The organism is uncultured Shewanella sp. (assembly GCF_947495455.1).
In the GTDB taxonomy this organism is placed as follows: domain Bacteria; phylum Pseudomonadota; class Gammaproteobacteria; order Enterobacterales; family Shewanellaceae; genus Shewanella.
Map to the genome: position 1 here is coordinate 1 of NZ_CANLZC010000002.1, position 57,671 is coordinate 57,671.

Below are 57,671 nucleotides of genomic sequence, written 5' to 3' on the forward strand. Positions count from 1 at the left end.
ATGGCTGGGATACCAGGATTCGAACCTGGGAATGCCGAGATCAAAACCCGGTGCCTTACCGCTTGGCGATATCCCAAAATCTTACATATCGTTTAAAGTAAAGGAATGGCTGGGATACCAGGATTCGAACCTGGGAATGCCGAGATCAAAACCCGGTGCCTTACCGCTTGGCGATATCCCAATCTTGCTTCCTACTTTAAACATCATTACCAGCATAAGCCCATAATGTTTAAATTAAATGGTACGGGAGGAGAGACTTGAACTCTCACACCTTGCGGCACCAGAACCTAAATCTGGCGTGTCTACCAATTCCACCACTCCCGCACTGCGCCTGCTTTTCATCTAGACAGATGTTTTGTTTTACATCCGTTTTTAAATGATTACATTTAAAAATAGATGGTAGCCATAACAATCGTGACTTGATATTCAAGACGATGTTATTTTTACATCAACGATTAACTGACTACTGTTAAAAGTTGATGGTAGCAATGGCGGGACTTGAACCTGCGACCCCAGCATTATGAGTGCTGTGCTCTAACCAGCTGAGCTACATTGCCAACGTTTTGTTAATCGCTATCAGCGAGGAACGGGGCGTATTATGCTTATTCGGAGTATCAAGGTCAACCGCTTTTTTTAGCAATTCACAGGAAAAAGTACTGCTTGGCGATAACTTCATCAAAATGACTAACACTTCTGCAATTACTGCCGTAAATAAAGCCAGTTAACTGATTTTAATGCTTGAGTTCAATGTCTCTGTCGACGCCGTACAAGCATCCATCTTGTTTTCACTCAACTTAAACATACGATAAATGAGCACTATTTTCCTGTCATCACTGAAAAATCCATTCTCAATGATGACAGCACAAGGAACAAAGACGCCTTATGTTTATGCCTTATACATTAAATAAGAAATGCATCACATCGCCATCTTTGACGATATAGTTCTTACCTTCAACCCGTAATTTCCCCGCTTCTTTTGCTCCAGCCTCACCGTTATAAGTGATAAAGTCATCATAAGCCATAACTTGTGCACGAATAAATCCGCGTTCAAAATCCGTATGGATCACACCAGCCGCTTGAGGCGCCGTCGCGCCCACAGCAACCGTCCATGCACGTACTTCTTTAACCCCTGCGGTAAAATAAGTTTGTAAGGTTAATAATTCATAACCACTGCGAATAACGCGATCAAGACCGGGCTCTTCTAAACCTAAGTCAGCCATAAACTCATCACGATCGTCAGCGTCCATTTCAGCAAGCTCTGACTCGATGGCGGCACACACTGGCACAACAACCGCATTCTCTTTTGCTGCAATTTCACGAACGGCATCTAAATGTGGATTATTATCAAACCCATCTTCAGAGACATTGGCAATATACATGGTCGGCTTAAGGGTTAAAAAATTAAGGTAAGCGACAGCGGCTAACTCTTCCTTAGTTAAATCCAATGAACGCAACATATGGCCTTCATCTAATACTGGACGCATTTTTTCAAGTACTGTGACTTCAAACTTAGCGTCTTTATCGCCGCCTTTAGCCTTTTTCTGCTGGCGGGTAATCGCACGCTCACAGGAATCTAAATCGGCTAACGCTAATTCAGTATTAATCACTTCAATATCACTTGCTGGTGACACTTTATTAGCCACATGCACAATATTGTCATCTTCAAAACAACGTACCACATGACCAATGGCATCGGTTTCACGAATATTAGCAAGGAACTTATTACCGAGTCCTTCTCCTTTAGATGCACCAGCCACCAATCCAGCAATATCCACAAACTCCATTGTGGTAGGGATGATACGCTCAGGACTCACAATCTCGGCTAATGCGTTTAAACGCAAATCGGGTACTGGCACCACACCCGTGTTTGGCTCAATGGTACAAAATGGGAAATTTGAAGCCTCAATACCCGCTTTAGTTAACGCATTAAAAAGAGTTGATTTACCTACATTTGGTAGGCCAACGATACCGCATTTAAAACCCATATTTTTACCTTTATCTTTTCAACGACTCGAAGCCAGATCCCCAAACAGCAGTCACGGCAACGATTAAATTATGCTTTAAAAGAATGCAATCTCTGCATTGCTTTACTCATATCTTGATTAAATAATACTTGTGTTGACCGCACCGCTTCGTCTATTGCTGCATCAATCAAACCTTGATCTGTGGGTGAGGCTTTACTTAATACATAGTTACTTACCAAGTTTCTGTCACCTGGGTGCCCAATACCAATGCGTAACCGATAAAAACCTTTATCATTTGCCATTTTAGCAATGATATCTTTCAAACCGTTATGACCACCATGACCACCACCCAATTTAAACTTAGCGATACCTGGTGGCATATCCAGTTCATCATGGGCCACAAGTATTTCTTCCGATTTAATACGAAAGAAATTAGCTAACGCCCCTACGGATTTACCACTTAAATTCATAAAGGTGGTTGGGATCAACAAACGCACCGCTTTTCCTTCAAATTGCGCTTTTGCTGTTAATCCAAAATATTTACTGTCGGGAACTAAATTTGCTCCACATAATCGAGCCAGCTCTTCTACATACCAAGCCCCAGCATTATGACGCGTTCGTTCATACTGGGCACCTGGGTTTGCAAGCCCCACAATCAATTTTATATCGCTCATGTTTTCCAATCTTTATTATCTATTGTCACTACATTATGTAATGGATCAATGAGGCCATAAGCATCACTAAAATATAAAAGCGGAGTATTTTAGCATTCAAATACTCCGCCAACAAATGACCCACTATACCCACTTAAAACACTATGGTTACTAAACTTGGCATAAAACACATCCATCACTAACATACCGACTTAACACTCCATGGCATACTTGAGCACTTTAGGTTTAACTTTACGCTGGCTTATACCTTTAATCATCCCCTCAGGTATTCATTGAATTGGCAACAACGCATTACTGAACTGGCATAAAACGCATCCATCGCAGACATACCGACTTAAAAACCCATGGCATACTTGAGCACTTTAGGTTTACTTATACCTTTTTATACCTTTAATCATCTCGTCAACATTAGCCAATTGAAGCAACCCATTAGGTATTCATTGAATCGACAATAACGCATTACTGAATACCAGCTTAAAACGCATTCATCGCTGGCATACCGACTTAACACCCCATGGCATACCTGAGCACTTTACGCTTAATCGGTCCGTCAACATTAGCCAATTTAAGCAACCCATTACGTATCAATTTGATCGGCAATAGATCATTACTGAAACTGGCATAAAACGCATCCATCGCTGACATCATCAACTGATTATCCCGATATCGACTCGACTGATAATGGGCAAGCATAGTATTGTCCCACCAAGTCTCAGTCACTGACATTCTTTGCCTAACCGATTCAATAAGGGCTGCCACATCTTTAAAACCTAAATTAACACCTTGGCCAGCAAGCGGGTTAATGGTATGGGCAGCATCACCTAAAATAACAACATTATCAATGAAGTATTTCTGCGCATGGCGACGAGTCAAACTGAAATAGCCTTTATCTAACACCTCAAAGTCCGGCGATAACCGATTTGGAAACTGAGCGCGAATTTGTGTCGCTAACGCTTTATTGTTTAGCTGGAATAGCTGTTTTATTTTTTGCACATCATCATACCATACAAGTGAAGCCTGATTATCAGGTAGCGGTAATAAAGAACGAGGCCCTTTGGGCGTAAATTGTTGCCACGTCACTGGCGGCTCAGCTGCCGTCATTTTAATATTAATTAACATGGCCGATTGCGCATAATCCCAACCACTCACACCAATATTGGCCCATTGACGCACAAAAGAATTCGCGCCATCAGCCCCCACTAATAAAGGTGCGGTCAAGGTGCGTCCGTCCTCTAATATCACTTGTACAGCAGAGGATAAAGGTGCCTTTTGCTCAGAAGACAGTACCGAGACTTGATGGCGCTGAGGTTGACTGGATAGTGCTTTAACTTTTGCAGGGCAATAAAGATGTACATTATCTAAAGCTTGCATTTGCTTCCACAAGGCTAATTGAATCAGACGGTTTTCCACTATATAGCCTAAATGTGTTTCACCGATTTGTTCACTGTGAAAACGAGTAATACATCCCTTCAACTCCCAGGTTTCAAGCCCTTGAAACCTCTGCATACGAACTTGATGCAAGAAATCCATGGCGCCTAATTCCTGAAGCAACTTTTCAGATTGAGCACTGATCGCTGACACACGTAAATCCAAAGGTTGTGACGGCTCATAAGCTTGAGGCTGCACCCTTTCTAGTACAGCAACATTAAGACCTAGCTGAGCAAGCCCTACCGCACTGGCGGCGCCAACCATGCCTCCCCCGATAATCACCACATCATGTTGAATATCAATTCCTTGTATTTGGCTCACTTCACGCGCCCTCACCTTTGTCTGTTCATGTCTTATGACTACTCACTATCACGCTTGAAAGGGATGTTTTCAAAAGAGTTCAAGATAGTGCTCATCATCAAGTCTTTAATAACAAGCATCTTACCATAGACACGCATTCTACGCTTGAGACGTAGCGCATATTCATTGAAGAAAAGGAAAACTGTTGCATTAAGTTCAAATACTGTATCTTCAAGAAAATTAATTGAGCCCATAGAGTCAAAAAATGAAAAAAACGTGTATTGTTACTGGTGGAAGTTCAGGTATAGGATTAAGTGTCGTTAAACTCTTTTTGAAGAATGACTATCAGGTATTTAATCTTGATTTACAACCCAGTGAATTTGGGCAATTTCGTCAGTGCGACATCACCAACCTTGAGCAAGTCACCCAAATCATCAATCATATCGCTCAAGAGCATAATATTGATGTACTGGTATCAAACGCGGGCATCCACTTTTCAGCAACCATAGAAAACACCAGTGAAGCAGAGCTAGACAAGGTTTTTAGCATCAATGTTAAGGGCGCCTATGCCGCCACTAAGGCTGTGTTACCTAATATGAAAGCCAATCAGCAAGGCGCCATTATATTAATCTCTTCAGAGCAAGCCTTGGTCGGTAAACCTAACTCTTTTGCCTATAGTTTAACGAAATCGGCACTGGCCTCTATGGCAAAAACCACCGCCTTAGATTATGCCGCTTTTAATATTCGAGCCAATGCCGTGTGCCCAGGAACCATTGAAACCCCTCTTTATCATAATGCCATTGATAACTATTGCCGCCGCTCTGGAGCCAATAAAGCCGACATTCATAAAGAAGAAGCCGCTCTTCAGCCTTTGGGCCGCTTAGGTCAACCCGAAGAAGTCGCAGAATTAGTCCTCTTTTTAGCATCAGATAAAGCAAAATTTATTACGGGCAGTTTACAAGTTATCGATGGGGGCTACACCACCCAATAACAAAATGGCGCCTATGTGATAGATAAATTGAATACTATTTCATCAGCTCGAAATATCGAGTAATATCAAACAAACTCATTTTAGCGCTGATGAAATGAACAAAATAATTGATCCCCACTTGCATTTCTTTGAGTTAAATTTAGGGCATTATCAATGGTTACAAGAAGCTAATCCGCCTTTCTGGCCCGATAAACACAAGCTACGACAAAATTTTCATGAAGAAGCACTGACGCTTAATCCAAATACTATGTTAGCAGGTTTTGTGCATATCGAAGCCGGATTTGATAATGTGCAGCCTTGGCGAGAAATCGCTTGGTTAGAGTCAAGCTGTAGCTTGCCCTTTAAAACGGTTGCAGGCATAGATTTAACCCTTAAGGAAGAGAGCTTTAAAGATCATATCAACCAATTATCACAATACTCATCCGTTGCAGGTTGTCGGCATATTTTAGATGAACACGCCTATGCATTACTGTGCCAAGAGAATGTCCAACACAATTTAGCTTTTCTGGCTAAAAATCACTTAAGTTTTGACTTACAAATGCCACTTAGCGATAAAATCGCCGTGGATTTATTAATCCAGATCCTCAAGAGCCTTCCTTCATTAAGGCTGATTATCAATCATGCAGGGTGGCCGCCCATCGCTTCCATGAAAACAGATATGCAAACACTACAAGCAGCTTGGCAACAATGGCAAAGCAACCTTGAAGCACTCAGTGCATTTCAACACTGCGCAATTAAATGTTCAGGTTGGGAAATGATGAACAGACAATATCAAAGCCAATGGCAATTCGATATCATCGCTCAATGCATTCACGCATTTGGGGATGAACGCGTTATGTTAGCCAGTAACTTCCCTTTAGTACTATTAAAACAAGACTATCATGCATTATGGGAACACTATTTCAAACTGGAGTTAACCCAAACACAAATAACGGCATTAACTTACGCTAATGCCGCTCATTGGTATCAATTCAATCGCGATTAAATGCTCATCTAAAAATTAATCATTTCACTGTGACATTAGGCGAGCGTTTCACGACTTCATCATTTAATTCAATTCCAATGCCTGGCACTTCCGTCACTTTAAAAGTCCCCTGTTCAGGCTGAGGATCTTGCAAACACAGCTCTCGGTTCCAGTCTTTAATCGCATAAGTATGATGTTCATGAATTAAAAAGTTAGGAATCGCTGTCTCTAAATGTAACGATGCAGCCGTTGCAACGGGCCCACCACACACATGAGCTTGAACGCGAATATCATAAACATCTGCATAATCACACACTTTCTTCGCTTCTGTAAAACCGCCACATAAGCCCACATCAGGTTGCAAAACATCAATACTTTGATCTTCAAAATACGAACGCACATCCCACCTGTGATATAAGCGCTCTCCTCCTGCAATGGGAACCTTGACATTCTCGGCCACTTTTTTGTGCACCGCTGAATTTAAATAATTAACGGGTTCCTCATACATCATGCAGCCGACTTCCTCGATGACTTCACCCATCTGAATAGCAGAAGCGGCTCCCATCAAGGAGTGAGATTCAAAAATAATATCAACATCTTCCCCCACAGCATCACGGATTGCTCGTAATCGATTGCCAAACAAACGCATTTGCGGCTTAGTAAACAACTTGGTGCGATCGAAAGAAGAACTGCCGTCGTGATTATACACTATGGGGTCCACTTTAACGGCGTCATACCCTTCTGCCACAGCTTTTAACGCCGCATGTGCGTATTCTTCGGGCTCGATTAATTTATTAACTGTGACATCCCAATCAAATTGCAATTGACTCGCATAAGTGCGTAGCTCTTCATTCACCTTCCCCCCTAACAATTGATACACAGGCACTCCCAATGCTTTTCCTTTGATATCCCAAAGTGCAGTATCAATGGCACTCATTGCTGAATACAGTACAGGACCACCACCTAACCCCCAAAAACTCTCTCGAAGCATTCGAGACCATAACAGCTCAGTATTAAAAGGGTTAAAGCCAATTAATACCGCTTCTGCTATTTCCTTTATCATGGCCGCCGCAGCACTATGCCCCCAATCATAAGCAAGGCCGGCCTCACCCACACCACTTATGCCTTCATCGGTATGCACACGAACAAAAACAGGATTCCAAGCTGGGCGTTTAGGACATTCAATATCAAAAATTTCTACATGAGTGACTTTCATAGGGTTCTCTCAAAGGTATAGTTAATGGTGAACAGGTTGTAATAATATCAGTAAGACCAATAAGCCAAATTCATCAAGCACCAAGAATATTAATAAACAAAATCAGGGTATTGTCGCAATACTTTTCGCATCATTGCAGGCCATGCTTTTTGTCCGCCCGTTAACCCAGAATGCACTATATTCGCTTGTGCCTTGATACCATCGACAATACTTTGGTCAACATAAATTGGCTTCATTCCGGTGGACATGACTTGTATTTGTACTTGGCATGCACGCACTAAATCATACATGTGCATGAATGCATCCCCGATGGTTTTGCCCATAGTCAACGCGCCATGGTTTCTCAGTAACATAAAATTTGTATTTCCAAGATCTTTTTGTAATCTCACTTTTTCATCATGATCAACCGCTAACCCTTCATAATCATGGTAACTGAGTGATGCCAATGCAAACATGGAATACTGACTTAAAGGCAATAAACCTTCTTCTAGGCTCGCTACGGCAATGGTTTCATTTGTATGAACATGTAAAGCACATTGATCATCATGACGCGCTTCGTGCACAGCACTATGGATCGTAAAACCTGCTGGGTTGATTTCTAAGGGACATTCGGGATCGACAATATTGCCATTAATATCAATTTTAACTAAATTTGACGCAGTAATTTCATCAAAGCTCAGCCCAAATGCATTGATCAGCAGATGTTCTGAATCTGGAATACGCGCCGATACATGGGTATGAATAAGATCATCCCAACCCTGCATGACAAACAGTCGATAACAAGCAGCAAGCTCAACACGGGTTTGCCATTCTTGTGCTGACACTTTGCCTTTAAGGTTTATTGTTGGCAATTCAAACATGATAAGCCTCTACAACAGATAATGAATGGTGAATAGAAGTCAATAGAGCGAAAATCAAACGCAAAGTCAAGGGAACAAGGCGAAATACCGCGCCCAGTTAGTCACCTCCAAAAACACACTAAGAGAAAGATAAAAAAGATCGCAAAAATAAAATATAACAGACTATTGATTATGTAGGTTTTATACAAAACTCAAAAAATATCCCCTGTAAAATAATGTTCCGTTCTCAATTAAGATTAAGCTTTTTCAATCTCAGCAACAAAGGGTAACAAGTTGCCGGCTCTACTCATGTTTGCCACTGTAATGACGCTACTTTTCCTTTTATATCCGTTTCAGCTAATGCAGCCCCTCTAATTTCAACTTAAACTCAACATAAGACACACAACAAGTTAACAACAGTTTATTTTCTTATAAAAATGATAAATTTATTATATGTTTTATAATTAATTTTTATATAAAACACCCAATTAAATTCATTTATAGATAAATGATAAAACAAAAGGTTGTTTTTATATCTAATAGAGATTAAAAAGTGCCAGATTTATTCTATAAAACTGCTAAAAGTACAATTTATGCCCATAACTCTAAGAAGCGTTCAAGATATCAAACAATATGCCATTGAACAGATCAGAAATGAATCCACCTTGACCTTAAATGACAGAGCCTACACAATAAAAACAAGCCCTAATGATGATATCCATATTCACCGCGCCAATGACCATGTAACGGATCATCTAAAACGGCCCATCACAGCGATTAAAGATTTCTTCTTACGTGCTCAAGCACCTGAAGAACACGCGACGCAAACCCGTGGACAACAACTCACCAACCTCATAAACACACATTGCCGTAGAAAAGTGCTTGATATTATGTTTACGCCTAAGATCAAGCACTATCAAGGTGCAAATAGAGACGTCTATATTACCCCTTCTGGTGAAGGGGTCAAAATCGTCAAATCACAACAAACCGATGACGATATCACGCAATCTCAAACTTGCCTAAGGCTCAATGAAATCTATAAAAGCCCGCACTTTTACAATGGAAAATACGCCCATTTAGCAACCCATAAAGTCGAACGTATGATAGGAGTCGATGGTCAAAGCGTTACCGTTAGCACCTTTAAAACCATTCCTAATAGTGAACCGCTCAAGTGCTATAAAGAAAATGGCGGCATTGACCGAGATCAATATTTTGAAGCCATTCCAGAATCTGCTTTAGCCATGTTACGTCAAGCAGGCTTTAACCCATGGGACGTGAAACCCGATAATTTTGTTAAAATTAAAAATGACCAAGGCAGCTATGATTACCTTCCCATTGATGCAAAATATATTGGCACTATCGGACTTGATCGCAGTAACAGCCTACGCACAAAAGAGGTATTGAACCTACAAAAACAGTCAGGTCAACAATACGCCTTTGACGAAGCTTACGTGGATAAAAGACAATAGTTTTTATCATGAAATCAAGATTTCCTTCCATACCATGGTATAAGGCTAGTAATCAGGCTTACAGCAAGGTAAAATATGCCGCTATTTTTTCAGTATTCTTATAGAGTGAAGCAGACTGATGAGTAAAAAACTCCATATTAAAACTTGGGGCTGTCAAATGAATGAGTATGACTCATCAAAGATGGCTGATTTGCTTGATGAACATCAAGGTTATACCTTAACGGAAGAAGCTGAAGAAGCTGATGTATTATTATTGAATACTTGCTCTATCCGTGAAAAAGCCCAAGAAAAGGTGTTTCACCAATTAGGCCGCTGGAAAAAATTAAAAGATAAAAAACCCGATCTTATTATTGGTGTCGGTGGCTGCGTGGCTTCTCAAGAAGGAAAAGCCATTAAAGAACGTGCTCAATGTGTTGATCTTATTTTTGGTCCTCAAACCCTGCATCGTTTACCTGAAATGATTGATCAAATTCAAGCTGGCGGCAAAGCCGTTATTGATGTTAGCTTTCCAGAAATTGAAAAGTTTGATCGCCTGCCCGAACCCAGAGCAGATGGCCCCAGTGCCTTTGTTTCCATCATGGAAGGTTGCAGTAAATACTGCTCTTTTTGTGTGGTGCCTTACACCCGTGGTGAAGAAGTCAGTCGCCCTCTGGATGATATTATTCTTGAAATCGCTCAACTCGCCGAACAAGGTGTACGCGAAGTGAATTTACTAGGGCAAAACGTTAACGCTTATCGCGGCGCGACCCATGATGATGACATTTGCTCTTTTGCTGAGCTATTACGTTTCGTCGCTGCCATCGATGGTATCGATAGACTACGTTTTACCACCAGCCATCCCATTGAATTTACTCAAGACATCATAGATGTTTATGAAGATACACCAGAACTGGTCAGCTTCTTACATTTACCAGTGCAATCTGGTTCCGATCTGATTTTGACTCAAATGAAACGCGGTCATATGGCGATTGAATATAAATCCATTATTCGTCGCTTGCGCAAAGCCCGTCCCGGTATTCAAATTAGCTCTGACTTCATTATCGGCTTTCCAGGCGAGTCTAAGCAAGACTTTGCCGATACCATGAAACTTATTGAAGACGTAGGTTTTGATCACAGTTTTAGTTTTATCTACAGTGCTCGTCCAGGCACACCCGCATCTGATTTACCCGATGATGTGAGCCTCGAAGAGAAAAAAGAACGTTTAGCCATCTTGCAAGATCGCATCACACAACAAGCTATGCGTTACAGCCGAAATATGTTAGGCACAGTACAGCGTATTTTGGTTGAAGGTCCATCGATTAAAAATCCAATGGAATTGCGAGGCAGAACAGAAAACAATCGCGTCGTTAACTTTGAAGGCCAACCTAAACATATTGGTAGCTTTGTGGATGTCGAGATTGTTGATGTGTACACTAACTCATTGCGTGGCAATTTTATTCGCGGCGAAGATGAAATGGACTTACGTCGTGATTTACGCCCCAGCGATATTTTAGCGAAACATAAGCAAGACGATGATTTAGGTGTAACACAATTCATCCCATCGTAAATATTCGCTTAAGTGATTATAAAGGCAGCATCTTAATGCTGCCTTTTATTTTTTCCACATTTGAGCCTAAAATAAGGTTAGCATTTCTGCCCATAGGCTCGTAAACTAATAGAATGACAATCAGTATTTGGAGTGATTTTTGTCAAATAAGTTAACGACTCTCAACTTGTATCTAGAACCCGCTGAAACACGTCGCTTAGCCTCACTATGTGGCCCTTTTGATGACAATATCAAGCAATTAGAACGCCGCATCGGAGTTGAAATCAACTACCGTGATAATCATTTTCAAATTGTTGGCTTACCAAAAAATTGTTTAACGGCAAATAATCTTCTCAAAGACTTGTATGTTGAAACTCAGCCCGTCAAAGGCAGTACACCGGATCTTGAACCCGATAAAGTCCATATTGCCATTCAAGAAGCCATTGCATTAGAATTTGAAGCGACAAGTGATGATAAGTCATTGTATATCAAAACCAAGCGTGGCGTGATCAAACCCAGAAACCCAAATCAAAGTGACTATGTCTCCCATATTAATGGCCACGACATTACCTTTGGTGTGGGGCCAGCAGGCACAGGTAAGACTTATCTGGCCGTTGCTGCTGCCGTAGATGCATTAGAACGCCAAGAAGTCAGGCGCATTCTATTAACTCGCCCAGCGGTAGAAGCCGGGGAAAAGCTAGGGTTTCTTCCAGGGGATCTCAGCCAAAAAGTCGATCCCTATCTTCGCCCTCTTTATGATGCATTATTTGAAATGCTCGGTTTTGAAAAAGTGGAACGCTTAATTGAGCGCAATGTCATTGAAGTCGCACCTTTGGCCTACATGCGAGGCCGAACGCTTAATGATGCCTTTATCATTTTAGATGAAAGCCAAAATACCACAGTGGAGCAAATGAAGATGTTTCTCACACGTATTGGCTTTAATTCAAAAGCGGTGATCACTGGGGATATTACTCAGGTTGATCTGCCAAAACATCAAAAATCTGGCTTACGTCATGCCATTGAGGTGTTAAGCCAAGTCGAAGAAGTCAGCTTTAACTTTTTCCAAGCAAAAGATGTCGTCAGGCACCCTGTTGTTGCCCGTATTGTCGAAGCTTATGAAGAGCATGAACTGCATCGTCAAAAAACTCACGGCATCAAAGACAACCAACATAAATTGCAGGAAGTGGCACATAATGAGTCTTAACCTTATGCTCGACAGGCAAATTGCGCTGGAAGACACATCGAACCTACCCAGCCAAACGGATTTGAGTTTATGGGTCACTGCAGTACTTGAAGGGCGTATGGATGAAGCAGAACTCACCATACGCATCGTGGATAGCGAAGAGAGCCAACAACTCAATCATGATTATAGAGGTAAAGATAAACCGACAAATGTGCTTTCTTTTCCTTTTGAAGCACCAGCAGAAATAGCGCTGCCTTTATTGGGCGATTTAATTATTTGTGCCCCTGTGGTGACAGGAGAAGCCCAAGCACAAAATAAGACTTTGCAAGCACATTGGGCTCACATGGTTGTACATGGTACGCTTCATCTGCTAGGGTATGACCATATTGATGATGCCGACGCTGAAGAAATGGAGTCATTGGAGACTAAAATCATTACCCAGCTTGGCTTTACAAACCCTTATCAGGAGCAGTAAGAGACTCAAATGAGTCAGAGAAATACTATGAGTGATGACATCCCCCCGAGTACAAACGCCCCTAAGAAAGGTTGGCTAGATAAAGTCAGTCAATTATTCCAGGGCGAACCGCAAAACCGTGAAGAACTCGTCGATGTGATTAACGATGCCGAACAGCGCGAAGTGATCACTGAAGACACGCGAGAAATGATTGAAGGCGTACTTGAAGTATCCGATCTTCGAGTCAGAGATATCATGATCCCACGCGCACAAATTGTGAGTTTAAATATTGATAATTCAGTCGAAGAATTGCTCTCCACTGTGATCAGTTCCGCTCATTCACGTTTTCCTGTTGTGAATGATGATAAAGATCACATTGAAGGCATATTATTGGCCAAAGACTTACTCAAATACGGTTTTCAAAATAACGCAACCCCCTTTACCTTAACACAAGTGATCCGTCCTGCCGTTGTGGTTCCCGAAAGCAAACGGGTTGATGTATTACTCAAGGAATTTCGTTCTCAGCGTTATCATATGGCCATTGTTGTTGATGAATATGGCGGCGTATCAGGACTCATCACCATTGAAGATATTTTAGAAGAAATTGTCGGCGAAATTGAAGATGAATTTGTTCATGAATCTGCCGAAGAAACTGAAATACGTCAAGTGGCTAAACATGTTTATATGATTAAAGCATTGACACCTATTGATGACTTTAATAATAAGTTTAATACAGACTTTAGTAACGAAGAATTTGATACTGTGGGTGGCTTAGTCTCACATGCTTTTGGACATTTACCCACAAGAGATGAAAAAATAACCATAGATAATATTGAATTCAAAGTCGTCAGTGCAGACACGCGAAGGCTTATTCAGCTGAGTGTCAAGCTCCCTACATCTAACATTGAAGAAAACGTAACCTAATTTTCTCATTTTCATTAAGCATCATTATGAGGCTAGCATGCTGAATACATTTCGGGCGTTAGCCCATCACTCTATCGGAAGGTTGATATTGGCCTACCTTGCCGGCGGCGCCACCGCTTTGGCCTTTGCTCCTTATTTTTTATGGCCAGTTTATTTTATTGCCCTCACCTTTGTTCTACATCAAAGCCAAAGATTATCGGCAAAGTCAGCTTTCATTTACTGGCTCAGTTTTGGTTTTGGTTGTTTCTCTGTCGGGATCAGTTGGGTTCATGTCAGCATGGATCACTTTGGCGGCCTTCCCATTATTGCCTCCCTAGGCTTAATGGCCTTATTGGCGCTCTATTTAGCGCTCTATGCAGGATTAACCGGCTATTTACTACAGAAAATCACTCCCCATAGCAGTCTCTTACGTAATCTCATATTGTTTCCAGCCCTGTGGACACTTACCGAATGGGCAAGAGGTTGGGTACTAACAGGCTTTCCTTGGTTGTGGGCAGGCTATAGCCAAACCCAAGGGCCATTAAAAATGCTCGCCAGTGTCATTGGCACATTGGGGCTAAGTTTTGTTATTGCGCTGCTTTGTGGTGCGCTTGCCTTATGCATTCAAAAGCGTTGGAAAAGCCTTGCTATTTTAATTCCCGTCGTTGCACTTTGTACTTGGCTTTCTATCAATAACTCGACGATTTCCCCCACGAATAAAAGCGTCAATGTGGTCTTAGTACAAGGCAATATTCCTCAAAGCATGAAATGGCAACCTGAAGCGCTGTGGCCAACAATGCTAAAATACATGGATCTCACTCGCCCAGAATTCACCCCTATTGGAAATAGGTTTGATGCAAAGAAGCCAATCCCAAACAATCATACCCAGGCAGCAAGTGATGAGAATGACAAAAAAGAAGCCAGTGCCGATCTCATTATTTGGCCAGAAGCGGCAATACCCGCACCAGAATATTTAGTTGAAGATTTTCTCACTAATGCCAATCGCGTTGCAAACTTGCACAATAGCGCGATTTTAACGGGGATCATTAGCCAACAAGGGGAAGATTTTTATAACTCGCTCATTGTACTGGGCAATCATAACAGCAAAACACAATCTCAAGCCAATTATCAAGGCAATGGCATCAATGAATACAAAAAGCATCACTTACTGCCCATTGGAGAATTTGTGCCTTTTGAAACCCTATTAAGGCCCTTGGCACCCTTTTTCAATTTACCTATGTCTTCTTTTGCGCGAGGTCACTATCAACAACCTAATCTTACGGCATTGGGCTACCATATTTTACCTGCCATCTGTTATGAGATTGCTTTTCCTGAGCAAGTGAGAGCGAATTTCACTAAGGATACAAACTTATTACTTACTATCTCCAATGATGCCTGGTTTGGACGCTCAAATGGTCCATTACAGCACATGGAAATTGCACAAATGCGAGCAGTCGAATTAGGGCGCCCACTCCTTAGGGCAACCAATACCGGCGTCACTGCGATTGTTAATGAAAAAGGCGTGATAACAAAACAACTGCCTCAATTTGAAACTGGTGTATTAACCGCTAAAGTGCCTTTATTTACTGGATTAACCCCCTTTGCGCGCTGGGGTGAGTGGCCCATATTATTACTCAGTGGACTCTTCTTCATCATCGCACTGGTTCATCGAATCAAACAAAAAGAAGCATAATAATAACAATGCAGCGATAGCCAGGCTATCGCTGCCATTCATTCCTGTATTAAAAGGGTTGATCCACTATCATCTGAACTTGCCCACCCTCTTTTGACGCCGCCAAGTCCATTCTAACCAACATACCATTAACAAAGGCACGCATGCCAACCCCCGCATTCCAGCGCATATGTGAATGTAAGGTATCTATTTCCCATTGAGGTGCCACGCGCCCTAATTCAGCAAAAATGGCCCATTGCCAAAAAGGAATTTTTAAATACTTAATCAATGGAATATGAGGAAAAGGATTCCACTGCGGGATCATTCGATATTCAACTTGATAATCAATAGCGGCTTTATCTTCAAATCGATTGGCATTATAGCCGCGAAAACGATCCCAGCCCCCTAAGCTCAACCCAGAAAAAGGAGGAGGCCGTTTAAACACAGTTTGGCCATCAACGACAGTTGTGTCATTCCAAGTGGGAATATCTAATGTCCACACATCAAATGCTAACACACGTTGCAAAAAGAAGTCACTGGCCCCTAAACTCACGTATTTTGAAAAAGACGCTTCTATTGCAGACCACTCCACTGAGTCACTTAAATTTCCCCAATCATGTTTAAACTCGGCTTGTAAGGTATAACCTCGACTAGGATTAATGGGCCAATCCCGATTATCGATAAAAAATCCCAACCCCATTCCTGATGTTGCAAAATCACCAATGCCTGTTAAATTTTCTTGACGATAAAATGGCCTAAGCTGTAAATAAGTCCGTCCCGACAACAATGGATTCCACGACTCTCCGCCGCTTGCCGTCTCAGGAATCAGCAGCGCCCCTTCTATTTCGTAACGATCAATAATTTGTTCTTTGCCATTGCCTATTGGCAACAAATAATCTAAATTTAACCGATACCATTGGTCGTCTGCACTAATGGCAATATAATCATTTTCACTGGAATCATTAGTGCGATCGATATAATAATCCACATCCCCCCAATGACCTGCTAATACTTTCGCTTCTAAAAACAAGCGGCGATAAATTTGCACATCTTCAACTTCAAAATACGCAATTTTAGAATCGTTACTCGAATAAATAAAATTAGCAAAGGCCGTAATTTGAGGCTGAAAGATCCCCTGACTGGCTAATACAACACCTGCCGTTGCTGACGTCACTTGACTATAATAGGGATAAGGAATAACAAAGTTTTTTTCACCGAAAGTATTCGCCATACTGCCTTTGGCACCGACAATCTCATCGCGACTATTCACTTGTATTGTTTCTTCAGCTTGACAAGTCAAGCAGCAAGCCGCCACCAATAAACAAGCATATTGATTCATACAAATTCCTTTTATCTATTCCCCCTTACTATTCTTAAACGCCGTCCTCACATCAAGGGAGCATGGTTTTATGAATAAACAGCAAATGATTAATACACTGCTAGCCACCTTCTTATGGCCTTAACGCCTCACGGTAAAACTCCTCATTATCACACTCTGGGCAATCAGGAATGAGCCCTGGAAACTCAATATACATTTTATGCCCACATGCAGTACATGCTAAACAACCTTGAGCAATGATCTCACCACTTTCATACACCCCCTCATGCTTAAAGTCTTGTGTCAACTCTGTCCATTCAAGCTGACTGCGATCGGTTATTTCACTTAACCAATGCCAAAAAGTATTTTTAGCCGCAATAATAAAAGGGCTATGATTTAAATCCGCATCATTTTTCTCCTGCAAAAAGCTTGCAATGTCTCTTTTTAAAAATTGTTCGACTAAAGCAAGCTCATCTTCCTTAATTTGTGCTTTGAACACTAGATACTCTTTAGACTGTGACACTTCTTTAAATAACTTCTTTATAGTCATACTGTTATCATTTTCATGTTGTTTTTTTACATGTTCAAATAACTCAGTATATAGCTTTAATAACGCCTGACTTCGTTCACTCATAATAAATACTCCTCACATGATCCTTTTTAATCATCCACTTCTGGTTTATTCTATGCCCATATTTTACCCGCGCGACGATAGCGCTAGTTCCAATAATAGGCGGCATGGCCGGAAAATGATTGATGCAAGAGCAATATAATCCTTCAACAGTAGAAGAAAAAGTGCAAGAGCACTGGAAAAATACCAAAACATTTGAAGTGACTGAAGACGAGAACAAAGAGAAGTTTTATTGTCTTTCAATGTTCCCTTACCCTTCAGGTCGCCTACACATGGGCCATGTACGTAACTACACAATAGGCGATGTTGTTGCTCGTTACCAAAAACTACAAGGTAAAAATGTCCTTCAACCTATAGGTTGGGATTCATTTGGCCTTCCAGCTGAAAATGCAGCGATAAAAAACAGTTCAGCGCCTGCGCCTTGGACCTATGAAAATATCGACTACATGAAAAATCAGCTTAAAATGCTGGGTTTTGGCTATGACTGGAGCCGAGAAATCGCCACTTGTACACCCGAGTATTATCGCTGGGAACAATGGTTTTTCACCAAATTATACGAAAAAGGCTTAGTCTATAAAAAAACGGCTTCCGTAAACTGGTGCCCCAATGATGAAACGGTTCTTGCTAACGAACAAGTTATTGAAGGCTGTTGCTGGCGTTGTGATACAGAAGTAGAACAAAAAGAAATTCCACAATGGTTCATCAAAATTACCGACTACGCGGATGAGTTACTGCGCGATATCGATGAGCTGGAAGGCTGGCCTGAACAGGTAAAAGCCATGCAGCGCAATTGGATTGGCCGCAGTGAAGGCATTGAAATGACCTTTCAAGTAGAAGGGCAAGATAGCAGCTTCGATATTTACACCACGCGTCCCGATACCGTAATGGGTGTCACTTATGTGGCAATTGCCGCCGCTCACCCACTGGCATTACAAGCAGCCAAAGGCAATGCTGAGCTCAGCGCATTTATTGAAGAATGCAAAAATGCGGGCACCACAGAAGCCGAAATGGCCGTGATGGAGAAAAAAGGCGTTGCAACAGGCCTTAATGCCATTCATCCATTAACTGGCGAAGCCGTCCCGATTTGGGTAGGTAATTTTGTCTTAATGAATTACGGTACGGGTGCGGTCATGTCGGTCCCCGCTCACGATCAACGTGATTATGAATTTGCCCATAAATACGGCATCGATATCAAAGGCGTTATCAAACCTAATGAAGGTGAGTTTGATATCAGCGAAGCCGCCTTTACCGAAAAAGGCATCTTGTTTGATTCAGGCGAATTTGATGGCTTGGATTTTCAGGCCGCGTTTGATGCCATCGACGCCAAACTGACAGCAGAAGGTAAAGGTAAACGCCAAGTTAACTTCCGCCTACGTGACTGGGGCGTGTCTCGCCAACGTTACTGGGGAGCCCCTATCCCTATGGTCACACTGGCCGATGGCAGCGTTGTTCCCACACCAGAAGAACAGTTACCGGTTATTTTACCCGAAGATGTCATCATGGATGGCATTCAAAGCCCCATAAAAGCCGATAAAGAGTGGGCAAAAACCCAAGTCAATGGGCAAGATGCACTGCGTGAAACCGACACTTTTGACACCTTTATGGAATCGTCTTGGTACTACGCGCGTTATTGTAGCCCTCATGCTGATACTATGCTTGACCCTGCAAAAGCCAATTATTGGCTACCGGTAGATCAGTATATCGGTGGCATTGAACATGCTTGTATGCATTTACTTTACTTCCGCTTCTTCCATAAATTATTAAGAGACATTGGCCTTGTCGACTCCAATGAGCCCGCTAAGCGCTTACTCACTCAAGGCATGGTATTAGCAGATGCATTTTACTATACCGATGAAAAAGGCGCACGTATTTGGGTTTCACCAACGGATGTCACAACCGAAACCGACGATAAAGGCCGTATCATTAAAGCCACTGACAGCGAAGGTCATGAACTGGTTTACACAGGCATGAGCAAGATGTCTAAGTCGAAAAATAATGGCATTGATCCTCAAGCAATGGTTGAAAAGTATGGCGCCGATACCGTCCGTCTCTTTATGATGTTTGCCTCTCCACCAGAGCTAACACTTGAATGGCAAGAATCTGGAGTCGAAGGCGCACATCGTTTTATTAAACGCTTATGGAAACTTGCCCACGATCATATCAGTCAAGGTCCAAGCGTTGCACTGGATGTGGCTAACCTAAATGCCTCACAAAAAACACTGCGCCGAGAACTGCACAAAACCATTAGTAAAGTCGGTGATGATTTAGGCCGTCGTCAGATGTTTAATACTGCGATTGCTGCAGTAATGGAATTAATGAACCATCTGCAAAAAGCACCCCAGGACACAGAGCAAGATAGAGCCTTGATGACTGAAGCCCTCTCAGCCGTAGTCCGTCTACTTTACCCTATTATTCCCCATGTGACATTTAACTTATGGAAGGAATTAGGGCATACTGACGATATTGAACAAGCATTATGGCCTGAAGTTGACGAAGCTGCCCTAGTGGAAGACAGCAAACTCATTATTGTGCAAGTCAACGGTAAATTACGCGCTAAAATAACCGTTGCTGCCGATGCCGATAAAGAGACAGTGGAAAGCTTGGCCATGGGTGAAGAAGGTGTCATTAAACATACTGACGGAAAAACGATCCGTAAAGTCATTTTTGTACCAGGAAAATTACTCAATATTGTTGCAAATTAACACCATTAAAAGTCTATTAACGATATATTTTTAAAAGACTTAAGTAAATAAAGCCAAGCCCATTGAAGTGTCAATATCAATCGGCTTGGCAATATTATGATGGTAAGCGCCAATAGCACTATGATTAAATGAGCTTTTAGCTTACATTATTGTTTCATTACTGATAGGACTTAACGCTATTATTGATACTATTAAGCAGATACTATCAAGCATGGCTAAACCAAGGAATAACAATCACTCCTATGCTCATCAAACGCATCATTACAATCATTTTTTCATTCATTATCCTACTCTGTGCCGGTTGTGGATTTCGATTACAGGATAATTATCAGTTACCCACACAGTTAGAAACACTCAGCCTAACCAGTCCAGATCAGTACAGTGAATTAACCCGATTAATGAAAGAAAGATTACGACTTAATCAGGTTAACTTGGTTCCATCCGCAAACGATGTCGCCAGCTTACGTATTATTAAAGATTCACTGGATCGCATGGTTTTATCGGTATACCCAACAGGTAGCGTTGCTGAATACGATCTCACCTACACTGTGCACTATGCCGTACAACTTCCAAATGAAGAATCTCAACCTTTTACCGTTGAAATTCACCGTGAATACTTAGATAACCCCAGCGCAGCACTCGCTAAAAGCCGAGAACGAACCCTATTACTAAAAGAAATGAGAATACAAGCCGCTGACCAAATAATACAACAGCTCTCTAGTATCGAAAGCAATTGATTTGAATATACACAGATGACCTTTAGCCGTAACAAAATAAGCCTAAAATCAAGCCAGAGGGCAGTATCACTCTGTGCTGTATGAGAGCCAATCGATGAGAGTTTACCCGGATCAAATTAATAAGCACCTCTCGCCATTAAAACAATGTTATATGGTGTTTGGTGATGATCCTTGGTTGTGTGAAACAACACGCAGTCAAATATTACAAAAAGCCAAGAAACAAGGTTTTGATGAAAATATTCAATTAATCCAAGACAATCAATTTAATTGGCAAGACTTATACGAGCAGTGGCATACATTAAGTCTATTTTCTAGCCGCCGCATCATTGAACTCAGCCTTCCTCAAGTCAAGCCGGGAGCACAAGGTAGTGCAATGTTACAATCTGTGCTTAAAGTACCCAATCCTGATATTTTACTCATACTCACAGGCCCTAAACTGGCCATGGAGCAAACGAAAAGTAAGTGGTTCAAACTTCTTGATGAAAAAGGCATATTTATCCCTTGTCAAACACCAGAAGGCGCCCAATTTCAACGTTGGCTCATTGAACGTATTCATCATTTTAATTTGCAAGTCGATAGTGATGCACAAAAAATGCTGACTAGCCTTTATGAAGGTAATTTATTAGCCGCGGATCAAGCATTACAGCTGCTCACTCTTCTCAGCCCCAATCAAGCTATTAACAGCCAAGATCTTGAAGAATATTTTGTCAATCAATCTCGTTTTAGTGTTTTTCAACTCATCGATACTCTTTTATATAACAAACAAGCAAAAGCCCAACATATACTCGTTCAGCTCAAAGCTGAAGGCGTTGCCATGCCCATAGTGTTATGGCATCTATTTCAAGAGCTCACTAAATTATCACAATTAAAAGCCGCCCAAGAAGATAAAAAATCATTACAGCCCCTGTGGGGACAACTGCGCATTTGGGATAAGAAAAAATCGGCTTATCAGGCAAGTTTATCTCGGCTATCATTATCTCAAATAGAGCATTTATTGGTCAGTACATCAGCATTGGAAATAAAGCTAAAACAACAAGGCCATGAAGATTGGGTTGCTTTAAGTCACCTATGTTTATTATTTGACCCTCAATCTCACTCCCACTTGGCTCATATCAAAATATGATTTTGATATCGTTAAAGTTAATAATATGACCCATCTCATTTAGGAACTTGTCATGCATATAGGTATATTAGGTGGAACCTTTGACCCTCTTCATTTTGGGCATATTCGTCCAGCCCAAACGGCACTCAAAACATTAGCACTTGATGAAATTTGGTTAATGCCAAATCATATTCCTCCCCACAAAGATAAAACGCTTGTTACAACCCAAGATAGACTCAATATGGTACGGCAAACATGCCAAACATTAAATCATTTCACACTTTGTGATTTAGAAGCAAAACGTGAATCTCCATCTTATACTGTCACTAGCCTTAAACAGTTAATCCATGATTACCCTGAACATACATTTTATTTTCTAATGGGTATGGACTCTTTCTTATCTTTGCCTAAATGGTATCAATGGAAACATCTTTTCACTTTATGTCACTTGGTCATTTGTCAACGCCCTAATAACCCTTTAACAGAAACGGACTCAATATTTCCTGAGTATAAAAAACGTTTATCAACAAGCATCAAACCACAACAAAAAAGTGGCCTCATTTATCATGTTGATGTTGAAGCACAACCCTATTCTTCAACTACAATTCGCCAACAAATCAAACAAAACATGATAGATAAATCAGCTATGCCAACCCCTGTTTACCATTACATCAAAGCACATCACTTATATCAATAATATTGTTTACAGGATTGAAATCCTAAAATTTAACAAAAATTAACACGACAAAATATATAGCATAAGACGATTGAGTCTATAAATAAAAAACACATCATGCCACTTAAAAGGCTAAAGTTTATTAGAGTTTAAGATAATTCAAACATAAAATCCCCCTTAAACACAAAATAAGCTTTAGCGAACGCTTATATTGATATGAATGAAACCATCATGATCGATATTTAATGCAATATGCATTGAACTCAGATACATAAAGGATTACTCTTAGCATACTTTAAATGGGACTCTCTTCTAGGCACCATTTTAAATATTTATTATCAATGCTATTCCTATAATATTTTATCTGTATTTGATTACTTTTTTGATAGTATTTTAATATTGCACTCATTAGCCAGTTAACACTTTATATTAAAACAACTCACAGACTATACGCAATCATCAAATATTCAATACAGACATCAAAAGCAATAGTCTTGAAAGCATTTTCTACATATCGAAGATATCAGCTCGAAAAGAGAAGAGATTAATACCTTTCTCTATTTTCATTGTAGGGGGATGAGATGAGCCAAGCCGCACTAATAACAGAAGACACAACAGAAGACACAACAGAAGACACAACAGAAGACACTCAAAATACCGAAGACGAAACCACCACGGAAGAAGGTGAAAACAATGAAGAAGAAAGCAGTGAAAGCGAGGAAGAAGAAAGCTGGCAGGAGCATGAAGATCCAACACACTTCTCTGTAGCAGGGCTTAGAATACAAGCTGAAAACAGCCAAACCACCATAGTAGGCAATGAAACTAAAACCGTATTTGGCTCCGAAGAATGGTCCACCTTTGGCTTTGATATGCGTTTAAGAATGGGTGGTGCACTTGAAATCGATGCACTTGAAGCGACTCTCAGCATTGGCGTCAAAAGTGGTGAATTTGTCATTGAAGATGGAAAAATAGTATCAGAAGAAACAAAGTTTGCCGCAGAAGTCACAGAAGTGATGGAATCTAAAATCCATGCTATCGATAGTAATATTGAATTCAACAATGAATTAATCCGCAACAATGCTAACGAATTAGACGTCGCCGATAATATGTTCAGGACGGTCAATGCTCGCATTGATGTTACCGATAATCATCTACAAACAACCAATCAAAGAGTCGATATAATAGATGCTCAAGTTGCAACAGTTACAACAAAATTAGAGACTGTTGATACAAACTTGGAAGATATAGCCAACCGCGTCTGTACCGCTGGTGTTGTATTAAATGAATATGGTTCTGAGATCAGTAGTGGTGATGTATCACTTCAAGACATAGGGCTTATCATGATGGGCTAAAAAATCCCTATAAACTCATATGCACTAGCTTATATCCTCTCAGGCTGTCATCTTATTATCTATTATTAATAAGTGATAATACCTGAATGGATATGAGCATCTCAATACTTCATTTTACTGGCTCAGACCTGCTCCGCCACAACATCTTCTTATTTTCCGTTCCGTTATAAAATCGATAACAAATAAAGAGAAACAATCCATTTTAAGCTAAGATTAAACTACCCTTCGCCCGTCATAAAGTCATAAAACTTAACCTATACATAGACTCAAATGGATTTAAAATGGGTAACAAAAAAAATGAATAAGGAAAAAGAAACCAGTTTTTTTCATCGCACGACCACCATAATGATTATCACGGTTCTCAGTAAATACATTACGGTTTATGCCTTTAATGTAGGGCTTGCACGCCTTCTCTCCCCTGAGGATTATGGTGACTATAAAGTCGCTGAAACTTTCGTCAGTCTCGCCAGTATTCCCGTATTAATGGGCGGTGCAGGAGCAGCGCTCAAGTTTTTACCTCTGGCTTTTAAAGAATCAAACCTTGAACTGATCTGGGAGTATACCCGTTTTTACCTCATTACTGTCCTGACACTTTCTTTTCTCTTAGCCTTAATAACCTTAAATGTTTCAATACATTTTCTCGAAAATACCAGCTTTGGTCATCACCATCCTCTTGTTTATGCTACAGCCATCGTTCCCGTCATGGCCATTACTGTGCTGATTGGTAGTGTATTCCAATCCAAAAACATGATTTATATGACTATCTTTCCAAGGTGGATATTTTATCCTATTTTGAAATTGGGGTTAATATTAGCCATATACGCTTTTGTTGGAAAACTGACCGATTCATGGGCGATCATGATTGCTTTTACCGCCATACTGATCATCCTTTTCTACCTATTAGTTCAAGTGAAAAAACTGGGGATCATACAACTTAAAAAGATTAAAAACCCCACCTCTCCCCTCATTTGGCTAAAAATATCGATTCCTATGATGTTACTGTTTTTTCTACAACGCACCTTAAATCAAGTTGATATTTATATGATTGAAATCTTCGGTAAAGAAGATGCTGTCGGGCATTTTGCTGCAGCACAGATCACTGTCATGGTCTTGTTTGCCATACAATCTTCTTTTATGATTATTTTCGATCCCTTGATGACCCCAGCCCTAAAAGAGGGCATGCATGAAGTTAAAAAGTTAAATGCAAAGGGCTTTAGAGTACTACTCTTCTCCACTCTACCCATAGGTACTTTACTTTTTTTATTTCCTGGCCCTATCTTATCTGTGTTTGGTCACAATGCGCCAGAAGCCGCAATCGCATTGCAAATTCTTGTTCCGGGCTATCTTTTTAGCGCCTTGTTTGCCATGCCTTATTCTTGGTTACAATATTCAGGTCGAGAAAAAAGTGTGGCACTGATTATGTTCATCTGTGTCTCATTAAGCGTTATTCTGGATGGATTACTGATCCCGGATTATGGCATTCAGGGCGCTGCAATAGCGACAACTGCAATGTTCGTTTTGACCTTTATCATACTGAGTATTATGGTTAAACGGCATTTAGGGATTTATCCTTGGTCCAGAGCCAGTTGAACTTTGCGAATCAAATTATAAAACTTGTTTTATTCGCAAGAAAAAAGGGACCAAATAACCTCCCCTTTCTTTAAACAAAGAGGCGGCCAAGTAAAAGTAAAAGTAAAAGTAAAAGTAAAAGTAAAACAAGTTTAACTTGCTCCGACTTTAAAAAAGAATAAAAGATCACTTTCGAATGTTTTGTTGATATTATCAATATCTTAACTGAATTACCGTGAGTGAGAGACTAAGTCGAAAATGATTACACAAGCTCCGCCTTGCATAGAAAAGCACAAATGTTTATAAAAATCATCTCAAAAGATAAACAAGCCCTAAGGTAAAATAGCCTCAAAACTCATCCTTAATATCGCCATTCCTTGGGCAATTTGTTCATCAGTCGCTGTCAAAGGGACGAGTAATCGTAGAACATTACCGTATGTCCCACAAGCAAGTAAAATCAGTCCTCGTTCTCTCGCTTCAATCAATATTTGACGACAATAATCCGGTTTAGGTATACCGTCTTCCATTAACTCAACGGCCACCATAGCCCCTAACCCACGAATATCAGCAATTTGAGGAGTAACGGCTTGTATTTCCCTTAAAGATTGCTTCATTATGTCACCTATAGCATAAGAGCGCTCCAGTAATTTCTCTTGTTTAAATATCTCCATCACTGCAAGTGCTGCTGCACAGGCAATAGGACTTCCCCCGTAAGTTCCTCCCAAACCGCCTGGTTGAATACTGTCCATGACTTCCGCTCTGCCTGTGATCCCAGATAAAGGAAAACCTCCCGCAATAGATTTAGCAAAAGTGCAAATATCGGCGCATACCCCCATTTGTTCCATAGCAAAAAAAGTCCCTGTACGACCCGCCCCTGTTTGCACTTCATCCGCTATCAACAGTATCCCTTCTCGATCGCACAGCGTCCTCAAACGCTGCATAAATGCGGAACTCGCAATATAAAAGCCTCCTTCTCCTTGTACTGGCTCAATAATAATGGCAGCAATATCATTTGGCGCAGCATCATTTTTAAAAATGCGCTCAATGGAAGCTATCGCATCATCCTCTGACACGCCATGCAGTGAGCACGGAAAATCAGCTCGATAAACTCCCCCTGGCATCAACCCCATGCCTTCACTATAGGGAGACACTTTACCCGTTAAGGCTAATGCGGCTAACGTTCGACCATGATAAGCAGAAGTAAATGCAATAACCCCCGCACGTTGAGTATAAGCACGCGCAACCTTAACAGCATTTTCAACCGCTTCAGAACCACTATTAAATAAAGCGGTTTTTTTATCAAAAGCCCCCGGCACGAGTGCGTTCACTTTTTCACACACTTCAATATAAGGCTCATAGCCCAATACCATAAAACAGGTATGTGAAAAACGTTCCAATTGTGCAATCACAGCCTGCTTAACATCAGGATGCACATGCCCAGTATTGAGCACTGCGATGCCTCCTGAAAAATCGATAAATTCTCGCCCCTCAACATCCCATATTGTCGCATTCTTAGCTCTATCGACATAAAAAGGATGGATTTGCGCTACCCCATTAGCAACAGCCTGTTTTCGACGTAAATTCAGTTCATCGTTGGTCATATTACTGTCCTTTTAATATTCCCCTTAAACAGACATGCAAATATATTTCATTTCAAGATATTCATCGATTCCATGTCTTGAGCCTTCTCTACCTAGACCCGATGACTTTATTCCGCCAAAAGGGGCAACTTCAGTTGAAATAATCCCTGTATTCACACCGACCATGCCATATTCTAAGGCTTCTGCGACGCGCCAAATCAAGGAAATATCCCTTCCATAAAAATACGCAGCCAACCCATACTCTGTATCATTGGCTTGATGGATCACTTCTTCAACATCACTAAACTTAAATAAAGGTGCAATAGGTCCAAATGTTTCCTCGGTTGCAAACAACATACGGCCATCGACATGAGTCAAAATACAAGGAGAAACAAAATTTCCTCCTAAATCAATTGCATCATGTGTTGGTACATGCTTTGCTCCCTTAGCCAGAGCATCATTTAAATGATACTTAACTTTCTCAACAGCCGCTTGATTAATCAAAGGACCAATTGTCACGCCATCTTTAGTTCCAGAGCCTACTTTCAATTGAGCCACAGCAAGCGCAAATTTCTCTACAAAAAGATCATAAACATTCTCTTGAATATAAAATCGATTTGCACACACACAGGTTTGCCCTGCATTACGGTATTTAGCGACCATAGCACCTTCAACAGCCGCATCAATATCCGCATCATTAAACACAATAAATGGTGCATTGCCTCCCAGTTCCAGCGACATTTTCTTAATGGTTGGCGCACATTGTTGCATTAACTTCATTCCAATGGGAGTCGATCCTGTAAAGGACAGTTTTTTTACATTTGGACTCTGGCAAAGCCGCTGCCCCACCTTAACAGCATCGCCCGTCACAACATTAAACACCCCTTTTGGAATGCCCGCTCGGTGGGCAAGCTCAGCCAGCGCTAATGCGGTTAACGGTGTATCTGGCGCGGGTTTAACCACCATAGTACAACCCGCAGCCAAGGCGGGAGCCGCTTTTCTGGTGATCATTGCTGCTGGAAAGTTCCAAGGCGTAATAGCGGCTGTCACTCCAATTGATTGCTTGATAACCAATAAGCGTTTATCGACTTGATGACCCGGTATCGTCTCTCCGTAAACCCGCTTAGCCTCCTCTGCAAACCATTCAATGAAAGAAGCAGCATAGTTAACTTCTCCTCTTGCCTCTGCAAGCGGTTTCCCTTGTTCAGTGGTCATCAATAACGCTAAATCTTCTTTATGCTCCATTAATAACGAGAACCAAACTTTCAAAATTGCACTTCGTTCCTGGGCCGCCAAAGCACGCCAAGAGTTTAATGCTTGTGTTGCTGCATCTATTGCTCTTTGTGTTTCCACTTCTTCCATAATAGGTACATGCGCGATAATCTGATTATCGAATGGATTAACAACAGATTGACGCTTTTTACTATCAGCATCTTGCCAAAAACCATTGATATAGCATTGCTCTCGCAATAATTTTGGATCTCGTAATTGCACGAATATCTCCTTAGATAAGTAATCTATATAGCTTAGCTCAAACACAACTAAAAGGTATTGATGGTATACCGATAACAAGAAAATAAAGAACAAACACACTAATTTTTTGTAGGTACTTTATCTGACTAAGAAGATCTGTATATACTCAAAGGATTTAAAAATAACGCTCGATGATATTCAATAAGTAAAGTCAAAGGATTTAAAAATATTGCTCGATAATATTCAATAAATAAAGTCAAATAGACGCTAATAAAGTGAATCACATTTTAAAGTCAAAAGGAAACGACAATGACCCTGACCATATTAAAAATTGCTTTTGTTTTACTGGGAGTCGCCCTTATTTACTTACTGATTTTCAGTGGTAAAAAAGGGTTAGTGTTATTTGAAATGCATTTTAAAGACGGGCGGCTAGCGTCTCATAAAGGCAAAATTCCAGAAAAGTTTGAAAAAGAATGCCGAAGTATTGCCAAGTCTGAAAAGCTTACCTGCACAATTCGATGTGAGCGATTAAACAATGTAAGATTAAATATCTCAGCAAATGTCAATAGTGCCACTACCCAAAGAATAAGAAACCTATTTCCTTTTGAATATTATGAAAAGAAACAAGTCGATCACAGTAAAAAATCAAGTTAACAAGCGATACAAACCTATTGATGAAAGGATTGAGACCCCATTAAAAAGCATAACGAAGCTTTAAACTCTCCGGATGAGGATTTAAGTACACTTGATTTTCAATATATTCACTAGGATATTCTCTTAAGTAGTGATTGATCAAAGTAATAGGCACAAGAATAGGCTGCAGACCCTGATGGTATTTCAAAATCATGTCACTCAGCTCTTTTTTTTGCGCCTTCGTTAAGTGCTTTTTAAAGTAACCTTGTATATGCTGCAATACACTTGTATGGTTTTTGCGTGTCGCCTTAACTTTTAAAATCGCCATGAATTTAGCTAAATAAGTTTGCGAAAATAAATCAATATTCTCGGGCATTTCCGCTAGCAAAGGACCTAATAAACGATAATGCTTAGGACTATGTGCCATCAATAAGTATTTATAGCGGGAATGAAACGCAATGAGTTTATGTTTAGTCACTCCAGACAACTGCATACAAGACCAATCATGATAAGCATAAATACGTGTAAAAAAATTCTCACGTATTCTTAAATCATGTAATCGCCCTTCCTCTTCCACAGGTAAATGAGGGTATTGCTCCATTAAAGCGCGAGCAAACACCCCTACGCCCACTTTAGTACCATTATTGCTGCCCATCTGATACTCAATAACACGCTCCATTCCACAAGTGGGTGATTTAGCACATAAAATATACCCTCCTAAAAAATCCAATTGTTTCACTTTATTTGAGCTAAATTCAACCAATTTATCCGTGACATCCAGACTCCCATCTTGACTTCGAACATAAAGGTTTTCGTTATCTCTGATCAATCTAATTGATTTTCTCGGCGCCCCCATGCCTATGGCCATTTCGGGACAAACAGGCACAAAATCAAAATGCGGCTTAAGCTCTTTTTTACAATACTGAGACGCCTTATGGCCGCCATCAAAACGAACCTTTTCACCTAATAAACAGGCGCTAATACCAATTTGTATTCTTTCTGAATTAAAAACCATTGTCACATTCCCTGTTATCTCTTTCCCTTCAAAGCATAGCGTGAATATCAACCCCTTTCTCTAAAAAAAGACCCGCATAAACGGGTCTTTGAGAACTTACCAAACTTAAGTTAACCCACGATTAATCACTATGACGATTATTGTGTCCTTTACGGCAAAACGTTCTTTCCATGCCCTATAGAATATTGACTGACATAATCAGCAAGCAAACGTCAGTAAATCAACTATCAATCAAACACTAATCAAATGTTAATCAACGATGGCTACGTGCTTAGCGGCAAAACACTCTTTCCATACCTATAAAATACTGACTGACATAATCAACAAGCAAACGTCAGTGAATCAACTATCAATCAAACACTAATCAAATGTTAATCAACGATGGCTACTTGCTTAACGGCAAAACACTCTTTCCATGACTATAGAATACTGACTGACATAATCAGCAAGCAAACGTCAGTGAATCCACTATCAATCAACTATCCACTATAGCTGCGTGCTTAGCGGCAAAACGTTCTACCCCCCATACCAATAACATTCCCACTAACATGGAAAACACAGCCCATAAAATCAATGAATTTTGCCCAGTCAACTGCTCAAACTGCATAGGAGATAAATTACGCTCAACCAAAGCGACCATTTCACCTTTTGAATTTTCTCGCCAAGTTAATGTTTCTTTCCAAGGCCAAATTTTCCCTAATGTCCCTAACATGAGTCCCGTTAAGAAAACTAAAGTTGCGTCATGGAACTTACGCAAGAGTAAAGAAAGTAAATGACTAAAACTCAATAAGCCGACCACTGCGCCAAGCATGAAAGTTAACATCACAGCAATATCAAAGTTTTTAACGGCCCCTAATACACCACTGTATAGGCCAAGCAATACCAGAATAAAACTACCTGAAATACCAGGCAGCAACATAGCCGTTATAGCGATACAGCCCCCTAAAAAAATATTTAAACGGGTCAATTCCAACGCCACAGGGTTAATCATAGTGATCCCCCATGCGACAGCCACACCAAGTATAAACAAGACTAAACGTGCTATGGAAAAACCTTGCACTTGTTTTAGCATATGCACGACTGAGATTAAAATCAGCCCAAAAAAGAAAGACCATACAGGAATGGGATGAGTGACTAACAAATAAGAAATTAACTTAGCTAATGTGAGAATACTGGTTAATATTCCCGCAAACAAACACAATAAAAAGGGGCCGTTTATATGAAGAAAAGCGGCTTTTATTCCCTTTTGTTTAATCACACTAAAAAGTGAAAAATTAATACTACGAATACTATTGAGCAAGGTATCAAGTATCCCTGTAATGAACGCAATCGTCCCCCCCGAAACACCCGGCACGACATCTGCTGCCCCCATGGCAAGACCTTTTAAATAAGTAATAAGGTATTTCACTTTTTATCCTCAAACTGAATTTAGCTAGCACCCAGTATACGTGGGCAACACCACCTAAAGGAAATGAAACTTACTGCTTTTTCAGCTTCCATCATTATTCCGCTATTTTTCCAGCACAAGATAAAAGCAGACACAGTCACATTAAACGAGGGCCTGTTGAGCTTTGGTGGTTAAATTGTGTCCGAGATAAACGTGTTTTAATCGCGACGGGAGGGATGACACCTAGTGATCTAAGCCCTCTTTCTTTAACAAAGAGGCTCCCAACAAAGAGTAAAACACGTTTAGTGAATCCTACGGACAGCGTTTGTGGCTCCTCTCTACGGCGTTATCGCTTGTTTATGTACGACCCCATGGATGGGGGAGGTAGAGCGATGTTTGAACCCAAGCCGAGAATCACTACACCACACAAGCTCTGCCTTGTATAAAGAACCCACAAACTGCTGCAGAAATCATCACCAAAGTTCAATAGGCCCTAGCCACTGACTTAAAAAAAATGTTAGTCTAGCCAAAAGACATCCGACCAGATGCCTTATCTCTATGATCCTTTAGCCTCTATAATCAATAACAAAGGAATGCGAACATGCAGATTGCAAAACCGACTAAAGTGATGTCAATTTACAACAAGATGAGTCGTTTTTCTTTTGGTAATAAACTCTTTTCAATGTTTATCAGCCGAATGGCGCCTTATTTTGCAACCATTAAGCCCCTCATTACCGATTTACGGCCACACCGCTGCGTCTGTTTAGTCAAAAAAAGACGCGCCGTTCATAATCACATCAAAACAGTCCATGTTATTGCCATCTGTAATGGGTTAGAAATGGCCATGGGAACGATGGCTGAAGCATCGATTCCGGCTCATTTACGTTGGCTACCAAAAGGAATGAGTCTCGACTATACCGCCAAAGCAAACAGCGATATTCGCTGTGTCGCAGAAGTCCAGCCAGAGCAATGGGTACCGGGTGATTTATTGGTTAATGTTACCGCTTATGATGAAAATGATATAGTTGTCGTGAAAGGAACTATCAAACTGTGGATCACAGAAAAACCTGCAAAATAGACTGAGATTAGATCAAATCATTACCAATCACCCCATAAAAGCCTTATTTTTATGAGGCTTATCTGTCTTTATCTATGAGTATAAATAGTGCGATACTACTCTAATGATTTATTTAATTAACGCTTATTTTTTATGATCTTTGCCATTTGCTTTCTCAGCCTGTTAACTATCACTTATTTAATGGCCCTAGTCTCAGTCAAGATACTCTTTTTATACATTATCATGAGCCTAGTGACCTTTTGTGCTTTTGCCATCGACAAATCCGCAGCTCGCAAATCAAAATGGCGGACAAAAGAGCGCACCTTGCATTTATTATCTTTACTGTGTGGCTGGCCGGGTGCGCTTATTGCACAAAAAATATTACGCCATAAAACAAAAAAACAGCCCTTTAAAAAGTGGTTATATTTTGTCATTTTTATCAATATATTAATAATGTATACGGTATTATTCACTCCCATACGCATTCCCTTTTAACCATCTTGAAAATGAAAAGACATTGAGTCAATAATAAGTAAATCGAAAATAAACACCTCTACTGACAAACAGCAAAAGTCAAACCGCTAATAAAGGATCTCACAATGAAAGTCATACTCGCTATTATTCTCATCGCTGGTGTTATTTTTTACTTTTATCACTCTGGAAATAATCAAGCCGAAATCAAAGAGCAGCAAGCCCAAGGGCAAGTATTTTTAAACAACAATAAAAAACTGCCACAAGTCAAAACCACGGCATCGGGATTACAGTATCAAGTGTTGACGCAAGGCACAGGTACACAGCACCCTAAAGCAACAGATACAGTTACTGTCAATTATGAAGGCCGGCTTATCAACGGTGACGTTTTTGATAGCTCTTTTGAACGAGGGAAGCCTATTTCATTTCCATTGAATCGTGTCATTAAAGGCTGGACTGAAGGCTTACAATTAATGGTTGTCGGTGAAAAAGCACGCTTTTTTATTCCTAGCAAATTAGCTTACGGCAATCGACGTGCAGGACAAATTCCCGCTGGTGCAACCTTAATTTTTGATGTGGAATTGATCAGCATAGACTAATCACACAGCCATTCTCCCCCTTCCTTTAGGTAACAAATTTGAATAACAAAGAAGGGGTCCATGTTAACATTACGGTCATATTATTCCTTTTAACGTCATCCATTACCATTATTCAACTTGGGAGCCTTATGTCATCACTCATTGCCACTCGCCTTAACGCTATTAGAACGGAAATGGCCAAGCACGATCTCGATGCTTTTATTGTCCCTAGAGCCGACGAATACTTAGGTGAATATGTCCCCGCCCATAATGAACGTTTACACTGGATAACAGGCTTTACTGGCTCAGCAGGCATGGCGATCATTCTAAAAAACAGTGCAGCGATATTTACCGATGGCCGCTATACCGTCCAAGTTCGCCAGCAAGTGAATGCTGAACTTTTTGAATATTTAAGCCTAACGGACACACCACAAATTCAATGGCTCATTGAAACACTGCCTAATCACTCTCGAATCGGGATCGACAGCCGCCTACACAGTTTAAGCTGGTATCAGGCCGCACAATCAGCGTTTAACAACGCCGACTTATCACTTGTCACCCTAGATAGCAACCCGATTGATATACACTGGAACAATCGCCCCAAAGCTTCAAGTTCACCAGCAATCTTATTCAGTAATGATTACGCTGGAGAAACGAGTCTAAATAAACGCACAAGAATCGCCTCAAAAATACAGCAAGCCGGTGCAAATGCCGCCTTAATTACCGCTCTGGACTCTTTTTGTTGGTTACTGAATCTCAGAGGCCAAGATGTCCCTCGACTGCCAGTGATCCTTGGCACTGCGCTATTATATCGAGATGGTAGCGTTCAACTTTTTACCGATATCAGCAAATTGCCTAAAGGAATTAATGAACATGTTGGATGTGGTGTCTCTTTTTTACCTGAAACAGCATTAAAAGAAGCATTAACAGCCCTTTCTAATACCCTATTGCTTTGCGATCCTGACACCAGCAATGCTTGGGCGCAACTCACAGCCAAAAACGCAGGGGTCAGCTTACTGGCTGCAAGTTGCCCTATTGCATTAGAAAAAGCGCAGAAAAATGCAGTAGAACTCGCCGGATTTAAAGCCTGCCATATTCGAGATGGCGCCGCTGTCAGTCGCTTTTTAGCTTGGCTCGATAATGAAGTGCAAGAAAACCGTTTCCATAACGAAGCCCAACTGAGCGATAAGCTCGAAAGCTTTCGACTTGCCGATCCTCTGTATCAGCAGCCCAGCTTTGACACCATTTCAGCACTTGGCAGTAATGCTGCCATGTGTCATTACAACCATAACAATGGCACGCCAGCGAATATGCAATTAAACAGCCTCTATTTAGTTGACTCTGGTGCCCAGTACTTTGATGGCACCACAGATGTGACTCGCACAGTTGCTATAGGTAATGTCACTCAAGAACATAAAAAGATGGTCACCTTAGTGCTTAAAGGCCACATAGCGCTAGATAAAGCTAAATTTCCACGGGGCACAAGTGGTCAACAATTGGATGGCTTTGCCAGACAATTTTTATGGCAACATGGCTATGATTACGATCATGGCACAGGCCATGGCGTCGGTCATTTTCTTAACGTCCACGAAGGTCCACAGCGTATTGCAAAAGCAGGTCAAAACGTCGCATTATTGCCCGGCATGATAGTCTCCAATGAGCCTGGGTATTACCGCGAGGATGAATTTGGCATTCGACTTGAAAACCTAGTCACAGTGCAAACCTGTCAGTCCTTAATTGGCGTTGAACGAGACATGTTAGAGTTTAAAGCACTCACCCTTATTCCAATGGATAAACGCCTTATCGATAAAAATTTACTGACAAAAGAGGAAATCACTTGGCTAAATGACTATCATCAACAAGTCTTTAAAGCTTTAGCCCCTTTAATGCATGGCAGCGATTTAGATTGGCTAACCAATGCAACGACAGCAATCTAGTCAATAAAACTAGCTTTTACCCCTTATTATTCAATCTGTTGTAAAAGCTAGTTTAGCCTTATCTTATATTAAGTGAGAAAAAATATGAACTATCCAGTCACAGCATCCTGCCAATGCGGGCAAGTGAGCTACACACTCTCTAAAAAGCCAATAAAAGTGTTAGCTTGTCACTGCCAAGAGTGCCAAAAACTGTCTTCAAGTCCTTTTAGTGTGACTGCTGTTGTTGCAAAAGAAGATATTCATTTTCAAGGTGAAATGAAACATTGGAGCCGAATGGCTGACAGTGGCAATCAAAATCATGCTAAGTTTTGCCCCACTTGTGGCACCCGCATTTACCATTACAATCCCGAACAACCCGATCTTATTAAGTTAAAATTAAAACCCGTTGGCGCCTCAGTGGATAAGGATTTTGCTCCCATGATCCACGTCTGGGCTGATGAAAAACCATCGTGGTATCACATTCCAACAAATGTTGAAGCATTAGCGAAACAGCCCCCTTCACTGACTTAAATGGCGACTGATGTTTTACCGTTTAAACTCATGAATGAGCAAATAGTGACCGCGAAAAACAACACATTTACAAATAAGCCTAAACCCCCATTCCAATTTTTGCTATAATCCGCCACCGCGATCAAATCTTACTGATTTTTTTGCGCGCTTAACGATTAATTTGATGTGAATGACGAATAATAGGACCTCATAATGAGATTTGAATCTTTTAGTTTTGCTCCCGAGATTTTACGCGCTATCTCAGAATGCGGTTATCAAAAAATGACGCCTATTCAGCAGCAAGCCATCCCTGCCATCAGGCGTGGCCAAGATGTGTTAGCCAGTGCTCAAACCGGCACAGGCAAAACCGCCGCTTTTGCTTTACCTATTCTGCAAAAAATGCTTGATAAGCCCAGCGACACTCACCGCTCAAATACCAAAGCGCTCATATTGACGCCCACCAGAGAGCTTGCAGCACAAGTTGCCCAAAATATTCATGATTATAGCCAATACCTTAACATGAGTATTGTCACTCTGTATGGCGGCGTGAAAATGGACTCTCAAGCGCTGAAATTAAAACGAGGCGCCGATATAATCGTTGCCACTCCGGGTCGATTGCTTGAACACTTAACCTCTTGTAATTTAAGTCTCTCTAATCTGAGCTTCCTGGTATTAGATGAGGCGGATCGCATGCTAGATATGGGATTTAGTCAAGACATTCAAAAAATTCTACAAGTGGCCAATAGCAAACGTCAAAATTTACTCTTTTCAGCCACCTTTTCAAGTGCAGTAAAAAAACTCGCCAATGACATGCTGATTAAACCCAATGTGATCAGTGCGGATAAGCAAAACACCACAGCCGCAACTGTGAGTCAAGCCATTTACCCCGTCGAGCAACGTCGTAAACGAGAATTACTCTCTGAACTCATTGGCACAAAAAACTGGCAACAAGTCTTAGTCTTCACCGCCACCCGTGATGCAGCAGATGTTCTTGTCAAAGAACTGAATTTAGATGGTATTCCTTCTAGCGTTGTCCATGGTGAAAAAGCACAAGGCAGTCGCCGCCGTGCATTACGTGAATTCAAAGAAGGTAAAGTGCGCGTGCTCGTCGCCACCGAAGTGGCCGCTCGTGGCTTAGACATTCCCGATTTAGCTTATGTGGTCAATTACGATCTGCCTTTTCTAGCCGAAGATTATGTCCATCGCATTGGCAGAACGGGCCGAGCAGGTAAAAGCGGAGTGGCCATCTCATTTGTGAGCCGTGAAGAAGAACGCACCCTTGCCGATATCGAAAAACTCATAGGCCAAAAATTACGTCGTATTACCATTCCAGGCTATGAAGTCGGCAGCCGAGATCTCCTCATTAAGCAATTGCAAAAGCGCCGCAGCTTCGCTAAAAAACAACAACGTCATGATAATGCTGGCGCTCAAGTCATTGCCGAACGAAAAATGAGTGGTCGCAGAGTCAAAGTCAAAAATGCCTCTTCAGCGAAAATTAAAAAGTTAAAATAATCCTATGCACCGAGGAGAGCGGCGCTCTCCTCTTCCTGTTAAGCAACAGAAGCCATAATGACAATATCCAACCTTTCCTAAATGCATCTCAATCCTATAAATTATATCTAAAATCATTTTGATATGATTAACAAATATGAAGTCGATTTAAAGTGGGTATAATAGCCATTCCATTTTCATAAGATCTTTTAATAGCATTTTTATCTTGGTAAATAGGCCGCGACTAGAACACCTTGATTTCGAGCATCCATTAACCACAAAAGATCAGTTACCCCTAAAATAATAAGGTCAATATCATGCGCTTATTAGAGGTTGTTACCCATTACCGCTCTTCTCTTATTTTAATATTAGCGCTGGCTATTGGCGCCATGACTGGCATTTACTTTCCAAAAATCGCCCGCGAAGTCGCTCCCATAGGCCAAATATTCATTAATTTACTCTTTATGATTGTTGTCCCTTTAGTCTGTTTAAGTGTGACCTCTTCCATCGCTAGCATGACAGACTTAAAAAAACTGGGGGTGATCTTACTGGCCGTTATTGGTGTATCCGCTATGATGGCCATTATTCCTTCACTCACCATAATGAGCCTTGCCAGTCTTTTCGATCCCGCTCAGGGCGTGACACTGACCCTTAAAAACCCCATTACTGATGACGGCGGTCACATGGATTTTGTTCACATGTTAACCACTAATGACTTTGTCGGCTTATTATCCAAATCTAACATTCTTGCCTTAGTCATAATGTCTATTATCGCAGGGATCGCTATTGGACAATCTGGGGAGCACGGACGAAAAGTCTCAGAAATGCTGCAAAGTCTCAATGTCGTCACCATGAAAATCGTCTCTATGATTATGCTTGTCGCCCCCATAGGATTAGGCTGCTATTTTGCCTCAACCATGGCCAATCAAGATCCTGAATTACTCACCTCTTTTGCTCATGCTATTTTACTCTTTTTGGTGGCCGCTCTGATTTATTTTATTGTCGGTTCAACTTTTTATGCAGCGCTTGCAGGTGGACGCCCAGCAATTGCAAATTTTTGGCGCAATGTCTTTCCCTCAGCGACGACAGCATTAGGCACAAGTTCATCGTTAGCCAGTTTGCCTGTCAATCTTCGCAGCGCACAAAAAATGGGATTAAAAGAAGAGATTGCCGATATCTGTTTACCTTTATTGGTCAATGTCAATAAAGGCGGCGCTGCGATGACAGCCACACTCAAAGTGGTATTTATTTATTCTGTGCTTGGATTAGACTTTACCCCTGAGGTCTTTTTTATGACACTCTTACTCGCCACGCTTTATGCCGTTATTGTCAGTGGTGTTCCCGGTGGCGCCTTTTTAGGTGAAATCTTTATTGTCACATCCTTAGGACTGCCAATGGAAGTCATCCCTATGCTAGTTGTAATCGGTGCGACAACAGATGCCATGGCCACTGTGATTAATGTCACCCATGACTTAAGTGCGACGCAACTTATTGAGAAAATATTAGGTAAGCGATTAACCTTTTATTCCAGTAAAAATCAAATTCCAACAAATATAGATTAACTCACTCATATAGGCATAAATGCAGTATAATCTTCCAGTGGTTTTGCATCATGCAAAGCCACTTTTATTTTCAGCCACAGCTAGGATAAACATCATGGCCCGTAGGATCAGCTATAAATATAAAAACCAACAAAAAGAAATCAACTTTGCTTATGATGTCTATCACGATATGTATGAAGCCATTGCTGCTGAAGAAGGCATTGATCTTACAAATTATTTAGCAATGGAACAGCAAATTGCCATGACTTCAAAAGGTGGCGCTGCTGTTAAGAGTTTTAGAACAAAAGAGTTTGCGCGATTTGGTTTCAGTGATATTTATTTTGTCAAAGATGACCCAAACACGAATGAATAGAAGTCATAATAATGAAAAAGAATAAAGCCAATCCCTCGACACAAAAAGTGAGGGGCAATAGCGAACATGCTAATTTTCCCAGAGCCAGTTTCTTTAGACGCTTAGGTGCCATCATTTATGACGCACTGTTAGCCGTTGCCGTATATATGATTGCAGGTGCTATAGGTTTTGGTATTTTCACCGGACTTGTTTCACTAAATTTGCTCGACATGAGGGGATTTGAGCACATCTCAGATCTACTCAATGGCACAGATTTATATAAAGGCCTCTACCAGTTTTGGTTAGTGCTTTGCGTCAGCCTTTTCTATATCTGCTTTTGGAGTTATGGAGGTCAAACCCTAGGAATGCGAGCTTGGCGCCTAAAAGTACAGCACCCTAACGGTCAAAATTTAAGCATGTTCACAGCCTGTGCTCGTTTAATTTACTCTTTATTAGGATTAGGTAACCTCTGGATTTTGCTCAACACTGACAAATTAGCGCTACAGGACAGCATGACACGCTCAGAAATCGTCGTACTCTCAATAGAAGCCAATCAATTACGCAATTGGCGCGGCGTATAGTCCTGCATTAACCACAATATACCCGTGATACTTGAAGATGCATGTTTTCAGAGCCTGTAAAAGTGCCTAATTCAAGGCGTATTACTGCAAGAATGCTTATTGCCTTTTAAGGTGATACAACGCAGAAGTAGGTGTTTTTACAGACTCCCAAAGGGCTGGTTTAAAAGCCTTTTATACTGCGTTATTGAACATCAGCTTAGAATAACTAAGCACGCTGTTCAAAGCCTTGCCTAAAAGGCTTTTAATTCCAGCTGAATCCTGCATCTTCAAGTATCACGGGTATAAAAATGGCATCCATATGGATGCCATTTTTTAACAGTAATGAGGGTTATTTTCGAATAAAATACAAGGCACCAACACTAAAAATCAGCGCTGGCATTCCCGCACTCAAATAAGCCGGTAGTCCATAAACGATACTGAGTGGGCCAAAAATTTCACTACAAATATAAAAACTAAACCCTGCTACAACACCTAATAATACACGCGCCCCCATAGTGGCGGTTCTCAAGGGGCCAAAAACAAACGACAGTGCCACCAACATCATGACGGCAATGGTGACAGGTTGCATTAATTTTCGCCACAACGCCAACTCATAACGCTCAACCGCTTGATGATTCGCTTTTAAATAATCTAAATAACCTAGTAAGCCTTGAATCGATAATGACTCAGGCTTCACCGAAACAACGGTTAATTTATCAGGGGTTAAAGTTGACTGCCAAATGTCGACATCTTTATGATTAACAGTAATTTTATCCGTCGTAAAAGAGGTTGTTTCCACATCATGAAGCTGCCATTGCTCATTGACATAAGTCGCGGATTGCGCATTAACAGTACTCACTAAATGTAAAGTCTCATCAAACTTATATAAAGTCACATCGCTTAATTTATCCACATCGACCACTTGGCCAATATTGACAAATAAGCCATCATCTCGAGCCCAAACACCTTGTTTGGATTTAATAAAACTGCCACCCGATGTTTTAATAGCCTGTCGCTCTTTTGCTTTCAGCTCTGCAGCAGGCGCTCCCCATTCACCTAACATCATCACTAAGATCATTAACGGGATCGCCGTCTTCATGGCCGACATCGCAATTTGCAAACGAGATAACCCTGAAGATTGCATCACAACGAGCTCAGAGTTAGAGGCCATCATACCCATACCAATAAGCGCGCCCAATAATACCGCCATGGGAAAAAACATCTCTACATCACGAGGAATAAGATAAAGAACATAAATTCCCGCATCGAGCATAGTATACGTACCACGCCCAACAAGCCTAAGCTGATCAACCCACTTAATGATACCGGACAAACCCGTTAATATCAGCAAACAGAGCGCCGAACTGCTGATAATGGTTCTAGCAATATAAAAATCTAAAATTCTCATGCTGTCGCCTTCTTACGTTTAAAATAGGCTAACAACTTACTGCCCCATGGCCTTTCTTTACCCAATAATATTAACCCAATGAATAAGGCCGAAGCATGGATCCACCACATTCCTAGAAACGCTGGAATAACGCCATCTTCTAACGCTTTTCTTCCCGCTACCATCAAGCCAAAATACCCTAAATATAACAAAATAGCGGGCAACATCTTGGCAAACTTACCTTGACGATTATTCACCCTCGACATAGGCACAGCAATTAAGGTCATCAAAGGAATAGCAATAGGGATCGCCAATCGCCAATGAAACTCAGCCGTTGCTTCTGGAGAGTCTATCGCCATGAGTTTTGATAAGGGTAAAGAAGAAAGCTTACGACGACGCTGATCCACTTCTTGATCTTTAATCTGCATTTCATAACCACCAAAATCCGTGACCTGATAGTCAAGGGCTTTGGGATTGCCTTGGTAACTCACTCCATCAAATAACTCTAATCGCTGGGCCCCACTCGCATCCTCAATCACACTGCCACTTTTTGCCACCACCACGTTACTTGTGCCTGCATCATCATTTTTTTCAGGTAGTTGTGCAACAAACACTTTGCTCAGTGAGTTATCTCGGCCAATTTTTTCAACAAACAACACCGCTCGTCCATCTGGGCTGGTCTGAAAACGCCCCGCAGTCAAGGCCGCCAACCCAGCCTCGGACTGCGCATGCTCTAAGACTTGATTTTGCTTTTCTTCTGCCCAAGGCGCCACATAAAGCGATAAAAAACCCGTAATAATAAAATTAACTAGAGCAATTAATAATGTCACGCGAGTGATATACCATTCACTCACTCCCACTCCATGAAAAATAACCATTTCATTTTCAGAGTACATACGTCCATGGGCGAGTAATATCCCCAAAAATAAACTTAAGGGGATCACTAATACCGCTAAAAAAGGCATATTCAGCCCCAGTAAAGTCATCACCAGCGAGGCAGGAAAGTCCCCATCAGAGGCATCGGCCAGAACACGAACGAATTGCTGACTAATAAAAATAGCCATTAAAACGAGCAATACGGCTATCTGTGCTTTTAAAACTTCGCTAATCAAGTATCTAAGTACAATCACAAGTTGGATACACTCTCTAAACTTTGATTTATGCTGGTATCAACCCAACTTTCATGTAGACTGTCTACTTTTAGTCGTTTTGCAACCAACAATGGCTAAACGTGGTCAACAATACACCAGAGAAAATCATTTTTGGTGTGCCATATTTAGTCCCCATTTTGGGGCACAAGCAGACATTATCCAATAAATAATAAAATTTGTCTTTAAGAATCTAGGAGAGCTCATGGAGTTTAGTGTAAAGAGCGGTAGCCCTGAGAAGCAACGCTCAGCTTGTATCGTTGTCGGCGTATATGAACCTCGACGTTTATCAGGTATTGCCGAGCAACTGGATAAAATCAGTGAAGGTTATATCAGTAATCTATTACGCCGTGGGGACTTAGAAGGTAAACCAGGGCAAATGCTCTTGTTACATCACGTACCCAATGTACTCAGCGAAAGAGTATTATTAGTGGGGTGTGGTAAAGAAAGAGAGCTAGACGAACGTCAATATAAGCAAATTATTACCAAAACCATTAACACTCTAAATGAGACGGGATCCATGGAAGCGGTATGTTTCCTAACCGAATTACATGTAAAAGGGCGTGATACATACTGGAAAGTACGTGAAGCCTTAGAAACCACACAAAATAGTCTATACAGTTTTGACGCTTTAAAAACCCGTAAAGGGGAAACCCGTCGTCCATTGCGCAAGTTAGTGTTCAATGTGCCAACACGCAGAGAATTAACGGTTGGAGAGCGCGCCATAGAACACGGTCTCGCCATTTCAAGTGGTATGCATTTATGTCGAGACGTAGCTAACATGCCACCCAATATTTGTAACCCTGCTTATTTAGCCTCTCAGGCACGCCAATTAGCGGAAACCCATGACTGCTTAACCGTCTCCACCTTAGGTGAAGAGCAAATGGCTAAGTTAGAAATGAACTCATACTTAGCAGTGGGTCGCGGCAGCCATAATGAATCCATTATGACTATCATGGAATACAAAGGCGCAGTAAAAAGTAATGAGAAACCCATAGTCCTCATTGGTAAAGGGCTAACCTTTGATTCAGGCGGTATTTCATTAAAGCCTGGCGAAGCCATGGATGAAATGAAATACGATATGGGCGGCGCAGCAGGTGTCATTGGCACCATGAAAGCCCTGTGTGAAATGAAGCTACCCATTAATGTGATTGGTATTCTTGCTGGATGTGAAAACATGCCATCCAGTAATGCTTATCGGCCGGGTGACGTGCTCACGACTATGTCAGGACAAACAGTTGAAGTATTAAATACTGACGCTGAAGGTCGATTGGTACTCTGTGATGTGTTAACTTATGTTGAACGCTTTGATCCCGAGCTCGTTGTGGATACTGCAACATTAACGGGCGCTTGTGTTATCGCATTAGGTAAACATGCATCGGGCCTATTCTCTAGCCATAATCCCCTAGCACATGAATTACTCAATGCCGGTGAACAAAGTGGTGATAGAGCATGGCGCATGCCATTATGGGATGAGTATCAAGAATCACTAGAAAGTCCTTTTGCTGACATGACTAACTTAGGTGGACGAGCCGCAGGGTCTATCACAGCAGCATGCTTTCTATCACGTTTCGCCAAGAAGTATCACTGGGCGCATTTAGATGTGGCGGGAACCGCTTGGAACAGTGGTGCCAACAAAGGCTCAACCGGACGACCTGTGCCATTATTAACTCAGTTCTTAATTAACCGCGCTGGTATCGAACAAGGCGGAGAGTAATCTTAGTATTTTAAGAATAAGGCCATGATCTTGGCCTTATTTTGACGTTTTTATACCTGTACTCATAGGCAATCGATAACCTTTAACAGTACAGCGACCAAGATCACCACTCAAAGCGTGTATAGGGTTCCCAATAAAAATATGTTGAAAATAAAAACACTTTTGGGAACCACTCAATTTTCAGTGTACAATACCCCGTTAACCCTTTATGCCAATAGAATGCACACCAATGACCCAAGCGCTGTTTTACTTGTTGCCAACGCCATCATCAACGGGCTCGATAGACCTTAATCCTGTCTATCACTTAGCTTGTGAATTGGCTCAGCACACTTTCAAAAAACAACAAAGCGTCTATATTCATTGTGATAATAAAGAACAAGCTTATGCCATTGATGAATTGCTTTGGCAATATCCCCCCAGCAGCTTTGTTCCCCATAATCTAAAAGGTGAAGGGCCAGCAACGGGTGCGCCCGTTGAAATCGGTACCGATCCTATCGGACCCAATAAAGATCGTCATCAGTTGATCAATCTTGCAGACCAAGTTCCTTCATTTGCGGTAAACTTTGGCCAAATTGTCGATTTTGTTGCCAATGATAAAGCCCATAAGGCAAAAGCTAGACTCAGGTATCATCAGTATCGTACCTTGAATATTGCACTGGCAACACAAGATTTAGCAACACACCCCCTTAATTTAGTTTGAGAAGCACACGAATCCATGGAAAAAACATATCACCCGCAGTCCATTGAACAAGCTCTTTATCAGAACTGGGAAGAGCAAGGTTATTTTAAGCCTCAGGGCGACGCGTCCCAAGGTCACTATTGCATCATGATCCCGCCACCAAATGTCACAGGCAGCTTACACATGGGGCATGCTTTTCAAGACACCATAATGGATACGCTAACACGTTATCAGCGTATGAAAGGTAAAAAAACACTGTGGCAAGTGGGCACAGATCATGCTGGTATTGCCACTCAAATGCTGGTTGAGCGTAAACTTGCAAACGAAGAAGGAAAAAGCCGCCACGATCTTGGGCGTGAAAACTTTATCGACCGTATTTGGGACTGGAAAGCCCAGTCTGGCGGCACGATTACCAAACAATTACGCCGCTTAGGTGCATCGGTTGATTGGGATCGCGAACGTTTCACTATGGATGATGGCATGTCTGCCGCCGTGCAAGAAGTATTCGTCAAACTATACGATGATGAACTCATTTATCGCGGCAAACGTTTAGTTAACTGGGATCCTGCATTACACACTGCCATTTCAGACTTAGAAGTTGAAAACAAAGAAAAACAAGGCAGCATGTGGCACTTCCGTTACCCCCTTGCCGAAGGGGCGTTAACCAGTGATGGTAAAGATTACCTAGAAATTGCCACCACGCGTCCTGAAACCCTATTAGGTGACAGTGCCGTTGCCGTTCACCCTGATGACGAGCGCTATCAATCATTGATCGGCAAATTTGTTCACCTTCCCATCGTTAACCGCCTCATTCCTATTATTGCGGATGATTATGTCGACATGGAATTTGGTACAGGTTGTGTCAAAATTACCCCTGCGCATGACTTTAACGACTATGAGGTCGGAAAACGTCATGAATTACCTATGTTTAATATATTGACCATAGATGCAGCCATTCGTAACACTGCTGAAGTCATCAATACTGATGGCAGCAGCAACAGTACACTTAATAACTCACTGCCTGAGCAATATGCAGGACTCGATCGATTTAAAGCCCGTAATTTAATCATAGAAGAGCTCGATACCTTAGGTTTACTGGGTGAAATTAAACCTCACGCATTAAAAGTGCCTTATGGTGACCGTTCAGGTGTGGTCATTGAGCCACTTTTAACCGACCAATGGTACGTCTCTGTAGCCCCTATGGCTAAAACGGCCATGGAAGCCGTCAACAATGGCGATATTAAATTTGTGCCTCAGCAATATGAGAACATGTACAACTCTTGGATGCGTGATATTCAGGATTGGTGTATCTCACGTCAACTTTGGTGGGGTCACCGTATTCCTGCCTGGTACGATGAAGCAGGCAAAGTCTATGTCGGCCGCGATGAAGCTGAAGTGCGCACTAAGTATAAGCTTGAAAGCCATATTGTGTTACGCCAAGATAACGATGTGCTAGATACTTGGTTTAGCTCAGCCTTATGGACCTTTGCAACATTAGGCTGGCCTGAAAACACAGAGGATCTAAAAGCTTTCCATCCAACCGATGTTTTGGTTACAGGCTTTGATATTATTTTCTTCTGGGTTGCCCGCATGATCATGATGACCATGCATTTCATCAAAGATGAAAACGGTAAACCTCAAGTCCCCTTTAAAACAGTTTATGTCACGGGACTTATTCGTGATGAAGCGGGCAACAAGATGTCAAAATCTAAAGGCAACGTGCTCGATCCTCTGGATATGATTGATGGGATTGATCTTGAAGCCTTAGTGGAAAAACGCACTGGTAATATGATGCAGCCTAAGCTTGCTGCAAAAATTGAAAAAAGTACCCGTAAAGAATTCAGCGAGGGCATTGAAGCCCACGGTACCGACGCGCTGCGCTTCACCTTAGCCTCTATGGCTTCAACGGGTCGTGACATTAACTGGGACATGAAACGTCTTGACGGATATCGCAGCTTCTGTAATAAAATTTGGAATGCTTCTCGTTATGTATTAATGAATACTGAAGGTGAAGATTGCGGTATTGATGAAAAGGGTCAACCTAGTGGTGAACTGACTTTGTCACTGGCCGATCGCTGGATCACTAGCTTATTTAATCAAACAGTCAAAGCCTTTGAAGAACACATGGCCAATTACCGCTTTGATTTAGCCGCCAATACTCTCTATGAGTTCACTTGGAGTCAATTCTGTGACTGGTATTTAGAGCTAACCAAACCCGTTTTGCAAAATGGCAGCGAAAGTGAATTGCGAGGAACCCGCCACACATTAATCACAGTGCTTGAAGCCATGCAGCGTTTAATGCACCCCATTATGCCTTATATCACTGAAACGATTTGGCAACGGGTTAAGCCACTTGCTTTGGGATCGCAAACTCAAGAGGCCAGCATTATGCTCAGTGCCTTCCCTGAATATCAAGCCAAGCTTGTTGATGAAGCAGCAATGCAAGATATTGAATGGGTCAAACAAGTGATTATCGCTGTGCGTAATATTCGAGCAGAATTAAACATCGCTCCGTCAAAACCATTAAATGCCTTACTCAAAGGCGTCAGCCCGCAAGATAAAGCGCGTTTGGATGCAAATCAGACTTTCTTTACGACCTTGGCCAAACTTGAGTCAATGACAGTACTTGAAGCGGATGATGTCGCCCCAATGTCAAGCACTCAACTTATTGGTGATATGGAACTGCTTATTCCAATGGCAGGTCTTATTGATGTCGCAGCTGAAATGGCCCGTATTGATAAGCAGCTCGATAAAGCCGCTAATGAATTTTCACGTATAGATAAAAAGCTATCAAACCAAGGGTTTGTGGCTAAAGCGCCTGCAGCCGTCATTGAAAAGGAGCGTGCAAAGCAAGCGGAATATCAACGGGATATCGACAAGTTAACAGAACAAAAAGCAGAACTGGCTAAGCTAGAGGCTTAATTAACACAGTACGCTGAAAAACCAAAAGCCTGTGGCATAAAGCATGCTACAGGCTTTCTTTTAGCTGTGAGCTTATACCAATCCCATTATATAAGTGATCTTTCAGCGGGAATTCAACATGCTGTAGGCAAGGTCGTTAATTGCCCCAGCATTAACAGACAGTCCCACCATCCATGGCGGTCGCAGATGATTGAAGCTAATAGTTATTCTATATCGAAAGCAGCTAACGTAGCATAAAGTATGTTGAAACCCGCACAAAGTGAGCTTCTCGGACATTCCACTTCAGCGTTGCATTCATTTGAAAGGGGATCACCATTACAGCATAAATGCGCCTTGAATTGAAAAGCCTGAAAAGCTCTGAATTGATCATCTATATAATAGAATTGGTATTAATCATTGACCAAAGCTCTACACCTGCTAATGTTGCTTCAGCCCCCAATCCAAGACTTCCATCCTAAGCATTGGTGCATTCTCCCTTTCACTTTTCGGTGACTTTACTCCACTATATTGTTGAGATATTTAATTTCAAGTACCTCAATCATCAATAACATGCATCCCATTAACCACAACCGAACATTAAGAGCATCAAGAGCATCAAGAGCGGCGATATTGGTCCCACTTTATCAATGACAACCCGATGCGCTAGTCTGTTATAAATTGGTCGCTTTGTTTAGAAACCGCAGTGCAGCAGCCTCATCACACTTTTCACTCAAATAAAAATCCAACGGTTTAATGTGAAGTGGTCAAAATGAATATTGCGTTCAACAAAGATCTCCTCAATGTCACGATAACTGAGTTTGTAAGCCAAGTAGTAACGAAGTGCCTACATGATGATCGCGGAAGGGGAATGCCAGCCTGAAAAATTGAGAGTCATAGGAGTGGACATAAAAAGTGATGCTTGGATCATAAAGTATTCACGCTGTTTGCGACAGAACCGCTCTCTTTATCTCAAAAACACGTATTAAAAATTAAAATCCAAACAGCTCAACTAATTGTTGATTTATAATATATTATTACCATGTGCAATTCAAAGTGACACCTTATTACACGTATTACAAACGGAGGTCAATATTGAAAAAACCTAACTCAAAATGCTATTTAAACCCTATTTGCAAATATTGTAATCTATTTAAACTGTCACTTTAGTAATGACTTCATTCTGCAGCTCATTAATACTCATATTAGCTAAATTTACCTGAAAATCAGCAATTGCATAATACTTCCTAATACGTCCAATAATCGCTAAACTCTGAATAGAATCTATGCCATAATTGACAATTTGAGCATTAGGATCAATATCCTCAAATGGCATCTTTAACGTTTCAGCTACAATATGTTGAACCACTTCATTTTCATGATACGTATCTAACATAGCTCACCTATTTAGAACTAAAGTTTCCATCTCAATACCGCTGAAGAAGCAATAGTTCCAACAGCTGGAGTAAAGCAACTAATTAAATCATCTTTTTTCAACACTCCCGCCTCCATTGCATCATGAAGAATTAAAGGAATATTACCGCCAATAATGCTAGTACATGAAGGATAAGTATCATAACTTTTCGCCTTCTCTAATCCTGCATGGGACTGAGTCACCTCTCTAAACCATGCGATACCTTGGTGACCCGCAAAAAAATTAATTTCATTTTTCTCTATTTGTGCCAAATGAAGTGATTTTTCAACCATTTCTTTAGCCAACTTAATCCCTTGCATAACTTGGGAGGTATTAGTTTCATTCATATAAACTTGGATTTTACCATCTTCATACCAATGCTTATCACTGATCCCTAAATTCGCGTAATTACCAATGGAACCATCTGAGTGATGGCACATAGATAGCACATTCTTAGTCTTACTGCCTCCAATCACGACGGCAACGGCACCATCGCTAAATTGTGAAGACATATAATCTTCGCGTACTAGATAAGGTGACATCATTGATGATTGTACAATAACACCATATTTTGCCTGCTCACTTTCAATCAAACCTTGGGCTAATTGCAATTGTGTTAGAAACGCATTACACATGCCTTCTGTTGATTGAACAAAGCAGGAATTTGAAGCACCTAGACGCGTTTGAACTAATGCTGCATTAGTAGAGAATAAATTATCAGGTGTCGTTGTTTGAACCAAAATAAAATCGAGCTGTTCAGCTTTTATACCTGCATTTTTTAATGCATTTTGTATCGCCATGGTTTCCATATCAGAAGATTTCTGGGATTTATCTGCAATATAGCGCTTTTTGGCACCATTAAAGGGATCATCAGCATAGACTTTAATGGCTGAAAATACCTTAGTTTCAATATCACTTAAACCACCATGATATAAAGCCGTATCAATATGATCCATTGTTTTCGCATGATTTTTAGCCCAAACATTAACAATATTATCGGACCACCAATCATTGGTTCGTATTTCCTCTGGAAAATACGTTCCTATACTTAATATATCTACATTTATACGATCCATAACCTATCCTTATTTGTTAACTTACACTCTGAGAAAATTGAATAAACTCGTTTTTTAAATACAATTTAGCAGCTCTGCCACGCTGCAACTTACCACTCGCAGTACGAGGTATTTGCCCCTGTGAAACAAACACAAACTCTAATACATTTAATTGGAATTCTTGATAAACACGTGCACGTATTGCCTTCTTATGTTCAACAAAATAACTAACTTCATACTCATTTGTTTCTTGTACAATACAAAGACCTAAGTTCCCATGAGATTCCACCGTAAATGCCACACAAGTCAGTGCCTCCATATCAGGTGAGATATTTTTAATAACATTTTCAATATCATGGGGATAATAGTTTTTACCATTAATAATAATCAGCTCTTTTAAACGGCCGGTTAAAAATAACTGGTCTTGATCAATAAATCCCATATCACCTGTTGCAAAATACACCCTATTATTAAATATATTCCGACTATTATTTTTCTTAGGATCGACAAATAAATATTCATCACAATAACTTAAAGAATGAAGCCAAACTTCACCAACGATACCTTCAGCACAATTATCTTTACGTATCGGGTCAACAATAACTAAATCTAAGCCATCTACTGGCATGCCTGACCCGACTATCGCAGTGCTATTAGGAGCATCAGCATCCAGAGCAAACACTTTATTCTCAGTTAATGCGTATTTATCTGCATAAAAACAAGACGGATTTTGTGATGGCTTTTGTGTACTAATTAATCCTGCCATTTCAGACATACCATATGCAGGACAAAAGCTTCTTAATTGAAAACCACTATCAGATAAAAGTTCAGTAAAGTCTTTCATAGTCTTTAATTTAACCATTTCGCCACCATTTATTGCATAGTGCCAGTGACTAAGATCGTATTGACTCACCTCTTTTTTATTTAATCTGTTATTACAAAGCTCATAGCCAAAATTAGGGCAACCACTATGTGTTCCTTTATAATAAGAAAGTGTTTGCAACCACAATTCAGGGTTCATTACCACATCATTAGGATCAATAAGAATAATCGTCCCCCCAGAATAAAGAGGCAGTAACAAACCACAAACTAATCCATAAACATGCGAATGGGGAGCCCAATTAACAGTTATACTAGAAGATGAATAATTCCATGCCGCCATGTTATTTTGTAAACTAAAAAGTAGTTGTTTATTGCGTACAACAACAGCTTTGGCATTAGCCGTAGATCCGGATGTATATTGAAGATAATTAATTCGTTCATTATCAAAGTCTGGCAACACAAGAGAATGTCTTTCATCTTCATTTATAATTTCAATATGTTGACTATTAATAACAACGCACTTATCAAGTAAATCAACGAGCACTTTATCCATTTTCAATAGTGATAATGTTTCATCATCAACAAGTATCATTTCCGTTTGACTGTGTTCAATAACATAACGAATAAAAGCACAACTTTTTTCAGCACTCATAAAGTCAGGTGACTTAACAGGAATCCCATGTAATCCGCTAAACAAGCAAGCAAAATATGCGATACTAAAATCAATGCAAGGTTGTAGTAAAATTAATACGGATTTGTTTTTAATCTCTTGTTGGCATTTAAATAAATGATAAGCCATGGAAACTGAACGCTGATATAACTCTAAATAAGTAATAGAATCACATTCAACGCCAATGCCATTAATATGCTTTATTGCAATGGCATCAGATTGACATTGCGCAAATACCTTTAATTTCTGTTCAATACCAGCATTTGATGCCATTATATTTACCTTATGTTATTAACATGGTTCACTAAAACTTAGATAGTAAACTAACAGTATGAGATTTAAGATAATCCATTATTTTTCCACCATTGCCTAATTCCGTGACTAACTGGATAATATAGCTATCTAATGCTTGATCCTGATCATTTTGGATTAGCGATCGCTCAGCGTTAATTGATAAACCTAAGATGTCATAAATTAATTCATATAACTCACAAGTTTTTCTAGAAAGCTGCTCCCTCGGATCGCAACTGCCATACTCTTTCAAGCAACGCTGTTCAACGGCTTGTATGCCAAACAATAAAGCAATGGCTAAATATTGCTTAAACAAAAAAAGAGACTTAGTGGTAAACACTGACGCCGCCATGCCTTGACTATTGATATTTTGATTATATTGCTCTGCATGCGTAGGAAAACGATCACTAATAGAATTACCGTAATAGGTTAACATTGGCATAATAGAGTTTGCGCACAGCTGCAAACCTTTTAAACCTAAATTCAAATTATCTTGATTACCCACCAAAGAACTAGGTAAACCACGGTTAAATTCTGGACTGACCAATAACGCAATTTGTACATCTAAATGCTTTGATATCAAGCCTATAGTATGTCGTAATCTGTCCATATTCACCGCAATATCTAAACCTAAAAAGTTTCCGGTGTAATGAAAAGTATTATTTTCCACATCAATTAATGGATTATCAGTTGCTGAGTTAATTTCAATATTTAAACTAGATGCAATACTTTGAAGCATTTCAATGCAAGGACTTAAATACTGTGGCAAGCATCGGATCGAATAACGATCTTGAACGAGATCATCAAAAACTTGATGCCCATCTACCTTTTTAACATTGATATTGCCTTTTTTAACTAAGCTAGACCCATCCAATAATTGCCTCATATAATGCGCAGCCTGCATTTGTCCTGAATGAGGTTTTAAGCTATTAGTAAACTCATGAAAAGGATCGATAGAACCCTTCAATGCCTGAATAAAAAAAGCATGACAGTAGAGCGACAACCGAGTGAGTAATTCAGCTTCATAGGCACAATTACTCGCAATTCCTGCCATGACTGACGTACCATTAATTAAAGATAACGCCTCTTTTGGCTCTAATGTTAATGGCGGTAAATTTAATATTTTCAATGCTGCTAAAGCATCAATGATATTCCCTTGATACTCAACCTGATAAGAATCATCTAAGCCAATAATAGCGCCAGCAATATAACTTAATGGCACCAAATCACCACTGGCACCAATAGAGCCTAATTCATAAACCACAGGTGTCATGCCTGCATTTAAAAATATCATGAGTCGATGAATCACTTCCAAGCGGATCCCTGATGCACCTTTCATCAAAGCATTAGCTCTAACGACCATCGCAGCTCTAACGTCTGCAACACTTAATTTATCTCCAGTTCCTGTTTTTAACGCTTTTATTAAATTTTGTTGTAATTGTTGGCAATGTTGAGGCTCGATACTTTGATTCGCTAAGCCGCCAAAATTGGTGGTCACCCCATAAATGGGCACTCCACTTTTAACGAACTCTTGTAAACATTGATGCGCCTTATCAATTTTGTCTGTTACAGCCCTAGAATTAGATAAATAAACAGATTTATTTTCTATCGCAACTGCCACTAAATGTTCTATCTTTAACGAGTCTCCATCAAGATAAATCTCTTGTTGATCTTTGACATTCATCGAACTCGATTTAGATACTTTATTTTGTGTCCTTTCTAGATTATTTAGTAGCATTCCTTTACTCTCGACACTTCTTATCTTCGTTTAATCCCCACGCAGGTACATTACTCTGCGCACCTTTTGCTTGTTGCTTAAGACTTTCAATACGACCCATGAAAGGCGACTTTTCATTAGTATTCATAATTTTCACATCGATAATGAATGGCCCGGAAGCATGTAACGCCGCCAACACAGCAGGTTGGATATCGGCATTGGAGTTCACCGTGTACCCTTTGGCACCTAACGAGTTAGCATACTGGACAAAATCAACCTCTTCGAATGACGTCTCATCGGCTTTAAGCTCCATGGCTTTTAACCCCATTTCACACAGACCATACCCAGCATCATTTAATACTATCCACACAGCAGGCAGCCGATAATTCACTGCAGTATGAACTTCATGTTGCATTAACATTGAGCCGTCACCAATCACAGTAAATGCTTTATCATGGTGCACTTTAGCTGCGCCAACAACACCTGCACCAAAATGTCCCATAGAGCCATAGAAGGCACTGACACGGTATCGATTTGGTAAATCGAAGCGTAAATAATGGTTCGTCCAAGCAAACGCATTACCACATTCGGCCATAATGATTGCATCTGTCTTATTAATAACAAACTCTTGTAATGCAGCCATTAATAAAGACACCTGAGGAGGCGAGTCCGCCTCAAACACTTGTTGCTCCCAATTAGTTGATGTCGCAAATGCACGCAGGTTATTAAAAGTAGGCGAAGAATTCGCAAAACTTGATTGAGGGGGCAGTTTTGCCAACAATTGTTGTAAAAATACTTTTATATCCGCTTGTATTCCCATGGTATAACATTGATTAAACCCGACACCAAATGCACGACTGTCAATATCGACATGAATAAAGCCTTTTTTAGGTTCCATATTTTTTTGCCAGAAACAAGAGGATTCACCTAGACGCGTCCCCAATACTAAAATCCAATCAGGCCGATGATCACGGTTAAATACATCAACTTCATCATGACCCCCCATGCCTGTAACGCCTACAAAATATTCATGATTTTCAGGAAAAATGCCTTTAGCACGCGGGGTACAAAAAACACGCGCCTGAGTTCGCTCAACTAACACTTTGATTTCTTCAGATGCCTTACGTGCACCAAAGCCGACCCAAACAGCAAATTTATCTTGTGTTAATAGGGCCGCGCCCTTTTCAGCAATTTCATCGGAGATACCAATAGATGAATGGCAATTTGATAATTTAAAATCCATCGGTTCACAAAAAGCACTTTGTAAATCCATAGGTAAGGATACATGTGCAATAAAACCTTGAGATTGGGATAAACCAACCGATAATTGTTGCATTAAGGTAGGTAACTCACTCCCCGACTCTACTCTAAGTGCAAAATCAAAAAACTCACTAGGTGAAAAAATACTGCTTTGGGGAGTGGTTAGGTGACTGGTTTCTTGTATTGCTCCCCTGCCACGCTGAGAAGCCCCCGTGCAACCCGATAAAAAAATAAGTTTAGCGCCTTCTGTTTTTGCCGCCATCAATGCATTTAAAGAATTAATAATCCCAGGGCCGGTTGTTACAAACACAACCACAGGTTCTTGATTTGCAAAATAGGCTTCGGCTGCGGCAAAGACGGCACCGGACTCATGCCTAAAGTGAGACATTTCTAACTCACTGTGTAAAATACCGTCATAGAGATGGGCGATCCCACCACCACTTACACCAAAAGCATGACGAATCCCTAACTGGCTAAGCCCTTGCATCAGGCAAGTTGACACATTATATGGCATTTTTAATCATTTCCTTATCGGCAAACCTTAAGCGAAAACATATTTGTTATTAATCAAGGTGATCTTTATCAATGTAAGTCACAAAAAAGTATTACAGGCATAGCATTGCCTTCTCACTTGTTGCAGTAACTTACACTATGGCAACATATTGGCAACTATTAAAAAGCATAAATTGTTAAATTAATTTGTCTCATATAGTTTACATAATGCCATAAGGATTCATAATTAAAAATGTAATACCTTATTATCCAAGATTTATTTAACACACTGATATTATTATTTATTTAAATATAAATAAAATACATATATGTAATACTACTAAGTAGCCATGCGTAAGTTGGTTCTGTCGCAAACTCAAATAAAATGGCTAAAATGAAGGGACACTGCCCTTCAGATACAACTATCCCGCTAAAGAATGAAACTGTTCCCATGGGATCATGTTACGTTCCGTGTTCATCTGTCCTTGCTTAAGCATTGACCAAACCTCAACACCTGATAATGTTGCTTCAACCCCAAGCCAAGAGTGCCAACCTAAGCATTGATGTATTTTCCCTTTCATTTTACGGTGACTTTACTCCACTATATTGTTGAGATATTTAATTTCAAGTACCTCAATCATCAATAACATGCATCCCATTAATCACAACCAAATATTAAGGGCATCGAGTACAGCGATATTGGCCCCACCTTGATCAATGACAACCCAGTGTAATAGACCATTATGATTAATCACTTTGTTGATAAACCGCAGTGCAGCGGCTTCATCGCGCTTTTCACTCAAATAAAAATCCACAATATCGCCTTGTTTATCAACGGCACGATAATAGTAAACCCATTGACCTTTCACTTTGATATAGGTTTCATCCATTCGCCATGAACCGTGAGTTTGACGTTTTTTAGTTCTAATATTAGCGTCAAGTAGCGGAGCATATTGAATAACCCAACGGTTTAATGTGGAGTGGTCAAAATGAATATTGCATTCAGCAAAGATTTCCTCAATTGCCCGATAACAGAGTTTATAAGCCAAGTCGTCAGGGCGGGATCATACTCTTAAAAAAAGTGAACTTTTTGCGATAATGATAATTAGATCATCAAATTAATTCACTTTTTATCATTATGTCCTTATTCGATCATTTGTCACTTCTTGACGATCCTCGTTCTCATGTGAACCAGCGCCATAATCTAGTCGATGTGTTATTCCTTGTGTTTTCAGCCATGACCAGTGGCCAAGATGGTTGGGCTGAAATACAGCAGTTTGGTGAGCTGAAACTCAATTGGTTGCGGCAATTTCATTGCTTTAAAAACGGCATACCACGTAGACATACCATTGCTCGAATCGTACAAGCAATCAACCCAGAGGCACTCCAATTATGCTTGATTAGCTGGATAAATAAAAAACGACAACAAGCGGATAAGCCCTTGATTGCGATTGATGGAAAAGCATTAAAAATGGCTTCAAAACTCGGTAACAAGGCATTTCATTCGGTTGCTGCTTTTGATATCAATACTGGACTTGCCCTTTATCAAGAACTGAGTTCGGGCAAAGGAAAAGAAATAGCAACAACCAAATCCTTACTCAATATGTTAGACATTGATAATGCATTGATTACGCTTGATGCACTCCATGCTCAGGCCAACACATTAGCCGCCATTATTTCAAGAAAAGCCGATGATTAAATCCAAGTTAAAGGCAATCAAAAATGCTTGTCTCAAGCGGTACAAGCTCAATTTACCAAAGCCTTTGAGTCAGATGATACACTGCCTCACTTTTCAACAACACATAAAGGGCATGGACGAGAAGAAACCCGTATTATTTTCCAGCTGCCTTTTATTGTGAGTGATGAGATAAAGGAAAAATGGCCGTCA

General features: G+C 40.7%; 46 protein-coding genes, 4 tRNA genes and 3 pseudogenes (1 of these 53 running past the window's edge). 28 read left to right on the forward strand and 25 right to left on the reverse strand.

Annotation, left to right across the window (positions count from 1 at the left end):
* Position 1: 1 nt before the first annotated feature.
* The 7 genes from Q0791_RS00995 to Q0791_RS01025 form a co-directional block, all read right to left on the reverse strand.
* Positions 2-76: transfer RNA gene (locus tag Q0791_RS00995), tRNA-Gln, on the reverse strand.
* Between the two features lie 30 nt (positions 77-106).
* Positions 107-181: transfer RNA gene (locus tag Q0791_RS01000), tRNA-Gln, on the reverse strand.
* Between the two features lie 58 nt (positions 182-239).
* Positions 240-324, reverse strand: a tRNA-Leu gene (locus Q0791_RS01005).
* A gap of 156 nt (positions 325-480) precedes the next feature.
* Positions 481-557 (reverse strand) — tRNA-Met (locus tag Q0791_RS01010).
* A gap of 336 nt (positions 558-893) precedes the next feature.
* Positions 894-1,985: a redox-regulated ATPase YchF gene (ychF, locus tag Q0791_RS01015; RefSeq protein WP_299001940.1), complete on the reverse strand. Its 1,092-nt coding sequence runs from the start codon at positions 1,983-1,985 to the stop codon at positions 894-896.
* A gap of 68 nt (positions 1,986-2,053) precedes the next feature.
* A complete protein-coding gene (gene pth, locus Q0791_RS01020; protein ID WP_299001942.1) occupies positions 2,054-2,638 on the reverse strand; it encodes an aminoacyl-tRNA hydrolase in 585 nt (194 codons plus the stop codon).
* 504 nt (positions 2,639-3,142) lie between these two features.
* Positions 3,143-4,387 carry an FAD-dependent oxidoreductase gene (locus Q0791_RS01025; RefSeq protein WP_299001944.1) on the reverse strand — a complete coding sequence of 415 codons (1,245 nt, stop codon included), beginning with the start codon at positions 4,385-4,387 and terminating at the stop codon, positions 3,143-3,145.
* 244 nt (positions 4,388-4,631) lie between these two features.
* Between Q0791_RS01025 and Q0791_RS01030 the strand changes: the two genes are divergently transcribed.
* On the forward strand, positions 4,632-5,357 hold the full coding sequence (locus Q0791_RS01030; RefSeq protein ID WP_299001946.1) for an SDR family oxidoreductase: 726 nt from the start codon (positions 4,632-4,634) through the stop codon (positions 5,355-5,357).
* A 94-nt stretch (positions 5,358-5,451) separates the two neighbouring features.
* Positions 5,452-6,342 (forward strand): amidohydrolase family protein, encoded by an 891-nt coding sequence (locus tag Q0791_RS01035; RefSeq protein ID WP_299001948.1) that lies wholly within the window; start codon positions 5,452-5,454, stop codon positions 6,340-6,342.
* Between the two features lie 19 nt (positions 6,343-6,361).
* Here the strand turns inward: Q0791_RS01035 and Q0791_RS01040 are convergent, their stop codons facing one another.
* Together Q0791_RS01040 and Q0791_RS01045 are read right to left on the reverse strand one after the other, a co-directional pair.
* Positions 6,362-7,537: a mandelate racemase/muconate lactonizing enzyme family protein gene (locus Q0791_RS01040; protein WP_299001949.1), complete on the reverse strand. Its 1,176-nt coding sequence runs from the start codon at positions 7,535-7,537 to the stop codon at positions 6,362-6,364.
* 89 nt (positions 7,538-7,626) lie between these two features.
* The gene (locus Q0791_RS01045; protein ID WP_299001950.1) at positions 7,627-8,397 is read right to left on the reverse strand and encodes a class II aldolase/adducin family protein; all 771 of its coding nucleotides are present in this window, start codon (positions 8,395-8,397) and stop codon (positions 7,627-7,629) included.
* A gap of 572 nt (positions 8,398-8,969) precedes the next feature.
* Between Q0791_RS01045 and Q0791_RS01050 the strand changes: the two genes are divergently transcribed.
* The 6 genes from Q0791_RS01050 (at position 8,970) to lnt (ending at position 15,603) form a co-directional block, all read left to right on the forward strand.
* Positions 8,970-9,845, forward strand: a complete 876-nt coding sequence (locus Q0791_RS01050; protein ID WP_299001951.1) for a hypothetical protein — start codon at positions 8,970-8,972, stop codon at positions 9,843-9,845.
* 118 nt (positions 9,846-9,963) lie between these two features.
* Positions 9,964-11,391: a tRNA (N6-isopentenyl adenosine(37)-C2)-methylthiotransferase MiaB gene (miaB, locus tag Q0791_RS01055; protein WP_299001953.1), complete on the forward strand. Its 1,428-nt coding sequence runs from the start codon at positions 9,964-9,966 to the stop codon at positions 11,389-11,391.
* 139 nt (positions 11,392-11,530) lie between these two features.
* A complete protein-coding gene (locus Q0791_RS01060) occupies positions 11,531-12,574 on the forward strand; it encodes a PhoH family protein (protein WP_299001955.1) in 1,044 nt (347 codons plus the stop codon).
* Positions 12,564-13,028, forward strand: coding sequence for an rRNA maturation RNase YbeY (gene ybeY, locus Q0791_RS01065; RefSeq protein WP_299001957.1), 465 nt, complete (start codon positions 12,564-12,566; stop codon positions 13,026-13,028). Before Q0791_RS01060 ends, ybeY begins: the two co-directional genes overlap by 11 nt.
* Before the next feature lie 27 nt (positions 13,029-13,055).
* Positions 13,056-13,931 carry a CNNM family magnesium/cobalt transport protein CorC gene (corC, locus tag Q0791_RS01070; protein WP_299002106.1) on the forward strand — a complete coding sequence of 292 codons (876 nt, stop codon included), beginning with the start codon at positions 13,056-13,058 and terminating at the stop codon, positions 13,929-13,931.
* Positions 13,932-13,968: 37 nt separating this feature from the next.
* Positions 13,969-15,603 (forward strand): apolipoprotein N-acyltransferase, encoded by a 1,635-nt coding sequence (gene lnt / locus Q0791_RS01075; protein WP_299001959.1) that lies wholly within the window; start codon positions 13,969-13,971, stop codon positions 15,601-15,603.
* Between the two features lie 49 nt (positions 15,604-15,652).
* Here lnt and Q0791_RS01080 read toward each other — a convergent pair whose 3' ends face one another.
* The gene (locus Q0791_RS01080; protein WP_299001960.1) at positions 15,653-16,921 is read right to left on the reverse strand and encodes a BamA/TamA family outer membrane protein; all 1,269 of its coding nucleotides are present in this window, start codon (positions 16,919-16,921) and stop codon (positions 15,653-15,655) included.
* A gap of 112 nt (positions 16,922-17,033) precedes the next feature.
* On the reverse strand, positions 17,034-17,534 hold the full coding sequence (locus Q0791_RS01085) for a zinc ribbon-containing protein (RefSeq protein WP_299001962.1): 501 nt from the start codon (positions 17,532-17,534) through the stop codon (positions 17,034-17,036).
* Positions 17,535-17,656: 122 nt separating this feature from the next.
* On the opposite strand from Q0791_RS01085, the gene leuS reads away from it, so the two are divergent.
* The 6 genes from leuS to Q0791_RS01115 all read left to right on the forward strand — a co-directional run bounded on the left by leuS (position 17,657) and on the right by Q0791_RS01115 (position 25,690).
* Positions 17,657-20,233, forward strand: a complete 2,577-nt coding sequence (gene leuS / locus Q0791_RS01090) for a leucine--tRNA ligase (RefSeq protein WP_299001964.1) — start codon at positions 17,657-17,659, stop codon at positions 20,231-20,233.
* 242 nt (positions 20,234-20,475) lie between these two features.
* Positions 20,476-20,970 carry an LPS assembly lipoprotein LptE gene (gene lptE, locus Q0791_RS01095; protein WP_299001966.1) on the forward strand — a complete coding sequence of 165 codons (495 nt, stop codon included), beginning with the start codon at positions 20,476-20,478 and terminating at the stop codon, positions 20,968-20,970.
* A 94-nt stretch (positions 20,971-21,064) separates the two neighbouring features.
* Positions 21,065-22,093, forward strand: coding sequence for a DNA polymerase III subunit delta (gene holA / locus Q0791_RS01100; protein WP_299001968.1), 1,029 nt, complete (start codon positions 21,065-21,067; stop codon positions 22,091-22,093).
* A gap of 52 nt (positions 22,094-22,145) precedes the next feature.
* Positions 22,146-22,769 (forward strand): nicotinate-nucleotide adenylyltransferase, encoded by a 624-nt coding sequence (gene nadD, locus Q0791_RS01105; protein ID WP_299001970.1) that lies wholly within the window; start codon positions 22,146-22,148, stop codon positions 22,767-22,769.
* A gap of 560 nt (positions 22,770-23,329) precedes the next feature.
* Complete coding sequence (locus Q0791_RS01110; protein ID WP_299001972.1) at positions 23,330-24,100, forward strand: hypothetical protein; 771 nt, start codon at positions 23,330-23,332, stop codon at positions 24,098-24,100.
* A gap of 297 nt (positions 24,101-24,397) precedes the next feature.
* The gene (locus Q0791_RS01115) at positions 24,398-25,690 is read left to right on the forward strand and encodes a polysaccharide biosynthesis C-terminal domain-containing protein (protein WP_299001974.1); all 1,293 of its coding nucleotides are present in this window, start codon (positions 24,398-24,400) and stop codon (positions 25,688-25,690) included.
* 311 nt (positions 25,691-26,001) lie between these two features.
* Here the strand turns inward: Q0791_RS01115 and gabT are convergent, their stop codons facing one another.
* Together gabT and Q0791_RS01125 are read right to left on the reverse strand one after the other, a co-directional pair.
* Entirely contained in the window at positions 26,002-27,270 is a 1,269-nt protein-coding gene (gene gabT, locus Q0791_RS01120) for a 4-aminobutyrate--2-oxoglutarate transaminase (protein WP_299001976.1), read from the reverse strand.
* Between the two features lie 24 nt (positions 27,271-27,294).
* Entirely contained in the window at positions 27,295-28,743 is a 1,449-nt protein-coding gene (locus Q0791_RS01125) for an NAD-dependent succinate-semialdehyde dehydrogenase (protein WP_299001978.1), read from the reverse strand.
* Positions 28,744-29,031: 288 nt separating this feature from the next.
* Between Q0791_RS01125 and Q0791_RS01130 the strand changes: the two genes are divergently transcribed.
* Positions 29,032-29,376, forward strand: a complete 345-nt coding sequence (locus Q0791_RS01130; protein WP_299001980.1) for a DUF3634 family protein — start codon at positions 29,032-29,034, stop codon at positions 29,374-29,376.
* A gap of 40 nt (positions 29,377-29,416) precedes the next feature.
* Here the strand turns inward: Q0791_RS01130 and Q0791_RS01135 are convergent, their stop codons facing one another.
* Both Q0791_RS01135 and Q0791_RS01140 read right to left on the reverse strand, forming a co-directional pair.
* Entirely contained in the window at positions 29,417-30,370 is a 954-nt protein-coding gene (locus Q0791_RS01135) for a DUF523 and DUF1722 domain-containing protein (RefSeq protein ID WP_299001982.1), read from the reverse strand.
* 475 nt (positions 30,371-30,845) lie between these two features.
* A complete protein-coding gene (locus tag Q0791_RS01140) occupies positions 30,846-31,778 on the reverse strand; it encodes a DUF368 domain-containing protein (protein ID WP_299001984.1) in 933 nt (310 codons plus the stop codon).
* Between the two features lie 580 nt (positions 31,779-32,358).
* Here Q0791_RS01140 and Q0791_RS01145 point away from each other — a divergent pair.
* The 9 genes from Q0791_RS01145 to Q0791_RS01185 all read left to right on the forward strand — a co-directional run bounded on the left by Q0791_RS01145 (position 32,359) and on the right by Q0791_RS01185 (position 40,254).
* Positions 32,359-32,835: a hotdog fold domain-containing protein gene (locus Q0791_RS01145; protein ID WP_299001985.1), complete on the forward strand. Its 477-nt coding sequence runs from the start codon at positions 32,359-32,361 to the stop codon at positions 32,833-32,835.
* Positions 32,836-33,057: 222 nt separating this feature from the next.
* The gene (locus Q0791_RS01150; protein WP_299002107.1) at positions 33,058-33,309 is read left to right on the forward strand and encodes a DUF1294 domain-containing protein; all 252 of its coding nucleotides are present in this window, start codon (positions 33,058-33,060) and stop codon (positions 33,307-33,309) included.
* Between the two features lie 104 nt (positions 33,310-33,413).
* The gene (locus tag Q0791_RS01155) at positions 33,414-33,884 is read left to right on the forward strand and encodes an FKBP-type peptidyl-prolyl cis-trans isomerase (protein ID WP_299001986.1); all 471 of its coding nucleotides are present in this window, start codon (positions 33,414-33,416) and stop codon (positions 33,882-33,884) included.
* 128 nt (positions 33,885-34,012) lie between these two features.
* A complete protein-coding gene (locus tag Q0791_RS01160; RefSeq protein WP_299001988.1) occupies positions 34,013-35,800 on the forward strand; it encodes an aminopeptidase P family protein in 1,788 nt (595 codons plus the stop codon).
* Positions 35,801-35,884: 84 nt separating this feature from the next.
* Positions 35,885-36,310, forward strand: coding sequence for a GFA family protein (locus tag Q0791_RS01165; RefSeq protein ID WP_299001989.1), 426 nt, complete (start codon positions 35,885-35,887; stop codon positions 36,308-36,310).
* Between the two features lie 192 nt (positions 36,311-36,502).
* Positions 36,503-37,801, forward strand: a complete 1,299-nt coding sequence (locus Q0791_RS01170) for a DEAD/DEAH box helicase (RefSeq protein WP_299001990.1) — start codon at positions 36,503-36,505, stop codon at positions 37,799-37,801.
* A gap of 296 nt (positions 37,802-38,097) precedes the next feature.
* Positions 38,098-39,342 (forward strand): dicarboxylate/amino acid:cation symporter, encoded by a 1,245-nt coding sequence (locus tag Q0791_RS01175; protein WP_299001992.1) that lies wholly within the window; start codon positions 38,098-38,100, stop codon positions 39,340-39,342.
* 94 nt (positions 39,343-39,436) lie between these two features.
* Positions 39,437-39,694, forward strand: coding sequence for a DUF2960 domain-containing protein (locus Q0791_RS01180; RefSeq protein ID WP_299001994.1), 258 nt, complete (start codon positions 39,437-39,439; stop codon positions 39,692-39,694).
* Positions 39,695-39,705: 11 nt separating this feature from the next.
* On the forward strand, positions 39,706-40,254 hold the full coding sequence (locus Q0791_RS01185) for an RDD family protein (protein ID WP_299001996.1): 549 nt from the start codon (positions 39,706-39,708) through the stop codon (positions 40,252-40,254).
* Positions 40,255-40,582: 328 nt separating this feature from the next.
* Here Q0791_RS01185 and lptG read toward each other — a convergent pair whose 3' ends face one another.
* Both lptG and lptF read right to left on the reverse strand, forming a co-directional pair.
* Positions 40,583-41,641, reverse strand: a complete 1,059-nt coding sequence (gene lptG, locus Q0791_RS01190) for an LPS export ABC transporter permease LptG (protein ID WP_299001998.1) — start codon at positions 41,639-41,641, stop codon at positions 40,583-40,585.
* A complete protein-coding gene (gene lptF / locus Q0791_RS01195; protein WP_299001999.1) occupies positions 41,638-42,750 on the reverse strand; it encodes an LPS export ABC transporter permease LptF in 1,113 nt (370 codons plus the stop codon). Before lptF ends, lptG begins: the two co-directional genes overlap by 4 nt.
* 223 nt (positions 42,751-42,973) lie before the next feature.
* On the opposite strand from lptF, the gene pepA reads away from it, so the two are divergent.
* From pepA to Q0791_RS01210, 3 genes are all read left to right on the forward strand, one after another.
* Entirely contained in the window at positions 42,974-44,485 is a 1,512-nt protein-coding gene (pepA, locus tag Q0791_RS01200) for a leucyl aminopeptidase (RefSeq protein WP_299002000.1), read from the forward strand.
* 229 nt (positions 44,486-44,714) lie between these two features.
* The gene (locus Q0791_RS01205) at positions 44,715-45,185 is read left to right on the forward strand and encodes a DNA polymerase III subunit chi (protein ID WP_299002002.1); all 471 of its coding nucleotides are present in this window, start codon (positions 44,715-44,717) and stop codon (positions 45,183-45,185) included.
* Positions 45,186-45,200: 15 nt separating this feature from the next.
* Positions 45,201-48,086, forward strand: a complete 2,886-nt coding sequence (locus tag Q0791_RS01210; protein ID WP_299002004.1) for a valine--tRNA ligase — start codon at positions 45,201-45,203, stop codon at positions 48,084-48,086.
* Between the two features lie 370 nt (positions 48,087-48,456).
* Here the strand turns inward: Q0791_RS01210 and Q0791_RS01215 are convergent.
* The 8 genes and pseudogenes from Q0791_RS01215 to Q0791_RS01250 form a co-directional block, all read right to left on the reverse strand.
* A pseudogene (locus Q0791_RS01215) lies at positions 48,457-48,960 on the reverse strand (DDE-type integrase/transposase/recombinase).
* Positions 48,961-49,215: 255 nt separating this feature from the next.
* Positions 49,216-49,458 carry an acyl carrier protein gene (locus Q0791_RS01220; RefSeq protein ID WP_299002006.1) on the reverse strand — a complete coding sequence of 81 codons (243 nt, stop codon included), beginning with the start codon at positions 49,456-49,458 and terminating at the stop codon, positions 49,216-49,218.
* A gap of 17 nt (positions 49,459-49,475) precedes the next feature.
* The gene (locus Q0791_RS01225; protein ID WP_299002008.1) at positions 49,476-50,552 is read right to left on the reverse strand and encodes a 3-oxoacyl-[acyl-carrier-protein] synthase III C-terminal domain-containing protein; all 1,077 of its coding nucleotides are present in this window, start codon (positions 50,550-50,552) and stop codon (positions 49,476-49,478) included.
* Positions 50,553-50,568: 16 nt separating this feature from the next.
* Positions 50,569-52,296 (reverse strand): AMP-binding protein, encoded by a 1,728-nt coding sequence (locus Q0791_RS01230; protein WP_299002009.1) that lies wholly within the window; start codon positions 52,294-52,296, stop codon positions 50,569-50,571.
* A 31-nt stretch (positions 52,297-52,327) separates the two neighbouring features.
* On the reverse strand, positions 52,328-54,052 hold the full coding sequence (locus Q0791_RS01235) for a histidine ammonia-lyase (protein ID WP_299002011.1): 1,725 nt from the start codon (positions 54,050-54,052) through the stop codon (positions 52,328-52,330).
* A gap of 4 nt (positions 54,053-54,056) precedes the next feature.
* On the reverse strand, positions 54,057-55,805 hold the full coding sequence (locus Q0791_RS01240; RefSeq protein WP_299002013.1) for a thiamine pyrophosphate-binding protein: 1,749 nt from the start codon (positions 55,803-55,805) through the stop codon (positions 54,057-54,059).
* Positions 55,806-56,205: 400 nt separating this feature from the next.
* The gene (locus tag Q0791_RS01245; protein ID WP_299002015.1) at positions 56,206-56,364 is read right to left on the reverse strand and encodes a hypothetical protein; all 159 of its coding nucleotides are present in this window, start codon (positions 56,362-56,364) and stop codon (positions 56,206-56,208) included.
* A 12-nt stretch (positions 56,365-56,376) separates the two neighbouring features.
* A pseudogene (locus Q0791_RS01250) lies at positions 56,377-56,832 on the reverse strand (IS6 family transposase); the annotation flags it as partial.
* An 89-nt stretch (positions 56,833-56,921) separates the two neighbouring features.
* On the opposite strand from Q0791_RS01250, the pseudogene Q0791_RS01255 reads away from it, so the two are divergent.
* Positions 56,922-57,671 (forward strand): annotated as a pseudogene (locus Q0791_RS01255) (ISAs1 family transposase); it runs 249 nt beyond the window's last position.

What these genes read in the sequence shown, in the direction of transcription:
- Q0791_RS01245 (WP_299002015.1), bottom strand. Translation starts at nt 56,364, where the DNA reads ATGAAAGGGAAAATACATCAATGCTTAGGTTGGCACTCTTGGCTTGGG.
- Q0791_RS01155 (WP_299001986.1), top strand. Translation starts at nt 33,414, where the DNA reads ATGAAAGTCATACTCGCTATTATTCTCATCGCTGGTGTTATTTTTTAC.
- holA (WP_299001968.1), top strand. Translation starts at nt 21,065, where the DNA reads ATGAGAGTTTACCCGGATCAAATTAATAAGCACCTCTCGCCATTAAAA.
- ybeY (WP_299001957.1), top strand. Translation starts at nt 12,564, where the DNA reads ATGAGTCTTAACCTTATGCTCGACAGGCAAATTGCGCTGGAAGACACA.
- Q0791_RS01170 (WP_299001990.1), top strand. Translation starts at nt 36,503, where the DNA reads ATGAGATTTGAATCTTTTAGTTTTGCTCCCGAGATTTTACGCGCTATC.
- nadD (WP_299001970.1), top strand. Translation starts at nt 22,146, where the DNA reads ATGCATATAGGTATATTAGGTGGAACCTTTGACCCTCTTCATTTTGGG.
- Q0791_RS01030 (WP_299001946.1), top strand. Translation starts at nt 4,632, where the DNA reads ATGAAAAAAACGTGTATTGTTACTGGTGGAAGTTCAGGTATAGGATTA.
- Q0791_RS01185 (WP_299001996.1), top strand. Translation starts at nt 39,706, where the DNA reads ATGAAAAAGAATAAAGCCAATCCCTCGACACAAAAAGTGAGGGGCAAT.
- Q0791_RS01175 (WP_299001992.1), top strand. Translation starts at nt 38,098, where the DNA reads ATGCGCTTATTAGAGGTTGTTACCCATTACCGCTCTTCTCTTATTTTA.
- Q0791_RS01220 (WP_299002006.1), bottom strand. Translation starts at nt 49,458, where the DNA reads ATGTTAGATACGTATCATGAAAATGAAGTGGTTCAACATATTGTAGCT.
- pepA (WP_299002000.1), top strand. Translation starts at nt 42,974, where the DNA reads ATGGAGTTTAGTGTAAAGAGCGGTAGCCCTGAGAAGCAACGCTCAGCT.
- lptG (WP_299001998.1), bottom strand. Translation starts at nt 41,641, where the DNA reads ATGAGAATTTTAGATTTTTATATTGCTAGAACCATTATCAGCAGTTCG.
- Q0791_RS01180 (WP_299001994.1), top strand. Translation starts at nt 39,437, where the DNA reads ATGGCCCGTAGGATCAGCTATAAATATAAAAACCAACAAAAAGAAATC.
- miaB (WP_299001953.1), top strand. Translation starts at nt 9,964, where the DNA reads ATGAGTAAAAAACTCCATATTAAAACTTGGGGCTGTCAAATGAATGAG.
- Q0791_RS01115 (WP_299001974.1), top strand. Translation starts at nt 24,398, where the DNA reads ATGAATAAGGAAAAAGAAACCAGTTTTTTTCATCGCACGACCACCATA.
- gabT (WP_299001976.1), bottom strand. Translation starts at nt 27,270, where the DNA reads ATGACCAACGATGAACTGAATTTACGTCGAAAACAGGCTGTTGCTAAT.
- Q0791_RS01225 (WP_299002008.1), bottom strand. Translation starts at nt 50,552, where the DNA reads ATGGATCGTATAAATGTAGATATATTAAGTATAGGAACGTATTTTCCA.
- Q0791_RS01165 (WP_299001989.1), top strand. Translation starts at nt 35,885, where the DNA reads ATGAACTATCCAGTCACAGCATCCTGCCAATGCGGGCAAGTGAGCTAC.
- Q0791_RS01235 (WP_299002011.1), bottom strand. Translation starts at nt 54,052, where the DNA reads ATGCTACTAAATAATCTAGAAAGGACACAAAATAAAGTATCTAAATCG.
- ychF (WP_299001940.1), bottom strand. Translation starts at nt 1,985, where the DNA reads ATGGGTTTTAAATGCGGTATCGTTGGCCTACCAAATGTAGGTAAATCA.
- Q0791_RS01210 (WP_299002004.1), top strand. Translation starts at nt 45,201, where the DNA reads ATGGAAAAAACATATCACCCGCAGTCCATTGAACAAGCTCTTTATCAG.
- Q0791_RS01035 (WP_299001948.1), top strand. Translation starts at nt 5,452, where the DNA reads ATGAACAAAATAATTGATCCCCACTTGCATTTCTTTGAGTTAAATTTA.
- Q0791_RS01205 (WP_299002002.1), top strand. Translation starts at nt 44,715, where the DNA reads ATGACCCAAGCGCTGTTTTACTTGTTGCCAACGCCATCATCAACGGGC.
- Q0791_RS01240 (WP_299002013.1), bottom strand. Translation starts at nt 55,805, where the DNA reads ATGCCATATAATGTGTCAACTTGCCTGATGCAAGGGCTTAGCCAGTTA.
- Q0791_RS01135 (WP_299001982.1), bottom strand. Translation starts at nt 30,370, where the DNA reads ATGGTTTTTAATTCAGAAAGAATACAAATTGGTATTAGCGCCTGTTTA.
- Q0791_RS01080 (WP_299001960.1), bottom strand. Translation starts at nt 16,921, where the DNA reads ATGAATCAATATGCTTGTTTATTGGTGGCGGCTTGCTGCTTGACTTGT.
- lptE (WP_299001966.1), top strand. Translation starts at nt 20,476, where the DNA reads ATGCTCATCAAACGCATCATTACAATCATTTTTTCATTCATTATCCTA.
- lnt (WP_299001959.1), top strand. Translation starts at nt 13,969, where the DNA reads ATGCTGAATACATTTCGGGCGTTAGCCCATCACTCTATCGGAAGGTTG.
- Q0791_RS01040 (WP_299001949.1), bottom strand. Translation starts at nt 7,537, where the DNA reads ATGAAAGTCACTCATGTAGAAATTTTTGATATTGAATGTCCTAAACGC.
- Q0791_RS01130 (WP_299001980.1), top strand. Translation starts at nt 29,032, where the DNA reads ATGACCCTGACCATATTAAAAATTGCTTTTGTTTTACTGGGAGTCGCC.
- Q0791_RS01050 (WP_299001951.1), top strand. Translation starts at nt 8,970, where the DNA reads ATGCCCATAACTCTAAGAAGCGTTCAAGATATCAAACAATATGCCATT.
- pth (WP_299001942.1), bottom strand. Translation starts at nt 2,638, where the DNA reads ATGAGCGATATAAAATTGATTGTGGGGCTTGCAAACCCAGGTGCCCAG.
- corC (WP_299002106.1), top strand. Translation starts at nt 13,056, where the DNA reads ATGAGTGATGACATCCCCCCGAGTACAAACGCCCCTAAGAAAGGTTGG.
- Q0791_RS01145 (WP_299001985.1), top strand. Translation starts at nt 32,359, where the DNA reads ATGCAGATTGCAAAACCGACTAAAGTGATGTCAATTTACAACAAGATG.
- Q0791_RS01160 (WP_299001988.1), top strand. Translation starts at nt 34,013, where the DNA reads ATGTCATCACTCATTGCCACTCGCCTTAACGCTATTAGAACGGAAATG.
- Q0791_RS01085 (WP_299001962.1), bottom strand. Translation starts at nt 17,534, where the DNA reads ATGAGTGAACGAAGTCAGGCGTTATTAAAGCTATATACTGAGTTATTT.
- Q0791_RS01230 (WP_299002009.1), bottom strand. Translation starts at nt 52,296, where the DNA reads ATGGCATCAAATGCTGGTATTGAACAGAAATTAAAGGTATTTGCGCAA.
- Q0791_RS01150 (WP_299002107.1), top strand. Translation starts at nt 33,058, where the DNA reads ATGAGCCTAGTGACCTTTTGTGCTTTTGCCATCGACAAATCCGCAGCT.
- Q0791_RS01110 (WP_299001972.1), top strand. Translation starts at nt 23,330, where the DNA reads ATGAGCCAAGCCGCACTAATAACAGAAGACACAACAGAAGACACAACA.
- leuS (WP_299001964.1), top strand. Translation starts at nt 17,657, where the DNA reads ATGCAAGAGCAATATAATCCTTCAACAGTAGAAGAAAAAGTGCAAGAG.
- Q0791_RS01045 (WP_299001950.1), bottom strand. Translation starts at nt 8,397, where the DNA reads ATGTTTGAATTGCCAACAATAAACCTTAAAGGCAAAGTGTCAGCACAA.